The following is a 57,671-nucleotide window of genomic DNA, read 5'->3' as shown; positions in this document are numbered from 1 at the left end:
TTCAGGGGACTTTATCTGCTAAGTGATATACATAGAGGATTAGTAAAGGATTTACCGAGACAAGATAAAGCAAAAGAGGTATATGAGGAGTATTTGAGAAGGAGAGAGGAATGAGGTCATGGGCCCTTATTCCTAGTTCACTACGCAATACTACTAATAAACTCCAGGGTCATTCGATTAAACATCGAAGGGTTTTCCGTGTTGGCTAAGTGACCGCAGTTTGGAATGATTCCTGGTGTGATAAGGTTGTTCATGGATGATAGATGGTGGACCGAATCCACTTCATGTTTTTCGTTTCCGCCGTTGACGAGTAGTGTAGGGATGGTCAACTTCTTTATTTGCTCATCAGATACTACTGGATAATGATAAGTGAAACACTTCACCACCCTGTGTAACGTGGTTTCCCAACGGGGGCCATGGAGAAGAAGATAGTCTTTCGCTACTTCAGGTGCTTCTGCTTTGATGTTATGTAAAAAATGATATTGTCTTTCCATGATCGCGTGCATTTCTTCGGGGATGCTTGGAACATAGCCAGTCAGGACAATGCCTTTTGTTAATTTGGGATATCTGATTGCTGCATGCAGGGCAAAACTTGCTCCCATTGAAAGTCCAATTAAGATACCAGGCTCTCTTTTTCTGAGTTCACTTATAAGCCACTCAAGTGTATGCTCGAAAAAGGGGTCATCAGCATCCCGGCTATTCTGACCGTGTCCCGGTAAATCAATTGGAATTACAGTGAATTCCTCACGTAAAGGACCTAATTGCTCCTTAAAATGCATTTCTCCCGTTCCCATTAAACCATGAATCAAATATACATTCTTCGTCATTATCTCCACTCTCCTCACTTCTATATGCTTATGTACTAAGTTTATAGAGTATAGCCATAGCTGATAATGAGCCTGAGGTGGACTTTTGTGTAGGTCTTAAGACTTGTGGGGAGATGGGAGGGGGACGTCCCTTGAAAGCACGGGGATGGTTCTCGTGCTTCCTTTTTCTATTATAAGAGAAGCAACAGAACCGTCCCCATGCTTACCTTGAATAATCAAAGGAAATAGTAGAGAATAAAGTACAGATTTGTTGATAATCAAAGGTAACTTGATATAGGAGTGGGATAGATGAAGAGTATTTCGATTCTGGTTGCGGATGATGAGGAGGAAATAGCTGACCTGGTTGCCATTCATTTGGAAAAAGAAGGATACGATGTCGTGAAAGTACATAATGGGCAGGAAGCCATTCGCGTTATTGAGACTCGATCGATTGATTTGTTGATTTTGGATATTATGATGCCGGAGATGGATGGGTATGATGCCACTCGTCTGATTCGGGAACGGTATAATATGCCGATCCTTTTTTTGAGTGCGAAAACGTCTGATTTTGATAAGGTACATGGGCTGGTGATTGGAGCGGATGATTATATAACAAAGCCGTTTACTCCCATTGAATTGGTTGCGCGTGTGAATGCGCATTTGCGACGGTTTATGAAGTTGAATCAACCTAAGGTATCTGGTAAGAAAGATACGTTGGAATTTGGTGAAATTGTGATTTCTCCTGATCAGCGTACGGTTTTCCTTTATGGTGAAAATATCGAGCTGACGCCGAAAGAGTTTGATATTTTGTATTTATTGGCCAGTCATCCAAAGAAGGTTTATAGTGTAGAAAATATTTTTCAGCAGGTATGGGATGATGCTTACTTTGAAGGCGGCAACACGGTAATGGTGCATATTCGTACGTTACGGAAGAAACTTGGGGAAGATAAGAGAAAGAACAAGTTAATCAAAACGGTTTGGGGAGTGGGGTATACATTTAATGGCTAAATTTATACGCAGTTTTCGCGCCAAAGTCCTCGTATTATTTGGTTTAAGTATGCTTCTCGGCGGTGTGATCACTTACATCCTTTTTAGGGGACTACAGCTTTATTATCATTCGGTGGTCCGTCGTGGTGAACCATTGGCCCAACTCCGTCAATTCATTGACAGCATTGGAGATTTTAACGTCTTTTTTATCCTGTTTATCTCCCTTTCGCTCTTATTTTTCTATATGCTTACTAAGCCAATTTCTACCTATTTCAGTGAACTATCAACGGGGATTCAGTATCTCGCCAATGGCGACTTTAAGCATCGGGTGAATATCGAGTCAAATGATGAGTTTGGTGATATTGCACAAGCCATTAATCTCGCAAGTGAAAAACTAGAAGAAGCTATCCAAAGAGGCGATTTCTCAGAAAACAGTAAAGAACAGTTAGTGGTGAATTTGGCTCATGATTTGCGTACGCCCCTCACGTCTGTTTTAGGTTATTTAGATTTAATCCTTAAGGATGAGAAGTTGACTAAAGAACAGGTCAGACATTATTTAACGATTACCTTTACGAAGTCTCAGCGATTGGAACGGCTTATTGACGAATTATTTGAAATAACACGAATGAATTATGGCATGCTGCCTTTAGATAAGAAGCAGATTAATTTATCGAATCTTCTTAATCAATTGAAGGAAGAATTATATCCTGTTTTCGAAAAAAATCATTTGATCGCCCGAATCACGATTCCGCCTCAATTACCTATTTGGGGGGACGGAGAGCTATTGGCCCGTGTGTTTGAAAATCTTTTAACCAATGCCAATCGTTATGGATATGATGGTCAGTTTGTAGATATTAACGGGTTTGTCGATGGAGGAGAGGTGGTCGTTCAGGTTATGAATTATGGAGACCGGATTCCTCCGAATGAACTTCCTTATCTTTTTGATATGTTTTACACCGGTGACAAAGCCCGAACTCATCAAGAAGATGGCACAGGGCTTGGTTTATTTATTGCAAAGAATATTGTGGAGCAACATAATGGGACGGTTACGGTGGAAAGCAGTCTCATACGGACGGTATTTGAAGTTCGTTTACCCCAGGAAGGTATTGAACCTGATCAAGATTCCATTTCATAAAGGATTTAAGAAAAATTTAAATTTTACCCCACTCTTTTTTTAAACAGTTTTTCCTATTCTATATTAAGAATAAGGAGGAACGTGAAATGAAGAAGTGGGGATTTTTATTGTTATTGGCATTATGTTTGGGTTTCACATTTGTTTATAAGGAATCAACGTTTCAAGATCAAGTAGAGATTCATCTTAACGATGCTCATGTAGAAAATAGCGGGACGTCAGAACACTTTCAAACGATCGAGATAAAAAAAGAACAGGTCTTTCAAGGGAATTTACTTTTGGTGAATCAAGAATATCCGGTTCAGCAGGAGAGTATAACATCAGACGTTGTCAATCTATTTACGCATGAAGAACTGACAAAGGGATACGGATTGTTTGATACCAACATAACATTGTCGGAGGATGTGGCACATAAATTCTCCGAGATGACCGTTGCTGCCGGTAAAGATGGGGTTAGACATTTCATCATCAATAGCGGCTATCGGGGCTTTGAAGAGCAACGTGCACTTTACCAGGAAATGGGGTCCGACTATGCCTTGCCTGCAGGCTACAGCGAACACAACTTGGGGCTATCACTTGATGTAGGATCCACTCAAAGGAAGATGGAGCTGGCATCAGAAGGAAAGTGGATCGAAGAAAACGCGTGGAAATACGGCTTTATATTACGGTATCCAAAGGATAAAACAGATGTTACGGGTATCCAATACGAACCATGGCATATTCGCTATGTTGGATTGCCCCACAGCGTGATCATGGAAGAAAAGAACTTCGCTTTAGAAGAATACTTAGCATTCCTAAAAGAACAAAAATCGATTTCAACGACGATACAGGGCGAAACATATGAGATCTCATATTACCAAGTCACCAAAGATACAACCATTCGTGTGCCATCAAACCATCATTATGAGATATCAGGCAACAACATGGATGGTGTCATTGTAACGGTGTTTCCCTAAACTCACCGGATACACATAAATGAGAGGAGATAACATGGAAAAAATAATATCTAGAGGATTGCTGGCATTCTATTTAGTGATACTAACCTGGCTAGTCCTATTCAAATTACAATACAATATTTTGTCAGTATTTCATTATCAATATGCTAGTTTAAACTTGATCCCATTTGCTGCACCTGGAAGTACCAGAGAGATGGTAGATAATATCCTTATCTTCATTCCATTCGGTCTGCTCTTGGATGTCAATTTCAAAAAAGTGGGCTTTTCACCTAAAGTTGCCCTTATATTAGCTCTAAGTCTTACTTTTGAATTCATTCAATTGATATTCGCTATTGGAGCGACAGACATAACTGATGTCATTACCAATACTGTTGGTGGGTTGCTTGGGCTGGAATTATATGGTGTGTGCAATAGGTTTATGAATAATAAGAAATTGGACTGGGTTATTCTTTTGGTGGGTATTTTTTTACTTGTATTGTTGGTTTATTATCGTACTCATTTGGTCATTAGATATTCTTAGGGAAGCGAGGGGACGGTTCTGGTGCTTCTTTTTATATTAAAAGGAGATAGCTCTAACTGTAAAATATTTTTATTTGCCTATGCCAAAAGACACATGTACTCCCCCCTCCCCCATAATAAAATAACAAAGAAATAATCATTTTTTTACTAAGAAGGGGACCGTATGAACGAAATCAAGATGAGAAGTTTGGTGAAGCAGCTGCACAGTGCGGATCCGGGGACGCGGTATGAGGTGCTTGGGACGTTGTATGAGTTGAAGGGGCATGATGATCTGAAAATCCGCGTGGAGATGTTGAAGGATATGATGAAGGAGGCGGCGACATCGTTTCCTGTGCGGGTGGATGTGTGGGATAATCCTTCGCTTGGGTTGGTGGAGTTTGTGTGTGATTATCCGATGCCTGAGATCATTGATGAGATTCTGCTGCGCTTTGAGGGGCTTGATCCGGATGCGAAGGTGCGGGCGCTTGAGTGTCTGCTGCTGACGAAGGATGAGGGGATCTTTCAGGAGATTCATGACAAGTCGGTGCATTTGGTTACCCATGAGGAAGTCGTGCTGCCGGTGGAGGAGTTGTGTGAGTTTCCGGTGCTGTTGAAGGGAATTGTGGATAAGACGTTCGATCAGTTGGAGTCCCCTCATTATAAATATATGTACTATGACTTCATTACGGCGATCAATGAGTCGGGCGTGGAGGCAGGGTATAAGAGAGCGAGGGTCCTTCCGTTGCTGCTGGCTGATTATGCGAAGCTTCGGGACGAGTACCTGAAGTATGACAAGGAATACCGGTCCGATTATGCGTATCAATCGTGGAAGGAAACCTACTTTCAGCTGAGGTACCGCCTCAATGTGCTGATCGGGTTGATGAACTTCTATTACTCCGAAGAGACAGAGTGTTTCCTGAAGGAGGCGGTGTCGTTCAAGGATCCACGTATCAGCACAAATGCGGTAGTGGTTGCGATGAATAAGAATATCCCGGTTCAACCGGACATCCTCCAATCGCTTTCCAACCATGTCGAAAGTGCCGAAATGATGTACTGGGAGCTCGCGGAACACAATAAAGAGCATCTCTTCCCGGTCAGTCCGAAGCAGCCGGTGCTTGCCAAGGCACATCTATTTAACCATCTGGTCCATTTGCAAGATGAAGAAGGAGAGGAGCTACATATCTTTCCGGAAAACATTCAGGTCGTCGATTTCGTGGACACCGTGAACTCATACGGTCAGCAGCTACGCTATTATCTGATGAGCTTCTCCCATGGGGACGAGGTACTCGCTGCCTGGGTAGGAGGATATAGCCTTGAGGAGGAGGATGACAGTGCGGACATGTGGGAAGGGACCCATACCGATCTCGAACCGATACAGAACAGAACCATCGAGGAGCACAAACAACACTTCCTGAAAAAACGAGAAGAATACGCCCGTGAAAATGAAGAGACCGTCTACTACGAGAGCTCACCAAGCCTCTCCAAAGGCCTGTGGTTCTTCTACGCCATCCTGATTTCCCACTGGATCAGGGTCTTCATTAACGGAATTGATGAGGAGGTTTACATCTCCATCGGCTTCACTCTCCTTGGAGGGATCCTCACCCTCTATGAACTATGGAAGAAAAAGCGGAGTGCCGTCGTCATTGTGGGCAGGGAATTGAGGAAGGTCACGGGTGAGAAGAAGGAGAGCATACCTCTTCAGGAGATAAAGAAGGTTACCTATGATAAGAAGCAGATCAGTGTGTATAACAAAGAGAATGTTCTGACGATGAAGTTTCCGCTTCGCTGGGTGGAGTATGGAGAGTTTTATTATGTGATGGTGGAACGGACGGGGCATTTGAGGGAGCAGCCATATATTGAGGAGTAGGGGACAAGGGAGACCTTGTCTTTTTTTGGGGCGGTGTGAAAGACTGTTTCGACTAAGGAATGCAACTAAATAAAAAAAACAATTCACCTCGAAAAAGGTTCCAGTTTTGATGAGGACCGGCTCTTATTCTTGTTCATTCCCAATGTAAAAACAAAAGTATGTATATTAAATGTTATAATATGTATTAATTGTATTTTTGTAGAGGAGAGGTTCTAATGACCAAATGGTGGATGATTCGTGCTGGTGACAATAATGAACTAATACCCATATGGAAGGAAAAAGGTTTAGCGTCAATAGGTTGGCCTCAATTAGGAAATCCAAAGCAGTATTCTTCTAAAGAAGAAATGAAAACTAAAGCAGATGCTGTTTTCAGTGAGGAAAAACCTCAATCTAGGAATAGCTGGGTTAATCAAGTATGGCGTTTTAGTCGAGATATACAAACAAATGATAAAGTCATATCATATTCAAAAGAAAAGCGAGAGTACATGGTTGGCACTGTTTTGGAATCTCATTTCTATGACGATTCTGTCGGAGACCCCAATTATCCTAATACAATTCGAGTTAAATGGGAGAATGAGTTTTTAGATAGGGATAGGCTGTCTCAATCTGCAAAGAATAGTTTAGGTTCTGTTCTAACAGTATTTCGCGTGGATCAATGGGGCGCTGAAATTGAGAAATTAATGGCGAACCCAGACTCAACCCCTTTAGAGTTTGACGATGAGGAAGAAGAGGTAGTGGTTGAAGATCTTGTTAGTAAGGCTTTAGTTATGATTGAAGATAAAGTAGATAAGCTAGATCCTTGGCAAATGCAAGAGCTCGTGGGAGGGCTGTTGCAAGCAATGAAATATAACGTAAGAATAAGTCCTAAAGGACCTGATGGTGGAGTTGATGTACTTGCCTTTAAAGATGCTTTCGGATTTGAGAAGCCAATAATAAAGGTGCAGGTCAAACACCGTAAGAGCTCTGCTTCTGCTCCTGAGATTCAACAGTTATTAGGAGCTAACCCAATTGACGCGAATAGTTTATTTGTATCGACTGGAGGTTTTACTTCGCATGCAGAAGCAGTAGCAAAGCATAATTCTGTTAGATTAGTTGACTTAGAGGAACTGGTTCGTCTTGTTGTAGAGTGGTATGAGAAAATGCCAAATGATAAAAGAGCTTTACTTCCCTTACAAAGGTTCTACGTTCCTGAATAATTACTGTAGTTGTAGAACTAAATAGATTCTTCTATATATAATAAGCTTTAATCTAAAACCTATAGAAGTTCTTTCCCACTAAGAAAACAGTGGCTTACCTCCCCCGTAAGCCACTGCTTTCTTCCTTCACCAACCTTATAACTTCCTTCACATCCGAACCCCTAAATATAGAAGTAGATTTATCATTTTCCGTGAAATAGATCTCCCCATAAGCATTCTTCTCATCAAACCCAACAATCATAAAACGGTAAATTTGCTTATCCTTCATCAAAACAAATTCCTGCTTTTTAATCTCAATCACCTCTATAGTCTAAATCGGAGTATTGGTGTTTTAATGCAGAAGACTTATTGTCTTTATGTATCCTTACGTTCTCCCACACTTCTTCATTTAATCGGTCCACGCTAATCCCTAATGCTATTGCGATTTTCGATAGGGTGTAGGATTCGGGTATGCGATCATTGCGTTCAATCTTACTTATCGTGGTTCGAGCTAGTTGTGCTTTTTCTTCCAATTCAGCCTGAGTGTAGCCCATTTCATCTCGTCTTTTTCGTAATAAAATCCCTAAGTATAATCCGTATAATTCCCGTTCTGTCAATGGTTTATCCAATACTTTGACCCCTTTTACAACCATTATCAAATGGTGAAAAATGGCTTGGAACGGACAGGTCGTCAACTTATTGAAATAAATGGAATATTATTAAAGTATTTCTCTATATGCTCTTTACGTAAAGGTGAAAATTAGGGAGAAGCTTGCTAAATCCCAAATTTAACTAAATAATAGGAATATACTGTTAGACGAAAAGCTGACGAATATGATCGTATATGAAGCTACTAAACAAGAGTTCCTTGAAGATGTTTTTCATGATGACTTGGTTAATAATATATGCAGTAATACCCGTCGAAGATTGGAAAGATCAATGAGTGGGAGGTTCACTCTTGGGGTAATTTGATGCATTATATGTGTATCGTATCCCAAGTAAACAAGATTCCTAGCCACTCTATGGTGGCGAAGGTCACCTGCTTAGAGGCTTATCTTGTTTGAAAATCATCTCTATTAAAAAATGTTATAAAATAGAAAATAAAATCCACAGGAGGTCATCAGCATGCCAACCTATAACAAGTTAGTCCGTGATAAAATCCCACAAATCATTAAAAGTAGTGGTAAGGAGTTTTCAACAAAGATCCTCAACGATGAAGACTACATAAAGTACTTAAAAGAAAAAGCTTATGAAGAACTTGATGAATACTGTGCGGCTGAAACGGATGGAGAAGCTGTGGAAGAGCTTGCTGATCTCTTGGAGGTTGTCAGGGCTTTGTCTAAGCAGCATGGATCTACTATTGAAGAAGTAGAAGCAGTACGGAAAGATAAGGCTGAGAAGCGTGGGGGATTTAAGGATAAGATGTTCCTGATTGAGGTAAAGGATTGATTCATTGGAAGTTCCAACTTATCTATTATATAGGAAGAAATAGATCTCTATGAATGGTGGAAAATGATGAACAGCGTTGAGTTAAAGGAAAGAATTAATAACCTGTCCATATGGAAGAAAGGGGACCAGAGAGCTCCCCATAAACCATTGTTGATTTTGTTTGCTTTGGGACACCTACAAGCAGATAAACCCAGATTCATAAGTTGTGAGGTTACAAGGGAGAAGCTAACAGAACTGCTGAGGGAATTCTGACCGCTCAGGAAATCCTATCATCCTGAAGAACCTTTTTTACGATTAAAAAGAGATGGGATATGGCTTCTGGATAAAGAAGCAAATACGAAAAGTCCGAGTAATCGGCAACTACTGGCCGATGAAGTTGCTGGGGGATTCACCCCGGAAGTATATCAGCTTCTAAAAAATGACCCCAGGCTGGTCCAGGAGATTGCTCATATTATATTAGACAGTCATTTTCCAGAAACGCTTCACCAAGATATCCTAGATGCGGTTGGACTGGACTTCACCGTTTATACAAAAATGAAGAGAGACCCAAAATTTAGGGAGAAAATTTTAAGGGCTTATGGGTACAGTTGTGCTATTTGCGGTTTTAATGTAAGACTAGCCCACACACTCGTAGGAGTCGAAGCAGCCCACATCAAATGGCACCAAGCCGGTGGTCCTGATACTGAAGAAAACGGAATAGCTTTGTGTTATTTGCACCATAAGCTATTTGATAGGGGAGTGTTTACTTTTACGCCTGAGAGAAGGATGCTAGTTTCTCAGGATGCACATGGGAGTCATGGGTTTGAAGAGTGGTTGATGAGGTTTAATGGTCAGTTGGTTCGTGAGCCGATTCAGTCGTATTATTATCCGGACAATGCTTTTTTGCATTGGCATGTCAGGGAGGTCTTCAAAGGCCCACAGTATGGTATATAAGTTTAGCAGAAATGAAGATTCATAAGTTTTTCATGGGGGACTTTCGTAGAATAATCAATTAAAGTTTTTGAGATAGACAATTTTTAACATGTGAATTTCTTTGTAAATCAAATACCTGAATTGTTATAATATATAAATATATAGGATTATATGACTACTGTAAAAATCCTACATTAATTTAAGACAATAAAAAGGTGATTAAATGCAAAAAGATTTAAATTGTATAGTGGAAGACTTAGTTAATAAGCTTACAAAATACTACGGTCTTTCATTTGAAAACTTAGCTACTGAGTTAGGATTGAATGTTCACCTTATTAAGGGAAAACTATCAACTGTTACGGTTATTAATCAAATGTTGAGAGATGCAGGGATTTCAAAACAAACATTGTCAAAACAAGGACTTAATCTAGCTATAAAGACTGTGAATCTAAAACAAAACGGCATCCCAAAGGAATCCATGTCATTCGAACAAATAAATTTTAATATGGTAAATCAAGAAAGTTGGGAAGAGAGTAGTATAAGGAATAAATTCTTATATACTACATTTTGTTTCTTCGTGTTACAAGAAATTGATGGGCAAGTCTACTTCCGGGGAATAAGGGCTTGGAAAATGCCAGCTGCCCAAATTGAGCAAGAAGTTAAAAAATTTTGGAGGCAACTCAAAGAAGTTCTAAAAAATGGTGTAGTGATTGAAAAACGAAAAAGGGGATCTAAATTCGTTTCCGTAAATAATCTACCTTCCTCTTCTGACAATGCCATCATGCACGTTCGTCCTAAGGCAAAGGATAGTAATGATACAGTACAACTTCCTTGTGGGAAACTAATTACTAAACAAGCTTATTGGATAAATGCATCTTTTATAGCCGGAATTTTAGAAGATATGCCCCAAGTGGAGAAGAAGCAGACTAACCACTTACATATAATTAGCAGTGATATCAATTGGGCTGAAATCCTCAATGCGGATATATATACTATTGATGAAATCGTGAATAAAGGAAAAAACGTGGTGCCTGGATTCACGGAGTTGAAAATCAATGAAGATGATTTATCTAAGTCTGGTTATCTCATAGAGTCTTCGTATGTAATCAGAGAGGGATTAGGCGGACTTGATAAGTATTTGCAAACAAAAATATTATCGAATAATTATTTTGACAGCAAATCTGAAAGTATATTCGACACCCCATATGTCAAAAGGAAAATTGAGAATTATGAAAATGCTTATAAATTATTAAAAGTTGAAAAATCTCTTTACCTCACTGATACCGGAATGAAAAAAGCCAATGTTGGTTCAGAAGAGATTAAGTCTTATAAAAATGATGTGGAAAATTTTGTTAGTGCTGAAATTTTCTTTACTTTGGAATCTATAAAAGCTGAAGGGTTTAAGCATGAAATTGATGAGTATGGTTTTGATCCGATTTTTTATGAAAATCTTTTGAAGCGACCGGGTAGGTTGAAGAACATAACATTAGATTCAAAAACGTTTTTTGTTAAATCAGTAAAGAAAGTGACTCTAAATGATTTAGTAGGGATAATCCTTAGGGATTTCAAAAATCTAACTGTCAATCAGCTTCTTGAGGAAATTAAAGAAAGATACAAGGTCCAATTAAGTTTTGAAGGTGTAGAAAGCGCTTTATACAGCATGAATGATTATTACTATGTTCCCGAAATGAACAGACTTTTCACTTCAAAGCAAGCTTATTTCGACTTTTTGGATTAAGCAAAATTAATTATTTGTTAACATATTCTTGCTGAGTGGGGTGTACCTAACCGTATGAAACAAAATCTGGACTTATATGCCTTGTGTGAATATAAGGTCTCTTTGAATAGTATAGAAAAACTAGTGAAAGATGAATTTGAATGGGGGGATTTTTCAACTAACAGCGAAAAAGTTAAAGCATTAAGCAAGAATAGACCTGCTCTAGTGAAAAAAATTATAGATGCAATTCCTCTCATTGATGAAAGTAAAAGAGAAAATAGTTTATTTCAACTTGCGTATGGGGGATTAAGTCTTAATAACATCAATACTTTAATAGAATTTGGAATAAATTATGATGATATACCTGCACTAACCTTGGAAGAATTAAGCCTCTTAATGGGGGGGAATCGTGCCTCCTTATACATGAAAATAAGAACTGCTTTTGAATCCGTTGAAATAAACAAGGGGAATCCCCCATGTTTCCTAATAGAAACCCATATGAAGCAAATGATAGAAAGCTTGCTTCCGAAAGAAACCATCACAGTGGATGATTTTAAGAATTCTATAGAGATAGCTATCAATGAAAATATTAAAGTTGATTTAATCGAAACTTTTATTGAGAAAAATATTAAAACAGGGTTGCTTATTCGTTGTGAAAATGGATATGTGAGAAAATATAAGAAAATAAAAGATTTTCTTGATGAGGATTTTCTTAATAAGGATATATTACTATTGAGGATGAAAGGGTGGACATTAAGAGAAATCGCTGAGACACAAAATATTTCCAGGCAAGCAGTTTCTAATAAAGAGAGACGGATTCTAAGCCGTGTGGGTGATCTAGAGGAAATCCTATTATATACGGAGTGGTTTCAACGATTTGATTGGAATCAGGAATTATTCTGTTCCATATTTAACGAGTCCGTCGAAGTCTATCAATTTCTTAATTTAATACTAAACAAGGGGAACGAACCCCTGATTTCATTACTGGCTGAAGAAAATGATTTTACTCACCCCCAAATTGAGACTATCTTAAAATCATGTGAATCTTTTGTCGATTACAAAGGAAGGATAGTTCCTGTAACTAAGAGCTCTATATTTGAAGAGGTCATTTTCCATCATGCACAAACTAGTACGAATGATGAAAAAATGGTAGAAAAGTTCAATGAATATCTCGAAGTCAACGAGTTGGATGAAAAACTTCAAGTTGATGCTTTTTCAGTGCGCGGAATGAGTGAAAGGTGCCCCACCGTCATTAGGACAAAGAGTAACCATTATCGTTATTTTGATTTTGATGGGATAGACTCTTTACAAATAAAAAGTCTGGAATCTTTTTTATCCTTAACACAAGGTGTCTATAGCATGGTAAAAGTGTATCAGGAAAATAAAGAATTCATGGAAGAAATCGATATAAGGACAGAGCATGAATTACACAATCTTTATAAAAGAATTATTAAAGTGGATGGTGTCACATATAATCGTATGCCAGAGTTTTCGGTGGGGAACTTGGAGAAAAGAGACTTCCTGGTTAAGTTATTTCACGAACAGGCACCTATCCATATTGACAGTTTTGTTGACTATGCAGAGGATAACTACGGCTTAAAAGGGAATTCATTACATAGTTATATAAATATGTTTCTCAATGAGTATATTCATGAAGATTTCATTAAGGTAGAATATGATGAACTTCAAGATGAAGATGTTGAAATTTTGAGAAATTTATTGGTTGACGATATCTATACAATCGATCAGCTTAATGAATTAGGTAGTAGAATCGACGATGATTTTCATGATAAATTCTTGAATAATATGATTCTATCTAAGCTGGGATTTAGCTTGAAAGGTAAATATGTATTAAGTGATAAATATGGGTCAATTGATAGTTACTTTACTGAGTTAATACTAAGCAAAGATTATTTTTCACGTGATGAAAAGGAAATATTTAATTCCTCTTCCTTCAATCAAGCTTTGTACAGTCTGGAAAAAAGTCTGGAAGTAGTTAAGGTTGAAAAGGATATTTACATAACTTCCAAAAATTTGGCAAATGCGGATGTTCCGAAAACCTTGCTTTTAGATTTTAGGGGAAAAGCACTAGCAACCGTTCCTCCAAACAGATTCTTTTCTTTACAAAGTATAAGGGAGAGTGGGTTCTCACATGAAGTGGAAAACTTAGGATTTGAAGATTCCTTCTATAATCGAATCATCTGGACTTCAGATGATGTAAGAGTCATACAATTGTCTACAGGATATATATTTATAAAACAGCAAACCGATGTTTCACTAAAGGACTTTGTTAGTTTTTTGGTCCAACTTAATCAATTTAAAGATATTTATGAAATGAATGATTATACAAAAACAAATTACGGTATGTCTTTGGACTTGAATAGGGTCATATCGATTGTGAACAATTCAGAAATGCACTACTCACATGAATTATCAAAAATATTTATCAACAAAAATACTTATTTTGAGGAGATATATTAAAATGACGATTGATTTAAAGAGTCTGATTGGAAGCAGAATACAAGAAACTACTGGGACAAGAAAGTTAACCATCAAGGGGGAAACAGATAACTATACTGTTTGTAAAATCCCTTTGGATTTAGTCCATTACAATGAAAAAAACGGTCGTATCGCCACATACATCAGTCAATACCTTACTGAAGGAAATAAGATTGATAAAGATGTTATTGAAGATTATAACATGGTTCTACAGAAATTCATTGAAAACTCAAATAGTAATGCGATTAAGACAACTAAACAAAATATTGATCGCTTTGGTCAAAGAGTACCCGGTGTTGTTTTGAATGATGGCCGTATCATTGATGGGAACAGGCGTTTCACTTGTTTACGGCTTTTGAAAAATGAAGGTAAAGATGTTTATTTTGAAGCGGTTATCCTAGATCCGAAAAATGGAATTGATGACCGAGATATCAAACGACTTGAATTAAATCTGCAGCATGCAGAGGAACGTCCGGTAGATTATAACCCAATAGATAATCTCGTCGATATTTATCGCGATATTTCAATTGATAAGCTATTCACAATTAAGGAATATGCTGAAAATACAAACAAAAGGCCAAAAGAGGTAGAAGTAAGCTTGAAAAAAGCTGAATTGATGGTTCAATATTTGGAGTTCATCAATGCTCCAGGCCAGTATTTTATCGCAAGAGATATGGAATTGGATGGTCCACTTCAAGAATTAGTAGGAATTCTAAATAAAGAATTCAAAAAGTTGGATTTTAAAGATTTGAGTAGACCTGAATATCCAAATAAAACTGAGCGCGAGGAGTACCTTCGTATTAGAAATGCCTTGTTCACTGCAATCTTTACAAATCGAGAAAAAGGGGACCTTACCCGTTACATACGTGAGATGGGGAAATTCGTGATTCACAGTACGAATCGGGATGATTTCTTGGATGAGTATGAAGAAGTTGTGGAAGAGGTATATGAAACCTTACAAGACCAAGAGGAAGTCACTACTCAAACGGTCAAGGAAATAGGTAAGGAACTTGAGGTAGTTCGAAAAGAAGGGAAAGACATCATTGATAGAAAGATTCAAGATACACAAATCAAAGTAGCGAGAAAAAAGCCAGTTGAATTATTAAATCAAGCGTTAGCTGATTTGGAGAGAATCGATTTGGATCAAGTCAGTAGATTGAAAAGTGAAGATGAAAAAGAATTTAGGCTGGTATTGGGGAAAATTGACTCAATGTTAAAAAAGTTTGGTGGGAAAATTGAGGTTTAATGAACTTTTATTACAGCCTACCTATTATACTACTTCTTCCAATATAGCCAAGGAGTTCTACAATCCAGTATTATCTTTGGCTACTTCCTATGATCGCGTCAGTGGTTATTTTAGTTCGAAAGCCCTTGCATCTTATGCGAAAGGGCTTTCGGGCTTAATTAATAATAATGGGAGAATGAGGTTGATTATATCCTTGGAAATCAGCCAGGAGGACTTTGAGTTGATTAAACAAGGATATGGATTGAGGGAAGAAGTCCAACATGGATTGATTAGCAAATTGGATGAATCCATGACTATAGAAGAACAGAAGGATTTCTTTAATCTGGCTCACCTGATTGCGAACGGGTATGTAGATGTGAAAATTGGTTTTACAAAATACGGAATATTCCATTCTAAGTTTGGCCTTTGTAAAGACCTTGATGAAAATGTAATTTACTTTACTGGATCTAACAATGAAACGGAAGCAGCTATAAAGAATAATTTTGAATCATTCGATATAACAGCTTCTTGGTTGGCCTCTTCTTTTGATGAACAAAAGCTACATAAGGCAAGGGTGGAATTCGATAAGCTTTGGAATAATGAAAGGAAACATGAAACAGTATACGTGCAGGAAATAAATGAAGTGGTAAAGAAGAAAATTGTTAAATATGATAAGGGGCGACTTGTCTTGGATACAGATACTTTGACAGAAAATGCACTTATTTTGACTTTGGAAGATAACAAATTAGTTCTACAGGATAATTTAGAAGGTTTTAGTATACCACCTAATGACTATGCAATTTCACAAAAGCTCGCTCCTTATTATGAAGATGTTTATCCTAATTTTTCTGATGAACTTACATATATAGAAATTAAAAAAGCAATTACTGTTCTTGAAAAATATGCTAAGAGGAAAAAGTTCAAATTCATTGTAAGTACGCGATTAAAGGACTATTTGGCCAGAACGGCTTATTGGATTGAAGAGCGTGCAGAATACGGAAAGTTAATCAAAAGTCAAAATGAAATGATTAGAGAAAGGTTTAATAAATTCAGTAGTATTGTTCATAAAGAATTGCACCGTGAATTACGTGACAAGCAGATGTGGAGTGCATTTTATATGCATCAAATGAAAAACGCTGCGAACTTTTCTGTGCCAGGAGCAGGTAAAACTTCAATGATTTATGGTGTGTTCGCCTATCTTAATTCAGATGAAGTCAACGAAGTTGATAAGATTGTGATGATTGGTCCTAAGAACTCCTTCTTATCTTGGAAGCTTGAATTTGTAGAAAACTTTCAAGATAAAAAGAGTTTGAAAGAACTTGATATCCATGAATCCAAAATGAATGAGTTTAGGATACGACTGGATAGTGGGGAGAAAAACCTTATTCTCATAAACTATGAATCTTTACAAAAGTATGAATCTGTACTATGCGATATCATTGATAGCAGGACGATGCTTGTCTTTGATGAAGTTCATAAAATTAAGGGAGTACAGAGCAAGAGGGCTCAGTCAGCAAAAAGGGTATCAGTCAATGCTGGGTTTAAATATGTTTTGACTGGAACGCCTATTCCGAACACATATCAAGACGTTTACAATTTCTTGAATATCTTGTATGCGGATGAATATAAGTTGTTCTTTAATTTCAAACCCAATGATTTACTGAACCCAGGTCCAACTCAAGTAGATAGTATCAATGGGAAATTATATCCATTTTTCTGGAGAACCACTAAGAATGAACTCGATGTTCCACCTGCGAATCCAGATGAAATCATTAAAGTACCTGCTTCAAAAGAGGAACAAGAACTCATCGATCTTTTGTATCGTAAGTACGGGGGTTCACCTTTCAATCTTTATATTCGCTTGATTCAAGCATCTGCAAACCCTGAATTATTACTTAAATCAATTGATGTGATAGAAATGTATGGTGATGAGAATGCCCCCTTGTGGGATAGTTCTTTATTTAAGGAAGAAGTTACATTTAGTGAAGAGGAAATTAACTTAATACGTAATATTCCAATAACAAGGAAGTATAAAGAAGCGATTGATTTAACAACTGATTTATTTGAAGAGGATAAGCAAACTATTATATGGTGTATGTTTGTTAATACAATTGACAAAGTCCATGCTGATTTAAGGGGTCGAGGAATAAACTCTGCAGTCATATATGGCAATACTCCGCAAGAAGAACGTGATGAAATTATAGGTAAATTCAAAAAGAGGGAAGTAGATGTGCTGGTGACAAATCCACATACCTTAGCAGAATCGGTATCTCTGCATAAAACATGTCACGATGCAATTTATTTAGAATATTCTTTTAACCTGACTCATATGCTGCAGTCGCGTGATCGTATTCATAGATTAGGCCTGCCAAGTAATCAATATACTCAATATTATTATTTTATGCTTCAAGGACAAGAGGAACGTCGTAATACTATTGATGAAAAAATCTATGATCGACTAAAGGAAAAAGAAGAAAGAATGATACAAGCAATTGAAAATGGTGTGCTTGAGCCTAATCCGGAAGAAGATTATCAAGATATCTTAGAGCTCTTTAAGATGTAGATTTTTCCTTCGCATAAATTTAGCTATATTCTTTATAGGAAGTCCTCAGTTTAAGTGGGCTTCCTATATCTTTTACTTAATCTATTCCTTAATATCACTGAACATACCGTTCACATTAGTAACTATAACCTCTCAATATATTCCTATATCTTAAAGCTTGATTTCTGTTATAATATACTATTGGGACATTTTAAATACCGTCATAAAACAAAATAATAATCTAAGATTGTACTTATTCTATATTTATTTTTATATATTATGTTAAAGAGTTGTATTTAGTGATAGTTTTATTATAATAAAGCTTAAGAAATAACCGAAAGGATGTTCGGTAATGATAAATGTAATAGAATTATTTGCCGGAGTGGGTGGATTCCGAATCGGGTTGGAAGCAGCAAAAGGTTTTGATGTTGTCTGGGGAAATCAATGGGAACCTTCAAAGAAAGCACAGCATGCATTCGACTGTTATGCACGTAGATTTGATAAACAAGGTATGCACTCTAATGAAGATATAAGCACGGTTGATGGAGAGACTTTCAAAAAATTGGATATCGAAATGATTGTCGGTGGCTTCCCTTGTCAGGATTACTCCGTTGCTAGAAGCTTGAATGGGGAAAAAGGACTTCAGGGTAAGAAAGGCGTTCTCTTTTGGGAGATTACCCGGTTGATGAGGGAGACAAGTCCTAAATATGTTTTGCTTGAGAATGTCGATCGACTGCTGAAGTCCCCTTCTAAACAAAGGGGCAGGGACTTCTCCATCATGTTGGCGAGCTTCAGGGACTTGGGATATTCTGTGGAGTGGAGAGTCATCAATGCGGCTGAATATGGACAAGCCCAGAGAAGAAGGAGGGTTTTCATTTTTGCCACTAAGAATGAAACTCCTTATGTAATCAATAGAAGAAGTTTTGATGAATCCCAGATGTTACACGATAAAGGATTCTTTGCAAAACCATTTCCAGTAAAAGAAGGTATATCTGAAAAGAAAAAACCTCAATCATTCATCATGAAGAAAGATCTCGTGGAAATTTCCGATGAATTCTCAATGAATTACTATAACGCGGGAATCATGAGAGACGACTTAGTCTATACGGAAGAAGTCACTCCTGTGGAAGAATCACCGATTCCGTTGAAGAAAATCCTTCAGTCGGATGTTGATGAAAGATATTATTTAACTGAAGCGGCCATTGAAAAGTTCACTTACTTAAAAGGTCCTAAAAAGATTGAAAGAACGTCAGCAACCGGACATAAATACGTCTTTTCCGAAGGGGGCATGGCATTCCCCGAGTCTCTGGACAAACCCGGAAGAACGATGTTGACGAGTGAAGGCACTGTCAATCGAAGTTCCCATGTGGTGGAAGATCCAGAGACGAAAAGGCTGCGTATCCTTACACCGGTCGAATGTGAGCGACTGAATGGATTCCCGGATGGGTGGACGGAAGGCATGACGGACAGGATGAGATACTTCTGTATGGGAAATGCCTTGGTCGTTGGGTTAATAGAACGCATGGGGAAACGGATATTTGAACTAGAGAAAGAAAACGTAGATGGGAATCAAGTTGAACTTGATTTGGTGTTTTCGGAAACGGATGCACAATAGAAAAAGAACTCTCCCGATTCAATTAGGAGAGTTCTTTATTTATAATCCATTTTAGCTTCATCAATGAAATCACTAATCTTTTGGATTGCGGTTTCGAATTCCCCTCGTATCTCATGTTCCCAAAGGCGCAAAATATTCCATTCCTTTTCCTCGTAGTATTCAGTCACTTCCTTATCACGTTCTTGGTTCCTGGTCAGCTTTTCTGTCCAGAACTCGACGTGTGATTTAGGTATCTTGCCATGGATCGGACAAAGATGCCAAAAGCAAGAGTCGATAAAGACCACTACTTTATACTTCTTTATGGCGATATCGGGTGTTCCTTTTAATGACCTTACATTTCTCCGGATTCTGTAACCACGGCTCCACAATTCTTCGGTCACCATGTTTTCCAATTTAGAGACTGCTTTGATGGAGCCCATAATTTTGCTTCTTTCCTCTGTTGTTTTAGGGTTCTTCATTTTTCACGAACTCCTTTTGATGGGATATGTTTATACTACCTGGTTTTTGGCAGTGATAAACATGGGATGCAATTTGATATCAAAGTAGAGAATCTTATTAAAAATGAAAGCCACAAGAAGAATTTCCTGTGGCTTTCATTTTATTCATCATCTAAAATTTCTTGTATATATTCCCTATCCAACCAGTAGCTTTGTTTAGTGATCCATTGACCATCGGGAAGTAACGTTTTATCTTTCCCATTACCTGCTTTGGGACGGACGTGGCTGACGCCGTTAAACGAGGGGCCAGGCAAATTGTTGAAGACCCGTCTCCCTTTAGGAATCAATTCGACTCCCTCATCTACAACTTTTTTTAATTCCACCCATAAATTGTATAGTTCGCCTTCGATGGTCTGTTGGGGCATATTCCAAAGTTTGATTCCTTCAAAAAAAGGAATTCGTTTTACCTTTGGCTTATAATTTTCGGTGTACCTAAATATAAGGAATAGGTACTTTCGCTCAGCAAAAAGTTGATATAGTTCACCATCTTCCCATTCTTCGTTTAACAGTGTATCAAAATTCACTCTCTTAAATGACATGTGTTCACGGATACTATCGTCAGGTTCACGACCAACAGTCTTGAACTTGATGTTTGCCTTTGAAAATTCCTCAATGTCGCTGATATCATTTTTCTTAACACCCAGTAGTCGGGCCATCAAATGAGGTACCATGGATTTGTTGTTAGGGTTATACTTTATTCCCATTTCAGAACATAATAAATCCACTCTTTTCCCATAATGAGGCATGAACCTCTCATTCAAGATTTCCTCCAGTGATTTTGTCTGAAGCTCGTCTTTGTTGGAGAAGGATTCCATGTATTCAGGTGTAAGACATTTGCGGATTAAACCTGTCATGTAAGAAGCTTTAAGAGAAAATGCACGTTGCTTTGCCCCTAAAGTAGAATAAGGTTGAGGGCGGACGCTCAACTTGTTTGCGCCTTTGGTAGAAGCAGATAAATACATGGTATCTGCTTCCGATATCAAATGAGCCTCGCCACTCCTGATTTTTGTAACGATGGTTTTCCAGTCCCGGCGCATCACTGCCAAATCCTCCTCTGAGAATTCGTTTAGGAAGGCTTTGAAAATTTGATAATCACTTATATCTACATCCGGCTCGTATTGATATAACATAATCAGCATTTTGGCTGCCTTACTCATGAATGAGGATGTCTCGAAAGTCAATTTGAATTCATTCATGTAATCGATGATATTCAGGACCAATCGCTCTTTTGCAGAATATGTCCCATTTTTATTTTTCTTAAAGGGTGTGACTTTGAGTTCGACGCCGAGATTTTCAAAGTCTGGTTTGGAGGCAGAGTTAATTTCGTATCCAAAGTAGCTTTCTTCGATGATGTTACCCAATGTCCCTTTAGATTTTAAGTTTTTTATTCTGCCAGTGGTATCTATTTCCCCGAAGGTTTTTCCTTCTGCAGCTTGTGCTTTAATCATTAATTCTTCTATTGTTTCATATATCATATATTTTCTCCTCGTCAATTGAGTGAATACCTAGATTTCTTATTTTGTATTTTACTAGAAAAGTAAAATTATGTATATTATTTGTGTTTAAGGGAGCAAGATGAATACTTTCCCTTTTCCTCCCAATAATATGCTAGTCTAGAAACATAACTAACAATAAGTGGGTGAACACAATGCTCAACCTTACATACTATCAATCATTATTCAATGAAGACAATACCGAAATTAGGTGCCGCAGGGTCCTTGATGAAGTGGCTCCTCAAGTAAACAGGGTATTTGAACGATTCGTTACTTCCAAGGAAATTCCTTTGGGAGATAAGTTATACATCCGTAACTACGATACTACTTTGACGACGACTTATCATGATGCGCGGAATCCAACATATGCAGAAAAGAAAAAGAACTCTGATATGGGCAGGAAATACTTTGTGGGTCTATATATGAAATCCGGTGAGAAGGAATACAACCTTTTGACGCTAGAATTTAATGGAATTGATCAATCGTTATTGATGCATACGGAAATAAGCCTTATTCCTTTTTGGTCCTGGTCCAGGAGTGGTGTTATCCGGGACGTGTTGTCCTCGATTCCTGATGAGTACTCGATTTTCACTGGATGGAAGGAAAAGTCGAGGGTGCCTAAAGAAGAATTTGAAGATTTTGTGAAAAGTTGTATAAAACCAAGAAAGAGGCCATGGTTCCAAGTAGGGAAGAGTATGGACCTTGAAGGACAGATGGATGAGGAAGAACTGAGTGGATATTTAAAGGAAGTCTGGGACGGGTTGAACGAATTCAGGGAATTCATCAATAGGGAAATACAAACAGGACAGAGGGCTTGGACTGCATTAAAACAATTGTCTTCCATACGTGATATTGAAGAAACCCAACTGCTTGGACGACCTTATTCTGTAGAGATTTCTTCTGCTGAAAACCTTAAATATCAAGGTTAGAGACAATCTTTTCAAATCAATGATGGAGATCAAATGATTACGAAAGGCAATATTGATTACCTTGATTACCATGACAAAGTCACCCCTTACCAAACGATTCTCTTGAGGGTGGCAGGGGGCAACCAGATTTTCACCAATGTACGTGAGATTTTGGCCGATGGTACAAAGGAATGGTGGATCAAGAAGTTATTTGCCACTCAGAGCATGGATAATCATGAAATCAAAGTGGAAGCTATGCGCTTGCTCAAAGAACATGGAATCAAGGTGGATGATGCTTCTTATTGCGTGGGCACCTATGACAATGAGTCCGAGACCTTCATGGAAGGGGCTCATCAGGTGAAGAAGAACTTTATTGATGCAGCTCTTTTGTTTGCCCATGCACGGAAAACTGTGGAACCCCCTTCTGATAGTGCGGACAATGAACTGGAAATGGAAGGTGAAAATGAGCTTTCCGACACGGAAACACTTGATCCTAATTTCAGGTTCCAAGAGATTCATGACATGATTGATAACAGTCAATTTACTTTTTCAAAATCCATTGTGAGGGACTTGCACCTGAATCTGACGGCGCTTGATGACAAGCATTTCGTTATCCTCAGCGGAATTTCCGGGACTGGTAAAACGCAACTTTGCCGTTTATACGCCAATGCTGTATATGGGCTGGAGTATGAAAGTGAAAATCCATATTTCAGCATTATACCCGTCCGACCCGACTGGACTGATGCCAGTTCCTTGTTCGGGTACTACAGTTCATTCGAGAAACGTTATGTGAAAACGGAATTCTTGAAAGTGATACTGAATGCATTGAAGGAACGGGAAAAGCCACATTTCATTCTACTGGATGAAATGAACCTGGCCAGGGTGGAGTACTATTTGAGTGATTATCTAAGTGCGGTGGAGTCAAGAAAGGAAATCCCACTTCATCAGGATGAGCATATAACGGATGTCCCTCAAAAACTAATCATACCGCCTAATGTTTATATACTAGGGACCATCAACATTGACGAAACTACTCATTCCATATCGGATAAAGTGCTGGACCGTGCGTTTGTCATGACATTATCGGATGTGGACTTTACTTCCTTCTGGAAAAGGGTGGACCAGGATTTGAAAGATTCATTGTTCCGGGAATTCCTTCTTTTGAAGGAGTTGCATACTAAATTGTCTGCATACGAACTTCATTTTGGCTACAGGACCATGGGGGAGATGCTTCAGAAGCTCTATGCGAATCACCAGCTGGGAGCGGATCATGCAATGGATCCGATGGAAGCACTGGATGGCGTGATTGCCGAAAAGGTGTTAACGAAGATCCGCGGTGACGAACGAATATCGGAAATGCTTCATGAACTGAATCGCTGGTTGACTGCCAATCTGGAAGGCAGTTCCGTCTCCTTGCAGCATGTGAAACGGATGCAAGAGGAGTTGGAGTACTATGGTGCCACTCAATTCTGGAGATAAATCATTGGAAATATGGATGTCTTCGGATGGATGGATTTCTTTTGAAGAAGCCTATTTAACCGAGGCTACGGAATACAAATTGCGGTATGAGGGGACTGAAATCGAATTAAGGATGCAGGGGATACCGATACTTTTTCACAAGGAGGGGGGCCGTTTCTTTACGACACTCGTGACTCCCTTCCAGAGCGGATCGGTGAAAGTATTCCTCAATGGTAAGGAATATGAAACATTCATTTATCCTGATTCCCGTAAACTATCAGAACAGCAATTTGATGTGATGATTGAGGAGGTATTAGAGGAAAGCAACAGCTGTTTTCAATTGAGCGGATTGGAGAGGGAAGTCTCTGTATCCGGTAAGAGCCGGGGAGCCTCCTGGACGCAGTGGATTTACATTGAAAGGTCCATGCAACCTCTACGTCAGATTTTTGACCGTATCGAGAAACAGCCATTCAGCAGGCTCGTCAAACTGCCGATTGTTCAAAAAAGGGAGAGGGTACAACGTGTTGAACATACGACGTTGAACTGGCTGGATAAGAGAGGGTACGGTGAAACTATTCCCCTCAATGTCGAGACGACCAAAACGTTTGAGACAGTGGACGTGTATGAAAATCAGGTCTTGAAGAAGCAGCTGTTTGACCTGACTACTCTCCTTAGGACATACATGAAAGTGGAAAGAGTGGACATTTCCAAGAAAGCGGCAACGTTTCATTCATTGATAAGAAGGTGGATCAACTCTCCTTTTCTACAGGAAGTTTCCATGCATCAAGGGCCATACTCCATAACCCAGAAATTCAGGAAACATCCCATTTACCGACAATGGTATAAATGGTTTGAGCAACTATACAAGCATGATAGGGAAGGAATCGGTTTTGATTATCCCATTGCCCTGAAAGACACGTTCGAACTATATGAGATGTGGTGCTTCATGAGAATCGTCAAGATATTGAGAGAGCTGAACTTGGTGGAGGAAACCGGTGGGCTATACAAGACGACAGAAAGCGGAATCTTTATCGATTTGGCTCAAAACAAAGAAAGCAGAATCAGACTTCGAGATGGGAAGTCACTCTATTTCCAACGGAACTATCAGTACAATTCGAAGGAATTCTATACCTATACTCAAAGGATGATTCCTGATATCGTTTTGGAGTGTGGAAAAGAAATCTTCGTATTCGATCCAAAATACCGAATATCCGAAAATCTCGGTACCGCCCTTGGTGAAATGCACAAGTATCGTGATGGAATTGTTCACAGGGAAACAGGGGAAAGAGCTGTCCGCGAAGTGTATATTCTGACACCGACGAGTAATAATTCTGTGGAAGCGATGAGGTATTTTTAGGAAGGCTACCATGCTAGATATAAGGTGGGAGCCATTCAGATGGTACCTGGAGTTGAAAGTGAGCAGTTACAAAAATTTTATAGTAGCATAATACAAATGTTAAGTGAATCGTAGAGTTTTAAAATGGAATGTTTAGAACGCGATGGATTAACTATTCAGTTGGACTTAAAACCTATTTTAAATAGCGAAAATTTATAGGATTTTATTTAAGGTGATTTATAAGGCTTTTTTTTAATCACTCTGGCAAAATGAGTCCATTAGAAAAAACACTCATTAATTTTTGTCTAATGAGTGCATAACAAAATACTAAGAAAAATCCATTGATAAATTTTCTGAGTTCAAATATAACCTTTCTAATCTATTCATTGAATTATTAATTAGAGTTTTATTCGGCTTATGATTATTTTTTTCTAACCAGGAAAAAACTCTACTTGGAATTTCGTTGGAATTTATATTTTCATTAAATTTAAACCAGTGTGTAATCGATAGTGTTAGTAAGCTATCATAAGTTTCAAATCCACTGATTAGTGACTTTATTATAAGATAATCAGGATCTTTCAGGATTTCATTTTTTTGTGGAAAATTTACATTTAAGATTTCTATTTGTTTGGGTTGGTTGGGTTCGTTATTTTCTATTGGTTTAATATAATATTGACTCAACAGTATTATCACTTTATTTAGTTCTTTTAAAAAAGGTCCTTTTTCTCTTAATTCAAAGTTAATATTTTTTTTGTTGAAATTTATAAAATAACTAATAATATGAGTTTGAATATAACTTACCATGGGACCTTTTGTGGCAGTATTATAATCATTCATCAAGAGTAAAAGTTTCTTTCTATCTTGAGTTAATCTGGGTCTTTTTTTAGTGTTTTTTTCCTTCTCTTCTTTTATGGTTGAAGGTTCAAAGATGAATATTTTTACATTTTTTAAGGGTTGTAATTTTTTTTCAATTAGAGGTTTTACATTATTCCAATCTAGGTTTCCATTACCACAACCAAGTGCTGGCATAGCAAGGGATTTTATATTATATTCTACTAGTAATTTAATTAAATTGTCCAATCCTTCTTCAATATATTCTATCTTTGAAGGGTTGCGCCAATGTTTTTTTGTTGGGAAATTAATAATAAAATTTGTTGTGTCAGAATTAGGTATTTCATAAACAAAACTGTTGCCAATAGTTAATTCTTTTTTTGCACATTTTGTTTTGTATAATTGAAAATTTTCAGGGTATCGTTTCTTGAACTCTAAAGCAATACCTTTACCCATTACACCTACACAGTTCACTGTATTAATAATAGCTTCAACCCGATTAATTTGCTTGAAAAGGTCGCCTTTCTCATAGATAATCATTTATTCACACTCCTTTAAGATTATTATATATGGTAATATTTATTATATATAGATTTTTTTGGGGGTAACTGATTATGGAAACAGTTAATTCGGCAAAAGAACTATTACTTAGTTCAAGTGTCACAAAGCATTTACCACAAGGATGTGAGTGGTGGTCAAAATATATATATCATTTCAGCCATATAACAAACATTGCTTATATTTTAAATGATGATTTATTGAGAAGCAGAAATCAAGTGGTAAAATTAAAAGATGAAAACTTAAATGATAACGCTAGTGGTGAAGTGATTTTGGGAACCGAGGAAATGTATAAAGATTACGTTCGTTTTTATTTTAGACCTTTAACCCCTACCCAATTTCACAATGAAGGAATTCGAGCAAGTACACAAATCACAGCCCTGGGTGCACATTGTCCAGTTCCAGTATTTTTACTTTTTGATACAGAAATACTAGATGAACCCAATGTGTTTTTTTCTTTTGAAAGTTTAGCTTCACACTATTATGTACCTCTTTATCAAGGGGTACGTAGTTTAGCAAATGCGCCCTTTCATTATATTTATCATAACGAAAGTACGTATAACCTTGATGGGAATCAAATTAGGAAGCACCGTCAAGCAGAAATAGTAATCAAAGATCAATGTAATTTACACCATTTGAAAAGAATTCTATGTAGGACTAAAGCCGAAGCAGATACATTAAAGTCATTATTAAATTTCGTTGCTTATAGTAAGTACAACGATAAAATTTGTTATATTGACCAAGGTGTTTTTGATACGGGGGATATAAATACCATTTTTCATGGTGATTACTTGAAAATTTTAGATATAGAACAATGCAAAAGTCATATGTTAATCCAACTGAATAGAAATGATTACCACCCAAGAAATATACAAATATTATGGTCAGATAGAGGTGGAAATCAAATTTGTCATTTTAATAAAGAAAATTATTTAATTAATTCAAATTATTTTAAGATAACAATGAATACCTTTTTAGACAGTCATGATTTTGTAAATGTAATGTTAAAGTTAGACGGGCATCTCGTCTATTGTAATGATTTTTATTTGTAAGGAGAATAAGGTATTAAAAACAAAAGCAAAATATATTTTTTAGATATTAGATTATTCCTAATAGTTTTTTTATTTTTCATCTTCTGTTCAAGGATAGATTCATTTGACGCTGGAGATGTAAATGATGAATGTTTCCTTGAAATGACTGAACATTGAATAGGTATTTTAATTAAAATATTAATTTTTGAATAGTATTACAATTTCGGTAAAAATAAGTATTTTATTCCGTTGTTAAGCGTCAGAATTATGCATCCTATGGATGCTTTTTTTATTTTATAAATTTCTGTCATTAGTGCATATGTTTTTAGGATTAAGGACGGTTGTATATAGGTTAGTGTAGCACACATGACTGCTAAGGTTGTTGATCTTGAATTTATCATAAAAAAATTCTGCCAAAGAGTATCTTTCCACACCCATCCCCCTATATGTCCAAAGCGGAGATTCATAACCAATTAGTTTCAGAGTATGGTGAAAAGTTTTCCGAGGAAGCGGCTGCGTATGCCATGGGAAAGCTTGAATATGATTGGAAGGACAACGCTTTGAAAAAGGCGGAATCTTACTCTGATACGATGTACATGTCAAAGCAAGGTAATTATAATCAGCTAGTTTCAGAGAACGGCGAACAATTCACTGCGGAAGAAGCACAATATGCGATTGATACCATGAAAGCAGATTTTAAAAAGAACGCCTTGGAAAAAGCAAAAAGTTATCAAGATTCCATGGCCATGGCACCAGAAGCGCTTGAATGTGAATATTTTCTTTTGCACAGTTGGTTCTCCTATCTAGATTAATATTACTTTAAGTCTAAGTTACATAGATGAAAGTTCAAGATTTTCATGCCATTGAATGGCGTATCCATTAAGTTCATATGTCCCCCTAAAAACATTCGGACCCCACCCGAATGTTTTTTTTATAAAAATTTATCTATAGGGTGACCCTTTCACTCCCATCCCCCTATATAAAGGGTGAAACCAAAACGAATGAGGAGTGATTGTAATGAATGGATGGAGAAAGTTTGAGACAGGTATGTTGGATAAGGAGACGTTTCATCACCCGGAGGATCTTCGGTTGTATGTGTTGATTCTGTTGAATGCGACGCATAAAGGCGGGGTTCAGGTTGGGGGAGTGGTGCTTGGGGAGAGGCAGTATGTGCGTTCGCTCCGGAAGCTGAGGGAGGATCTGTGGTTCTATAATGGGAAGAAGATTGATGAGTATTCGCATTCGCGGATTCAGCGTTCGATTAAGAGGTTGGAGAGAGATGGATGGCTGAAGGCGGAGAAGTATGAACATGGGTATGTGTTTACCCTTAGACCGACGAAGGATTTCGCCTGTGGGGAGTATTTGAGTTGGATGGGGATGTCTAAGAAGGAAGGGGGACGTGAGGAATCCGGTGGTGACCAGCCTGATGATGGGGCTGGTTCCGGAGGGTCTTCGTGCGGCGAAAAGGATGTGAAACAGGTGCGGAGAGAACCTGCAAACAGACTTAAGAACTTAGAGAAAGAAGAGAAAGAGAACACCACCAACCTTAACGGCACTAATGAGGAAGAGAGGCTGCAGGCGCTGATCGGGCATTTCATTGGCAGGAGGGAGAGAGGACTTATCTTGACGCCGATGGATTATGTGGCGATGGAGCGGATCAGCTTGAGCGAGTTGTCGACGGAGGAGCTGATTGTGTTCATGGATGAGGAGTTTGACAGACAGCAGAGTATCAATCCGAAGCTGACGATCAACAGTCCGAAGTATTTGGAGAAGGCCCTTGAGGGGTACATTTCTCCTCGGGAATCCATGGAGCACATCGACGACCTGTTGGATGGGCTGGAGGAGATTGTGAAGGAGGCATGACGTTCCATGAGTTCAAGGAGCTTATGAAAATGATCCAAGGAGCTTACCCTCAGCGGCTGCTCACTCATGATCGGGCGAAGCTGTGGTTTCAGCACCTGGAGAACTGTGATTATCACGTGGTGAAGAAGCGGGCTGAAGCCCATATCAAGGTGAGTCCGCATATGCCGACGATTTCTGAGCTGTATGAACCGCCGGTGGAGGAAACGACGATACTAGAAACCATGGAAGCGTGGGAAAAAGAAGGAGCGATTCGAATTGAGAATGAACGACGAAATGAATGGACACGACCTGCACCACCCTGGGGCTGATGAGCAGCTACTTCGGGAGTTGCATGAAGCGGAGAGTATGATCATTGGAGCGGTCCTTCTGGATGCGGATGTGTTGGATACACTGACCTTGGAGGAGAAGCATTTTAGCCTGGTGAGGAACCGCCTCATTTTTAAAGCGATGAGGGGGCTGCAGAAGAAGCGGCTGGAGATAAATCTTGTGATGCTGTTGGAGGAGCTCCGTGATGACATTGAGAATGTGGGTGGGGTCCAGTTTCTCCTGGCGCTTGCCAATTACTGCCCGACGACGGTGAACATCGAGCAGTATGAACAGATTGTCCTGAAGTATTACGAACTGAGCCTCATCAAGAACTCGGCCCATCACTTCCTGAACGCCTACACCCCGGAATCCGCACAGGGACTCTACAAAACACTTATCGACATGCATACGAATGCGACGATCGACGAAGAGACGAAGGACGACATCATCATGGATCTTTATGAATCTCTTTACATGGAGAGGGACGGACTTCCCGGGGTCTCGACGGGATTCGAGAGTTTGAATGCGCTGACGGGAGGGTGGAAGGAAGGGGAGCTCATCATCCTGGCTGCGAGACCCTCCATGGGGAAGACGGCTTTTGCCATCCAGCTTGCTTGGGAATGCACGAGGGAGAAAGGTGTGAGCATGGTGTTTTCCCTTGAGATGAGCTCGCGGCAGATCATGCAGCGGCTTCTCTCAAGTATCACGGATATTAACATGATGAAATGGCAGAATCCCTATAAGTATTTGACGAAGGACGAGATGCCGAGGATGCACGGGGCGATGAACGCGGTGTATAAGGCGAAGCTCGAACTGTCGCAGAATGGGATGATTACGTTGCCCGAGATCAGACAGCGGATCATGAATCTGAAGCGGGATTACCCGACGGAGCCGTTTCTCGTGGTGATTGATTACCTGCAGCTGATTACGGTGAAGGAGCGGTTTGACCGGCATGATCTGGCGATTGGGCATATAACGAAGCAGCTGAAGGGGATGGCGAAGGAGTTTGGGATTCCGATCATTCTGTTGTCCCAGTTATCGAGGGGAGTGGAGTCCAGGGATGACAAGCGGCCGAGGCTGTCGGATCTCCGTGACTCGGGGAATATCGAGCAGGATGCGGATGTGGTGTTGTTTTTGTATCGAGATGATTATTATTATCCGGACTCTAAGAGCGGACAGGAGGTTGAAGTGAAGATTGCGAAGAACCGGAATGGGCCGGTGGGGACGGTGAAGTTGGAGTTTGTGAAGGAGTTTGGGAGGTTTCGTGGGGGATGGATGAAGCGGGGGGACGGTTCTGTTGCTTCGGTTTGAGTGAGGCGGGGGGACAGGACGGTTGATTCACTGAATGATAAATAGGGAGGGATTGGGATGTTGGTGACGGAGTATGCGAAGGGGAATGAGTTGAATTTTCGGGTTGAGAGTTTGAAGGTGTATGGGGTGTTGGTGGGATTGTTGGGAGAAGAGCGGGAGAAGCGTGGGAGAAGCGTGGGGATGGGTATGGGTTGGTGAGTTATCGGGAGTTGTGGAAGGGGTGTAAGGATGTCGGGGTGTTGAGTGGGGTGGATCAGGGGTTTGCGGTGATGATGGATATGTTGGGTGTGGTGGAGGCTGGGGGATTGATTGGGAGGGAGAGGGTTAGTGGGGGGAGTTGGGTGAGGTGTTTGGGCTGATTGGTTTCTGGTAGATGAGAAAAGGAAGCATGAAAATCGTCCCTATGCCCCCACTTGCACCCTTGATTATTTTACTGAATTTTCTAAATAAAACATGTGGATTATACGATTTATGGTATAATAGAATGACAATCAAACGAAAGCGATCTGAGCTATGTTATTAAATGCAGCTACAAACAGTCCCGTTGATTATTATTTTCGAGAAGTGGGAAAAGAAGAGGTAAAGGATAATAGGTACCTTCCTGATTATGGTTGGGAATTTAATTGGCTTTATCCGATATCGCATGATTTTAAGGTTTTCGGATTAGTTACTGACCATAATCCAGATATTGTAGAGGGTCTTATTGCCTTGAAAGAAAACCCAGATGAAGACTTCCTTTGTGTAGATGTAGATATTATTGAATCTTCACCACAAAATAAGAAGTTTATAAAAGGGGTACTTAACCAAGAGCGCTCATATATAAATGTTGGAAGAGTTCTCATAGCGTTTGCTTGTTGGTACAGTATTGAAAAAGGGTATGACGGGTATGTTGGTCTCACATCTAAAAGCAGCAAATATCCCTTTTATAAGAGTCTGGGAGCTCAACTGACATATGGGCAGTATTTCATGTTTAATGACATTGCAGCTGAAAGGCTTGTAAAAATATACTTTCCGGGAGGTGTAGTATGGTGGCAGGAATCAAGTTGAAATCAAGATATTTTAAAAAAATTCCAGGAGGGCATACTATAACCAGGAGTGATAGAATGCATAAAGATATCGAGAAATTTGATCATGATTTTCCTGATGGGGTATTTGCATTCCCAGCACCCGCCGAATCCCCGAAAGTGAAAATAAGGGCATTGGACAAATACTGCAAAGAACACGGTGTTCAACCAAAAGATTTAACAGATGAAGAAATGCGACAGTTCCTTGTTTAATAGCTAAAAAGGGACGTATCTCACTTTGCCAAAGGTGGGATACGTCCCTTTTTCCATGTTGTGTTTTACGGATTAGGTAGAGATGAGCTTCACTCCAACATCTCCTTTATTTCTTCTTCTGAAAGAATCGGATTAGTCGTCCAGTACATTTAAATAAATGTTATAATTATCTAAATAATAAAAATTTTACAACTGCATGTATAGAGGAAGGTGATTGTGTGGACTACCTCCGTCACCAATGGGAGCCGTATTTGTCATACGGGCAGGTATTCGAGTTTAGGAAGAATAAAGTGGTCTATCATCAAGGGCAGGCGGGTCAGGGAATCTATTATTTGAAGAAGGGTGAAATAAAGATTACGCTCTTGTCCGACAAAGGGGATGAGCGTATTATCAACATGGTTCCCCCGGGGATGTTGTTTGGGGAGCACGGGATTCATGGGGAGCCATATTTGACAAGCGGGATAACGAACTGTCCATCAACGATTTACTATTTTTCCAACGATGCGATTGATGCAATCTGCAAGGATCATCCAGAGGCAGCTGCCATCTATACAGATTCATTGATTTACAAATTCAGGACCCTGGCTGAAATCATCGCTCACCTCGATAGTCCCATTGAGCAGCAGATGGCTTTCTATTTACTGAAGCTTATTCAGGAAAACGGAAATGCCTCGATGAACCAGACGGCCTTTTCAAAATACATTGGCACGTCCCGAATTACCGTGAACAAAATCATTCAGAAATGGAAACAGAAGGGGTACATCGAGCTTCAAAAACGAAAAATCGTCGTAAAAGATTTTCCTGAAATCAGGACGATTGCCAATAACCCCCATGAAGATTAACCAACCAGGTTTCTAAGGAAATCTGGTTTTTTTATGTAGTATTTTCGCTTGTCTACCTCAATGATCCCTGCTTCCTGCCATTGTTTTAGTACTTTGTAGACGGTGATTCTAGTCAGGCCTGTACAGCAGGCGAGATCTTGCTGAGAGATTGGAATCTCATAATTTTTGAATTCATCACAGATATTGTGGAGTAAAGCAGCAAGCTTTTGCTCTGATGTAAGCGCATTCATATTTATGCGATCTAAGAGGATTTTCATTTTATGGATGACGCTTTTGGAAAAGAGTTTGAAGAGTTCCGGGTGGGCAATCATAAGTTTTCGAAATTCGTCTGCTGAGAAATGATAGACGACTGAATTCTTTACTGCAATCGCGGTTGTGAAATGAGTGTTCTGGTCAAGTGACTGGACTCCTAATAGCTGGTTGGGTATGACGATGTTAAGCATATTTTCTTTGCCAGCGGCTGTTACGGTAACAATCCGGACCAGGCCTTTATGTAAATAATAAAATCCTTCTCCGAGATTTCCCTGCTGGTAAATGCATTCTTTTTTTCTGAAAAATTGGCGTGTCCCGTATTTTAAATAACCCTCCCAATGAAAAGTTTCTTCGTAAACTGTGGCCATACCATTACCTCCCCAAAAAGTGAAGATGATTTCTAAGATAAGCATAGGGGAAACAACGCTTAAATTCTATAAAGATTTGGATAATTTCGATTTTTCCAAAACTATCTCAGAAAAAACGTTAAATAGGCTACAGTTAGGATGAAAAATTAGTATTAAAATCAGTATGAATTTTCAAATAATATTTTCAGGAGGGTGAATATGGGAATTAGGACTGGAGCTCAATATATCGAAGCGGTTAAAGCACGCAAACCTGAAGTTTGGCTTTCAGGTAAAAAGGTTGAGAATTTGTTTGAGGAACCGGTTTTCAAGCAGCCGATACTTGAAATCGCCAAGCTGTTTGACATGCAGCATGATCCTGAATTCCAGGATAAGATCACTCATGTATGTGAGGAAACGGGAGAGCGGGTGAATAATTCCTTCCTTGTGCCAAAAAGCTACGATGACTTAGTGAAGCGTCGCAACGTTTTCGAAGCATATGCCAGGGCAACCTTTGGATTGATGGGAAGAACTCCGGATTTCTTGAACGTCGTGGTAACATCCATGTACTACAATTCTTGGTTCTTTGAAAAATACAACAAAAACTGGGCAGATAATGTCCGCAACTATTATAAATACCTCCGTGATAACGACATATTCCTGACTCATGCCATTATCAACCCGCAAAATGACCGCAGTAAAAATTCACATGAGCAGAAGGATACGTATACCCATCTTGGTGCGGTGAAGGAAACTCCGGATGGTCTGGTTGTCAGGGGAGCAAAGATGCTTGCGACCCTTGCACCGGTGACAGATGAAGTGATCATTTACTCATTCCCTGGATTTGCCCCAGGTGATGAAAAGTATGCACTGGCTTTTGCGATTCCGATTGATACCCCGGGGCTGCGTATCATCTGCCGCGAGCCGATGCAGGATGGAACACGTTCGTTCTTTGATCATCCCCTCGCTTCAAGGTTCGAAGAGATGGATGCCTTACTGGTGTTTGATGATGTGGTCGTTCCTTGGGACCGTATTTTCTTATATAACAATGTGGAAGCAGCCAACAGGCTGTATCCAATGACAGGCGCTGGTCAGCAGCCGGCCCATCAATCAGGGGTCAGGGGCCTTGTGAAATTGGAATTCGCAACGCAAGTGGCCATGAAGGTGGCGGATACGATTGGCGTCGATGGATACTTGAATGTTCAGGAACAGCTTGGAGAGCTTGCCCAGTCACTTGAGTCGATCAGAGCGCTGTTAAAAGTGGCTGAATACGAGCATACGATGACCGAGCATGGAGAAGCAATGCCGGATTACGTCGCACTAGAAACCATCCGCGGCTTGCTGCCTACCATGTATCCACGGGCAATCGAAGTCATCCAGATTATCGGAGCAGGCGGTTTGCTCATGTCCCCGACTGGAGCTGATTTTGAAAATGCAGCATTAAGAGATTCAATCGACAATTATTATGTAGGCCGAGAAGGCATCTCTTCTTTAGAGAGGGTAAGTATTTTCAAGCTTGCATGGGATCTGTGCGGTGAGGCATTCGGTCAGCGTTTGCTTCAATACGAGCGCTATTATACAGGTGATCCGATTCGTAAGAGGGGGATTTTCTATAACAACTATAAACGCCAGACCCAACTAACAATGGTTGATGAAGCGTTGAGGGGCGGTCTTTTGGATAATAAGGAAGCGCTTACAAATTAATAATCATTCTCAGGAGGTGATGGCTGGATGGAAGCACATGTTTATTCTTCGTTGGAATTGCCTCGATCAGTGGTTACCATTGGCGCTTTTGACGGTGTCCATCGGGGGCATCAAACCGTAATCCGCCAGTCAGTACAGAGAAGCAGGAAGCTCGGGGTTCCGAGTGTCGTGTATACATTCGACCCGCCGCCCCGTGTGTTTTTTCAAGGAGCAAGGATGCTGACCCCCGTGGGGGAAAAGTTGGATAAAATCGGAAAACTCGGTACCCGGCATGCAGTGGTTGCCCGATTTGATGAAGTGTATGCAGAGAGAAGTGCATACGAATTTATCGGATGTTTGGCGAAGCTTAACCCGGTGGAGATCATTGTTGGCGGGGATTTCCGCTTTGGCAAAGATCGATTGGGAGATGTAAAGCTTCTTGAAAAATATTTTAAAGTACGCGTAACAAAACCGGTATTCTGCCCTCAAGGCAGCGTGATCTCTTCATCCAGGATCCGCCAGCTGATTTCAGATGGGGAGCTCAACCTCTCGAAAGCATTGCTAGGTTGGGAGTCTGGAGTGAATGCGAAGAATCATATTTTACAAGAGTAGGAGGCGAAAACGAATGAAATTGCTGGGGATATCAGGCACGATCATCGGAGCCAAGACAGGGATTGTGGTCCGTAAAGTGCTTGAAGAAGTGACAAAGAAGTACCCTGATATCGAGGTGGAAATGCTCGATATGATGGATTATAACGTTGAGTTCTGTGATGGCCGTCCTGCTGAAAAATATTCGGACGATACCAGGGCTGTGATTGAAAAAATATCGTCTGCCGATTTTTATGTGATTGGGACACCTATTTTCCAAGGCTCGATTCCAGGGGTATTGAAGAACCTATTTGATTTGATCCACCCGGCTGCCTTCAGGAATAAGGTGATGGGGTTTGTCGCAAATGGTGGAACGTATCAGCATTTTCTTGTAATCGAAAACCAGTTGAAGCCCATTGCTGGTTATTTCCGGGCCTTCGTTGCACCTTGCCATGTATACGCAACCTTCGATCATTTCAACCTGGAAAACCAAATCGTAGATGAGGATTTGTTGAATCGGATTTCCATTCTCGCAGATGAAGTGGTCCATATGCAAAAGTCATTAAAAGGAAGTCCGGTCGAGATGGCAGACTGATTGTAATAGCAGAGATATGAGATGAATGGTAGGAAAAGCTGGTAATGCCAAGAAGAATCTTTAACTGAATTCACAAGAATCGAAGGGAGACGAGGAAATATGAAAAGTCAATTTGTACCGATTAATCTAATGCAATTTATTGAGGAAAATAGAGATCAGCTTAAGCCGCCGGTCAACAATAAGGTGATCTGGAAGGATGCTGAGCTGATGGTCATGCTTCTGGGAGGACCGAACAAAAGACGCGATTTCCACGTTGATCCGTCCGAAGAGGTTTTCTATCAAATTCAGGGCAGTTGCTATGTAGAGGTTATCAATGCAGAAGGAAAGCGTGAAGTAGTGGAGGTAAAGGAAGGTGAAATGTTTCTTCTTCCAGCGAACGTTCCGCATTCTCCGCACCGAGTGGAGAACACGATCGGACTTGTTATTGAACGCAACCGTGCACAAGGTGAACTTGAGGACTTTGTTTGGTTCTGTGAGGAGTGCGACCATGAAATGCACCGTGCCACGATTCAACTGACTAACATTGAAAAGCAGGTAAAGGAAGCCATCGCTAGCTTTAACGGAAACGAGGAACTTCGCAAGTGTGATAATTGTGGATACATGATGCCTCCGGAAGCGAGTGAATGGAAATGCGAGTAGACTTCCATACCCATATCATTCCTGAGGATTTCAGTGATCTGACGAAGCGTTTCGGCGGCGACAAATGGCCGAAACTGGAGCGTACTTGTGCATGCGGGGCAAACATCATGATTGCCGGGAAAGTGTTCCGTGAAGTGACAGACCAGGTGTGGAACGCTGAGAAGAGGATTAAGGATATGGAGAGGGAAGGGGTCGATATGCAAGTTCTTTCTCCCATTCCTGTAACGTTCTCATACTGGGCACCAGCTGAAGAAGCAGAAATTCTGGCTCGTGTTCAAAATGATTTTATCGCTGACTTGGTAAACCAGTACCCGACCAAGTTCATTGGACTGGGTGCCGTGCCGATGCAGAATGTTGATGTAGCAATCCGGGAAATGGACCGCTGCAAGCATGAATTAGGCTTGAGCGGCATAGAGATTGGCACAAATATAAACGGTATGAACCTTGATGATCCTCGTTTAATTGAGTTTTTTGAGATGGCTGAAAAATGGGATGTTCCATTGTTTATCCACCCATGGGAAACACTTGGCAAGGAGCGGATGCCTCGTCACAACCTCATGTATACAGTAGGGATGCCGAGTGAAACGGCTCTGGCTGGAGGAAGTTTGATCCTTGGCGGAATCATGGATAAATTCCCTAAGCTGAAAATCTGCCTGGCTCATGGCGGCGGCTCGCTGCCCTATTTGCTGCCTCGTCTTGATCAAGGGTGGAAAGTCTGGCCGCACCTGCGTCTTCTGGATAAGCCGCCCAGCCATTACGCAAAACAGTTTTACTATGATTCCCTTGTAAATGAACCAGTGAACCTGAACTACTTAGTACAGAATTTCGGCCATGAACGAATCATCATGGGCTCTGATTATCCATTCCTGTTAAGAGAGGTCCCGCCGGGTAAGGTCGTTGATGAAACGGTTGGATTGTCAAAGGAACAAACGGAAGCAATACTTGGTAAAAATGCGCTCCGGTTCTTGAATATACCAGTCAAAGTGGGGAGTTGATTTGATGAAACAGGTACAGCTGACACCTGAAGGACGCTTGAAGGAACTTGGCCTGACCTTGCCGGCTCCACGCCCTGCAGCAGGGAACTATGTAAGCTGTGTAAGGACCGGCAATCTGATTTTCACATCCGGCCAGGGGACGAATGAATACCGGGGCCGACTTGGGGAGGATGTTTCGGTTGAAATCGGCTATGATGCAGCGAAACAATGCATGCTGAACCTTTTGACCGTTCTAAAGCAGGAACTGGGTGAGTTAAGCAAAGTGAAGCGGGTGGTAAAAGTGCTTGGTTTCGTGAACAGCACCCCTGACTTTACTGATCAGCCGAAGGTCTTGAATGGTGCCTCGGATCTGCTCGTGCAGGTGTTTGGGGAGTTCGGGAAGCATGGCCGTTCTGCTGTAGGCATGGCGCAGCTGCCCCTCAACAATGCCGTCGAGGTTGAAATGATTGTTGAAGTCGAGGATGAGGAGGGTGTTTTAGGATGAAACTGACTCAACCACAAAAAGTAAAAGATGCCAAACTCTTTATTGATGGTGAATACCGTGATGCGATGTCTTGTGAAACATTTGATACGATTGATCCTTCGACCAATAGAAAGCTCGCTTCGGTTGCTAAAGCTGGTGTTGAGGATGCTAAACACGCGATTGATGCAGCACAAAAGACGTTCGAAAGCGGTGTTTGGAGCAAGATGCCGGTTGCTGAAAGGTCAAAGATATTGTGCAGAATGTCTGATCTGGTCATGGAAAAGGTGGATGAATTGGCACTGGTAGAAACCCTCGATGTCGGGAAGCCGATTAAGGAGAGCCGGGGATTTGATATTCCCCGGGCAGCTGCGAATTTGCGCTTCTTTGCTGAAATGGCTAACTACATAAACCATGAGCATTATGACCAGGCAGGATACATGTCTTATTCAAAATATGCTCCCGCTGGTGTGACAAGCCTGATCATTCCATGGAATCTCCCATTCATGCAAATGACATGGAAGGCATCGGCGGCAATGGCCGCAGGGAATACAGTTGTAGTAAAGCCAGCTTCTTATACTCCATTAAGCGCAGTGATGCTCGGGGAGATTGCCAATGAGGCAGGGCTGCCGCCAGGGGTGCTGAATATTATCACGGGTCCTGGAGGGACAGTCGGAACAGAATTGACTAGAAATCCATCCGTAAGACGAATTTCATTTGTCGGTGATAGCACGACTGGCCGCACGGTGATGCAGAATGCCGCGTCTCAGCTGATTCCGGTTTCTCTGGAGCTAGGCGGAAAGTCCGCGAATATCGTGTTTGAAGATGCTGATTTGGACGAAGCGGTTGCCGGGTCGATTGAAGCCATTTTCAGAAATCAGGGTGAGATTTGTCTGGCAGGATCACGTCTGCTTGTCCAGGAAAGCATTTACGATCAATTTTTGGAGAAGTTCGTGGAAGCAGCACGTGCCATCAAAGTCGGTAATCCACTTGATGAGGATACAGATATGGGTGCTCTTGTTTCAAAGGGACATATCGAGACAGTTGATGGATATGTGCAAATCGGTCTGCAAGAAGGTGCGAAGCTGGCAACTGGCGGTAAGACTATTAACTCCCTTGGAGAAGGCAATTTCTATGAACCTACTGTTCTGTATGATGTAGACAATAAAATGCGTGTCGCCCAGGAAGAGATCTTCGGCCCTGTACTGACGGTCATTCCTTTTAAAACGGAAGAAGATGCAGTAAAAATGGCCAATGATTCCATGTACGGTCTGGCGGGCGTCGTGTGGACAAATGATCTGCGCCGTGCCCATCGTGTAGCAGCTAATGTAAATACTGGCCTGCTGTGGATCAACTGCTGGTATTACCGCGACTTGCGCACACCGTTTGGCGGATCGAAAGCGAGCGGCATAGGACGTGAAGGCGGCAGGCACAGCTTCGAGTTTTATACCGAAGCAAAGACGATCACCATGAAGCTATAGAAGGAAGCGCATAGCATGATAGAAAATATTAAATGGTAGCAAAGGAGGATGAATCCATGAATGCGTCGATCGAAAACATTGCTCATACGCTTTTAGAGGCGGAAAAAAGCAAAGAAGCGGTTTCACCGTTAACTTCACAATTTACGAATCTTAATGTAACGGACGCCTACCAAATTCAGCTGGAGGTCATAAAGAGAAAGCTTAAAGGAGGCCGCACGGTCATCGGCAAAAAAGTTGGTCTGACGAGTGTGGCGATGCAAAGAATGCTTGGAGTGGATGAGCCTGATTATGGTCATTTGCTGGATGATATGAAAGTAGAAAATGGCGGAACAGTAAAGATGTCCAACTTCCTCAGTCCTAAAATCGAGGCGGAAATCGGCTTTGTATTAAGCGAAGACTTAGAAGGTCCGAATGTTACGTTTCTGGATGTGTTGATGGCAACGGATTACGTGGTACCGACCCTTGAGATTATCGACAGCCGGATTGCTGATTGGAAAATCGGTCTTGTTGATACGGTTGCGGATAATGGATCATCAGCGATGGTTGTGGTTGGAGAGCAAATGACAGACATCAACGGAATCGACCTTCGCAGTGTTGGGATGACTTTATCCAAGAACGGTGAAATGATTGCGACAGGCTCAGGTGCTGCTGCTCTTGGCCATCCGGCACATGCGATTGCCTGGCTGGCAAATAAGCTTCATGAATTCGGCATTACCCTTAAGGCTGGAGAACTGATTTTGCCGGGGGCACTTTCTGCGGCGATTACAGTAGCTGAAGGAGATACAGTTACAGCTCAATTCGGTCCGGTCGGATCTGTGTCAGTCACTTTTGAATAGAGGAGTGGAAGAATTGGCGAAAATCAAAGCAGCGATCATTGGTTCTGGAAATATCGGAACAGATCTAATGTATAAACTTGAACGGAGTAAAGTCATCGATCTCCAGGCGATGATTGGGATCGACCCCGAGTCAGATGGCTTGAAGCGAGCGAAGGAACGGGGCTATCTTGCCTTCGATAATGGCATCCAGGCATTAAAGGATCATCCTGAAATCGCAGACATCGTGTTTGATGCTACATCTGCAAAGACCCATGTAAGACATGCTAAGGTACTCGATGAATTGGGGAAGCTTGCCATTGATCTGACTCCGGCAGCTAGAGGCCCCTTCGTCTCACCAGCCGTCAAAAATGAACATTACCTGGATGAAAAGAACGTCAATATGATTACTTGTGGAGGTCAGGCGACGATTCCGATTGTCCATGCGATCAACTCGGTCGCAGATGTAAGTTATGCGGAGATTGTAGCAACGATTTCGTCCAAGAGTGCAGGGCCGGGCACGCGTGCAAACATTGATGAATTCACGATTACAACCCGCCGGGGAATTGAAGTAGTGGGGGGTGCCGACAAGGGGAAGGCCCTGATTATTCTCAATCCCGCAGAGCCCCCGATTTTGATGCGTGACACCATTTATTGTGAAGTGAAAAATATGGATGAAGGTGCGATTACAAAATCGATTGAGCGTATGGTCGAAACGGTGAAGCAATATGTTCCTGGATATCGCCTCAAACAGGATCCCTTATTTGATGGAAACAATGTGACGGTTTTCATTGAGGTTGAAGGTGCGGGAGACTATTTCCCGGTGTATGCAGGAAACCTTGATATTATGACGGCTGCGGCGACCCGGGTTGCTGAGGATTTTGCGATCCATATACTTGAAAATCAGAGTGTCAAATCGAAAGGCTAGGTGAATTTTTTTGAATCGCAAAAGTGATAAGCCTATCAAGATTACGGAAGTTTGCCTGCGTGACGGGAGCCATGTCATGCAGCATCAGTATACAAAAGAACAGGTGCGACGTGTCACCCGAGAACTTGATGATGCAGGAATGCATTACATTGAAGTGAGCCATGGCGATGGAATAGGAGGCTCTACGCTGCAGTATGGAAAGTCCCTCGTTGATGAGATGGAACTGATCGAAGCAGCTGTCGATGAATGTAAAAACTCAAAGGTCGCTGTTCTTCTTATACCTGGAATCGGTACAGTACATGAGCTAAAGCAGGCACATCAGCTAGGGGCGGGTCTGGTCCGGGTAGCCACACATGTGACAGAAGCTGACGTTTCTGCCCAGCATATCAATATGGCGCGTGAGCTGGGAATGGAGACACTTGGATTTCTGATGATGGCCCATATGGCTCCGACTGAAAAATTGGTCGAGCAGGCGAAACTGATGGAAAGCTATGGAGCTCAGGCAGTATATGTGACTGATTCTGCAGGAGCCCTTTTGCCCCATGAAGTAAAAGAGAGAATCGCAGCACTAAGAGATACATTGTCTATTGAAGTAGGTTTCCATGCTCATAATAATCTCTCATTGGCTGTTTCAAATACGCTGGCTGCTATTGAAGAAGGTGCCACGAGAATCGATGGAAGTGTCAGGTGTCTGGGTGCCGGTGCGGGGAACGCTCAAACAGAAGTTTTATTGTCCGTATTGGACCGGATGGGTATGGACGTAGGGATCGATATTTATAAAATGATGGATTTGGCTGAAAATACGGTTGGGCCAATGATTCCAAGGCCTCAGGAAATTAACAGAGGCAGCCTGGTTTTGGGATATGCCGGGGTGTATTCCAGCTTCCTGCTGCATGCTGAACGGGCCGGCCAGAGATTTGGTATTGATTCAAGAGATATTTTAATAGAGTTAGGCAAAAGGAAAGTTGTGGGCGGCCAGGAGGATATGATCCTTGATGTTGCTGCCGAATTGGCAAAAGCACGAAAGCTGGAGGTGTAAAGGATGGCGATTACAAAGGGAGTCGACCTGGAAATCGTAGAATACTTATATTCCGCAGAAAAAGAATGTCGTGAAGTGGTGAAAGTAACCGACCGTTATCCGGAATTGAGTTTTGATGATGCTTATTTAATCCAAGAGAAATTAATCGAGAGACGCGAGAAGGAAGGTGCTAGGAAAATCGGGTTGAAACTGGGTTTGACGAGCAAGGCAAAACAACAAATGATGGGTGTCCATGAAGCCATTTATGGATACTTGACCGATGACATGCTCGCATTGGAGTGGGAACCCCTCGATTTTACCGATTTTATCCACCCGAAAGCAGAGCCAGAGATTGCGTTTTTGATCGAAGAGGATTTGGAAGGGACAAATGTTACGGCTGAGGATGTACTGAGAGTGACTAAATTTGTAGCTCCGGCAATTGAAATTATCGACAGCCGCTATTTAAACTTTAAGTTCACTCTGGCTGATGTCATCGCAGATAACTGTTCTTCCTCAAAATTCCTCATCGGCAGCAAGTGGATGTCTCCAAAGGATCTGGACTTGGGGCAGCTCGGAATGGTGATGTCGAAAAACGGAGAGGTTTTCCAAACCGGGTCGAGTGCAGCGGTACTGGGGCATCCGGCAGCTTCGGTTGCATGGGCAGTCAACAAGCTTGGTGAAGTTGGTAAGGGAATTAAAAAGGGAGACGTCATACTGAGTGGGGCCGTTTCCGAAGCGATCAGCTTCGAACCCAATGATACGATCTTGGTCCAATTCGCAGAGCTTGGCAGTGTCACATTTTCTTGCAAATCCAGCACTTAGTTCCTGTGACTAAGTTTCTGCCTATATATTTTAGAATATTCAAAATATATAGATGAATTTCTTTTTCTATGTTAAGTACTTTACACATTGAGTAGGAGAAAGTGACTATAATCACAGGTAGAGACAGCTTTGAGAAATTTATTGGAAGCGTTTTCAAAATTGGAGATAAAAGGGGTGCAAGAAATGATGGGTTTAAGGAAACTAGGGCTGACATTCGTTACTTTTTTACTGGTACTGACGGCTGCTGCCTGCGGCAATGACAACGATGCAAAGCCTGCATCTGGATCTGAATCTGGTGAGAAGTATACATTCAAGCTGGCACACATTACCCCGACAGATCATATGTGGCATAAGGCTGCAGAGAAATTCAAAGAAGAATTGGATAATCGTTCCGATGGAAGAATGAAACTTGAAATTTATCCAGCGAGCCAGCTTGGTACAGAAGCAGATATGGTACAGCAAATTTCTTCAGGTTCTGTAGACTTCGGATTCATAACTGCTGCCTATATGAGCTCTCGTGCTCCTGCATTTACGGCATGGTTCGCTCCATATGCTTTTAAAGATTTGGAAGCTGCAAATGCTGCGCGTGATTCAGAAGTCGCGAAGAAGATTCTTGGAACACTGGATGACCAAGGACTAAAAGGTTTGGATTACCTTTTTGCAGGGAACCGGGTCATGCTGTTCAAGGATAAGGAAGTCAAGAAGCCTGAAGACTTGAAGGGTCTTTCCTTCCGTGTAACACCAAGCCCGCCGCTTCAGGATTTTTACAAATCAATGGGAGCTTCGCCTGAATCATTACCTTTGCCCGAAGTATACGCTGCCATCCAGACTGGTGTCATCGATGGGATGGATATGGACCTGGACGCTACAATCACCAATAAATACTATGAAGTTGCCAAGTATGGGGCGGTGACGAATCACATGGTATGGCCGGCAGTTGCCATGATGAACAAAGAAGAATATGAAAAAATGTCTGATAGTGATAAAAAGATTATTGATGAATCCATTAAGGCTGCTGCAGAGTATGCAGTAAAAACCCGTTCCGGACAAGAAGAGGAATTCAAAAAGACTCTTAGTGATGCAGGGATGAAAATATATGAAATTGACCAAACGTTATTCGATCCTTATATCAAGCAATTCGATGAAAAGTATGGACCAACTGATCCACTGATTCAGGAATTCATCGATACATTCCGCGAATAACCTAATGGAGGGAAATGCGTGAAATACATCAGCAATATGGTAGCCAGTTTCGAAAAGAAACTGGCTATTATCCTAATGTTTGCAATGGCTGTCATTGTCGCGGCTGCAGTGGTTTTTAGATATGTGTTCAATGAACCTCTATTCTGGGCAGGGGAAGTTTCGGTTTTTCTTCTAATCTACATAACGTTCATAGGAGGGAGCCTTGGTCTTAAGTATAAGACACAGGCATCCATGACGCTCATCACGGATTATCTTCCTGCGAAGGTAAATAAATGGGTGGCGATTTCAGCACATATTTTTATGCTCTTGTTCATGGCCATTCTATTATTCTATTGTTTTTCATGGATTACTTCACCTACCGTCGCAATCCAAAAATCGAGCGCAATATTGGTGCCTATGGTGATTCCATATGCGATTCTGCCGGTCGGTCTGCTATTTGCTTCGATCCATTTACTAAGCAATATGCTTGAGATTATAAAGGATCAACGTATTGAAAGTGAAATGGTCCATAATCTCCAAGCAGCCGCAAAGGAGAGTGAAAAAGAATGATGTTGCTTGTCATCTTGGCTTTTGTCGTATTTTTATTAATGGGAATTCCTATCGCCTTGGTGCTGGGGATGACGACAGTTGTCTATTTTTTACTAACAGGTAATACAATGCTGCTAGAATCAACACCACAAAGGCTGTATTCAGGCATGGAGAATTTCGGATTGCTTGCGATCCCTTTGTTCATGCTTACCGGTGAGTTGATGAATAGCGGAGGAATCACGAACAAGCTCGTTGTCTTTGCAAGGGTGCTTGTCGGACATGTTAGGGGAGGACTCGCCTATGTTACAGTCATTGCGAATATGTTCCTAGCTTCGATCCTGGGTTCTGCAAATGCCCAGGCAGCGATGATGAGTAAGGTCATGGTCCCCGAAATGGAGAAAGAAGGGTACACCCGTGAATTCTCTTCTGCATTGACGCTTGCATCCTCAATTGTTGCGCCGATTATTCCACCAAGCATGATTTTTATCATTTATGGAACCTTGTCGGGTACGTCCATTGGCGGGCTATTTATGGCAGGGATCATTCCAGGAACGATTTTCGGAATCGGTTTTATTGGATTGATAGCCTATTTAGGTTATAAACATAATTTTCCTCGTAGTGAAAGAGCAAGTTTGGAGCTTATTTGGAATTCCTTTGTAAAAGTGTTGCCGGCTATTTTGGTTCCCTTTGTCATCATTGCCGGGATCCTGAGCGGGGCCTTTACTGCAACCGAGTCTGCTGCGGTAGCGAGTGTCATTGCTTTTGTGGTGGGGATGTTTTTTTACAGAGAATTGAAGTGGAAAAGCTTGCCGAAGATATTGATTAACACTGTAATTGGAACAGCTACGGTGACATTCTTGATCGCAATGGCGAACTTGTTTGGCTGGCTGATAGCGTTTGAACAGATTCCGCAAATGATTGCCAATTCAATGTTGTCCATCTCTGATAATCCGTTTGTATTTCTGCTGTTGGTCAATATCTTCTTGTTAATCATCGGCACATTGTTGGATGGCATTGCTGCGCTGATTATCCTGGTGCCGGTATTTATGCCGCTGGTGAGCGGGTTTCAAATCGACCCGATTCATTTCGGTGTGATCATATGTATTAACCTGACGATTGGTCTCCTGACACCACCGGTTGGAACAGGATTATTCATCGTATCCTCAATAGCCGAAGTAAGGTTTGAAAGCTTAATCAAAGCGGTTATGCCAATGCTCCTATTAGGTATTGGAATGCTATTGATCGTTACTTACTGGAAACAGACCACATTGTTCATTCCAAGATTATTAGGATTCTAACAGCTGAGGGTAGTGCCTGTGTCACCACCTGAATTTTTACCAAAGAGGTGATGGTTCGATGCCAATTATTCAAGTACAGGTACTTGAAGGGCGGAGTGATGAGCAGATAAAGGATTTAGTGGCAGGAATCACTAAAACTGCTGTTGAAACACTTGGAGTGAAACCTGAACAGGTCCGGGTGATTGTGCAGCCAATCCCTCATAAGTATTGGGTTGTTGGGGGTGTTACGAAGGAGAACGGTTGAGCCAGGGGGGGCAGGTACGTTGGTTCGAATGGGCCAAGGAACCTGTCCCCTTGGTTTCTTACTATCCGGATTCGAAGAAGGGGCCGGAAGTGGAAGTGAAGATTGCGAAGAACCGGAATGGTCCGGTGGGGACGGTTCTGTTGCTCCTTTTTGCTTGAAGAAATCCTTCTAGCCAATAATGCCAATGTCGGAGGGCCGACAACGGCTGCTGCGATTGCCATTTCGAAAGGATGGAAGGATTTGATATGGCCGATCCTTATGGTGGGGACGTTGGGGTATATTATTGGGAATTATATTGGAACGACAGAGAAAATTTTCTGAAGTAAAAGTAAAACACAGCATTCGATCCCGAATGCTGTGTTTTTTTGACGCCACCAAGTTACCTGTCCCCTTGGTTCCCTGCATGTTTAATAAGTAAGGAAAATATACTACTTATGTAAGCTTACTATATGAAGGGGGTACAGCTAGTGGGGGAATCGCCAAAAAAGAAAAAACCGTTCTATAAAAAGTGGTGGGTCTGGGTCATTGCGATTCTGATTGTTGCAACAGCTGTTGGTGGAAATGATACTGAGACGGGTGATACGAAGGTAAAGGAAGTCAAGTCAGAAACTACCCAACCCGTGGCGGTTGAGCCAAAAGCGTCAGAAGAGAAAAAAGAGGAACCAAAAAAAGAGGAGCCTAAAACAGAACAGCCCAAATCAGAGGAACCCAAAAAAGAAGAAGCAAAAGTGGAAGATGACGTCCCTGCAGAACATACCTCCGCTTTGACAAAAGCGAAAACATACGCTGAGATCATGAATATGTCCAAGGCAGCGATTCATAACCAATTAGTTTCAGAGTTTGGTGAAAAGTTTTCCGAGGAAGCGGCTACGTATGCCATGGGAAAGCTTGAATATGATTGGAAGGACAACGCTTTGAAAAAGGCGGAATCTTACTCTGATACGATGTACATGTCAAAGCAAGGCATCTATGATCAGCTTGTTTCAGAGAACGGCGAACAATTCACTGCGGAAGAAGCCCACTATGCGATTGATACAATGAAAGCCGATTTTAAAAAGAACGCTTTGGAAAAAGCAAAAAGTTATCAAGATTCCATGGCCATGTCACCAGAAGCGATAAGGGACCAACTCGTTTCTGATTACGGCGAACAGTTCACTCAAGAGGAAGCGGATTACGCTATTCAACATTTGCAGGAATAAAATCTTATACATGAATGGGTGTCTGATCCTCAATATAGAAAAATGTTAACGTTTAAAGGGCAGAAACTCTTTTTAAAAAAAGAGAAACATACAATTACATGAGGAAAAAGACCGTCATTGAGACATTCACGACGGTCTTTTTCCTTTTGTACTTCCATAGTTTAAGGATGCTGATGGAAGCAGTAGAACCGTCCCAATGCTTCTGGTGAGGGTAAGGTGTTAGGTGGTTGAAATGGAAGCAGGAGAACCGTCCCTCTGCTTATTTTTCTCCCTTTTTACCCCACCCATTCTATGGTAAATTTAGTAGAATAGTAGTTTCACTTTTCAAACAATAGAATCCTATTCTGCATTAACCATGGAGGCCATATGTTTTTCTCACTTCGCAACCGATTGTTTATGATCTTCACCTTGCTGCTGACTTTTCCTTTTCTCGTTCTGTCGATTCTGATTCCCAACTGGTTTACGTCCATTATGGAGGAACGTACGACGAGTTCGACGATTGAAATGATGGAGCAGTATTCCCTGTATATTGATTCGATCACGTCGCAGGCAGAGGATTTAGGAAAGCAGGTACTGGTGAACCCTACGACTCAGGAATGGATCAAGTCCGAGGAGGATGAAAGGAAGGCAACGGATGCTGAACGTCTTTTAATGAAGAACCAGTTAAAGGCGGAGTTATCTTCGATGATGATCAACAATTCCAAGTCGATGTCCGTATCCGTTTACCTGAACGATGGAACCGGGACAGCCGGGAATCTTCCTCCTCTGGAGAAAACCATTTGGTTCGATGAATTCTATAAAGACGATCAACGCTGGCTTCGATCTCATAATGATCTGATGGCGGATCAGGTGAACAGTTACCTTCTGCCACTCTTTGATATCAATACTCTTGATTTATCCGGGGTGATCAAGGTGAATTTTCCATCGTCCCTTCTTGAGAATGCCTTAAGCAAGATCAAGCTGGGTGAGAACGGGAGAGTCTATCTCCTGGACAGCCTCGGTAGAAATGTGCTGACGGGCAGCGTCGATACACCGGAGAATGTAGTAAAGGAAAGCTTAAAGACTATCAAGACAGAGACGAACAGCTCGGGATTAATAGAGGTCCCTTTCGAGAAAGAAGAGTATATGATTTTCTATCAGAAGGCAAAGGTAGGGGAATGGGTACTGGTCAGTGAAATTACCAAGTCCGAACTGTTCTCTCAGATTAATGAGCTTCAGAGGAATCTCCTTTTGACGAGTGGATGGATTTTCTTATTGACGATCATGGCGTCTTATCTTTTTTCTTCTACTATCGTAAAGCCTTTGGGGAAATTGACCGGTGCCATGAAACTTGTTGAAAAGGGAGAATTTAAGAAAGCGAAGCAATTGATTCCTTCCATTAAGACAGCAAATGATGAGATCGGCTATGTGGTGGATGTGTTCGGCCAGACGACCAACCGCCTCGACACCCTGATCGAAACGGAATATGAAGCCAATATCCGTAGACGGGACGCGGAATACAAGGCGCTGCTCCTGCAAATCAATCCCCATTTCTTCAATAATACTCTGGAAACCATCGGTGGTCTCGCAGCTCAAGGGAAGAACAAAGAGGTGATCGATGTCACAATCCATTTAGGGAGGATCATGGGATATTCCCTCAATACGGAATCGGACATGGTGACCCTCGGAGAAGAAATGACCTATATACGGAGGTTTATGGAAATTCTGAAGCTGCGCTATGAAGATTCTCTCTCCGTTTCTATTGAGGAAGATCCTGAAGCCTCTACGCTTCCGATCATCAAGTTTATCATCCAGCCACTCGTGGAGAATTCTGTGAAATATAGCTTCATAGAGAAAACCGAGGCCGTTCTTCGCATTTCGACGAAGAAAGTGGATGACTGGGTGGAGATTATGATTGAGGATAATGGAATCGGGATCCCTGAGTCTATTGTGGAAGAATTGGAGCGTGACCTGGGTCGTCATGAATCCAGTCAAGTACTCGAAAGCAAAGGACGAAGCATCGGGCTTAAAAATGTCCTGGGACGTTTGAAGTTGTATTATGGAGAACATTTCACCTATCACATTACATCCAAAGAGAATCTGGGCACAACCATTGTCTTACGCATAAAAAATGGAGAGGGGGATCTTCATGCTGAAAGTGATTCTGGTCGATGATGAGATTCAAATCCGAAGAGGGTTGAAGTGGAAAGTGGATTGGGATGAAGAAGGCTTCGTTATTGCCGGTGAAGCCTCGAATGGTAAGGAAGCGTTACAGGTCATTGAAGAGGTGATACCGGATCTTGTCCTGACCGATGTCAGGATGCCGGTCTTGGACGGGATGCAGCTTGTGAAAGCGTTATCGGGTAAGTATCCGGAGATCAAGGTGATCGTCCTGTCGGGTTACGCGGATTTCGAGTATGTCCGTTCTTCTTTGGTCGAAGGAGTAAAGGATTATCTGCTTAAGCCGGTCGATCCCGAGGAATTGACGGCTGCCCTCAGGAAAAGCAGGGGCGAGATTGAGGAGGAGAAGCAGAGAAGGATGGAAACGGATAGAATGAACAAATTCCACGCCGAGGAAATGAGGGAGCAGTACTTGCTTCATTTGGTGAAGGATGAATGGGCAGAGAAGAATATTTCCGGGGAGAGACTGAGTCAGCTTAAGCTTGATGTGCTAGTGGGTGAGGATACGGTCGTCCAGTTCATCACCGTAGAGATTCGAAGTAGTGACTCCGAACAAGTGAGGGATTTGTTTCTGCCGTTCAAGATGTTGTGCAGAGAATTATCTTATAAGCATGAAGGAATCATGTCCTTCTATGACACGAGTTACCCGAATATGATTCACTTTCTATGTCATCATCACTCGGGGGGAGATCAAGTCCCTCACTTTGTTCAGGAGCTGCAAAAGAATGTCAGAGCCTATCTCAATCTTGAAACGGTCATCGGACTGGGGAAAGTGGTCAGGGGTTTGTCACAATTAAAGAACGGATATATTTCGGCCCTTCTTTCCTGGAGCCAAAGTTCAGCTGATGTTATGTCCCAGCTCATCGACGGGACATCGAGTAAACAGACCGCAGAGTTCACTGAGGATGCAGAGTGGAAGCTGTCCAACAGTATGGAGCAGGGGGATTTCGAGAGCTTCAAAAAACATCTTCTGATAACTCTTGCTGAATGCGACCGGCAATCAGTGATGTCGTATTCTTTTGCAGCAAGCCGGGTGCTCTTCATGCTTGGATCAATGGCAAGAAAATATGATCTATATACCGATGATTTGAAGAAGAAGATGTGGAATTGTCAACTGGGGATATGGGAACTGACTTCCCGTGACCGGGTTAAAGGAGAACTGCTGGACCTCGCAAGAATGATTGCGGAAAAGGTGAGTGAAACCCGCCATTCCTCTAATGGCATTGCCATTGTGGAGAATGTAAGGCGGTATATGGACAGGCATTACACCAATGAAATTTCACTTTCCTCCCTTGCTGATCAATTCCATATCAACTCTGCCTATTTATCGGAGATGTTCAAAGAACTGATAGGACAGAATTTTAGTGATTATCTCGTCAACCTACGAATGGAAAAAGCCCGTTCCCTGTTGATGGATGAGCAGTTAAAGGTCATCGAGATTGCCCATCTTGTCGGCTATTCCAATTCAGGGTATTTCAGTACGGTGTTCAAGAAGCGATTTGGACTAAAACCACTTGATTACCGGAAATCCATGACTGTGGATAAGGGGGAGGCGCGATGAAGTATAAATTAACCATCATCTATGTTCTGGCGGCGATACTAATGTTGACAGCAGGGATCTACAGCATCTTCACTTTCACCTCCTTCAAGGAAAGCAACAGGGATAAGGCGGGTGATATGCCGGATAAACAAGCCGAGATCCACCTGACATTCTGGAGAAACAAAGGGACGGAGCTTGAGAATCAGGCGTATGAAGAGCTGGTTGCGGACTTTAATAGGGAGCATCCCACGATCGAAGTGGAGATGGTCCCTATCCCTTATGGGGATTATGAGTTGAAGCTTAGAACCGAGATGGCAGCAGGTGATCCACCTGATATTTTGACGATCGATACGCCGACTCTTGCTCTTTATGCAAGTGCGGGTGGTTTGCTGTCTTTGGATGATTATATGAGACAAGATGGTCATATTGAGGATCTCGCAACCCCTACATTGAAAGGAATCACATACGAGGATGAAATCTATTTATCCCCCATTGCAGAGTCGAGTGTCGCCCTTTTTTATAATATTCATTTGTTTGAAAAAGCAGGGGTACCCCTCCCTTCCAAAAATACACATGACCCGTTGACTTGGGATGAGGTCCTCGAGGCAGCTAAGAAAATCTCTGCTTTAGCACCTGACATCACGGGGGTCGACCCGGGCCAGGGATTTCCGGATGGGGAGTCGCCATCCTACTTCAAGATGCCTATCCTTTGGCAATTTGGAGGGGATGTACTGGATCCGGGCAATCAGACAGCGAGTGGTTATTTGAACTCCCCAGCTTCATTAAGAGCATTACAGTTTTATCAGGATCTCTATCAGAAACACCGGGTAGCCAAGGTCGAACTCCCTGAGGAGGCATTGGAGACCGATAAGCTCGGTATGACGGTCCTCGGTTCCTGGATGGTAGAGAGTCTCAGTATGATGAACCCTGATTTCCGGCTGGGTGAGGATTTCGGGATTACCGCCCTGCCGAAAGGGAGCGAACAGGCGGTTCCAAACGGAGGGTGGTCCCTCGGAATTTCATCTGAAACTGACTATCCCGATGAGGCATGGGAGTTTATCCGATATGTCACCAGCTTTGAAGGTGCAAAGAAGTATGTGGAGATCACCGGAGATGTTCCGGCTCGTTATTCTGTTGCGGAAGCCTTTCCCGAGTTCAATGAGTATCCGAAGAATATTTTCGTGGAACAGGCACAAAAGTACTCAAGGAATCGACCGATCACCCCAGCTTATCCTGTCGTGAGTGAAGCAGTCAAAACGTTATTTGAAGATGTGGGAATCGGAGGGAAGGATGTCAAAACATCGGCAGAAGAAGCGGTCAAAAAGATCAATGAAGAACTGAATGATTTGGAATAGAAACCTTTGGCAGCCGCCAGAGGTTTTTTTTTGTGCGGTGAACTTCCAAAAAATTTAAACTGTTTCATCCGAAAATAGTAAACGTTTTCATTCTGGGATTCTAGTAAAGTGAACTCAATAGACATCCTCACCGAAAAGGGCGGGGTCATTGTTTCTGAACAAAGTGATTTATAAAAAGGGGGTCAAACGATTGCAAGAACTTGCGAAGGCAGATACACCAGTCTTAACGGAAACAAAGAAAAATTCGAAACTCAAAACCAAGCTCCACTATATGAAGAAAAACTATATTCTTTATTTGTTTCTTTTACCGGCCATCATTCTTACGATCATTTTCAAGTATGTTCCCATGTACGGGGCGTCCATCGCATTTAAGGATTTCAGTCCCATCAGGGGGATCAATGGAAGTGAATGGGTGGGATTGAAGCACTTTTCGGACTTTCTATCGTCTCCGAATTTCATGGATATCCTGATCAATACGTTGAAATTAAGTTCCTTCGAGCTGCTGATCGGGTTTCCGATTCCCATCATCCTTGCACTCATGCTGAATCAGCTCAGAAAAGCAGGAGTAAAGAAAAATTTACAACTCATCCTGTATGCACCGCATTTCATCTCGGTCGTCGTCATCTCGGGTATGATCTTTCTCTTCCTATCACCTACGGGACCCATTAATGCGATGTTGTCGGTATTTTCGGATAAGCCGATTTCGTTCATGTCTGATCCCGATGCCTTCAGAAGCATCTATATTTGGTCAGGGGTTTGGCAAGGGGCAGGGTGGGCATCCATCATCTATGTGGCAGCACTCGCCAATGTGGATCCCCAGCTTCACGATGCAGCAACCGTAGATGGGGCGTCCCTGCTGCAGCGCATTTGGCACATCGATCTTCCGACATTGAAGCCTGTCATGGCGGTCCTGTTCATCCTGGCTGCAGGAGGCATCATGGCGATCGGATTTGAGAAAGCCTATCTGCTGCAGACGTCTATGAATCTGCCAACCTCGGAAATCATTTCGACCTATGTATACAAAAGGGGACTGCAGGCTGGTGACTATTCATTCGCCACGGCAGTAGGGTTGTTCAATGCCGTCATCAATGTCATCTTGTTGGTTTTCGTCAACCGTGTGGTCAAGAAATTAAACGAAGGCGAAGGCCTTTTATAGAAAGGGGGAAACGAGATGTACCAATACACCAGGAGTGATAAACTCATTCTTTTCATTAACAAAATCCTGCTTGGGGGAATCGTGATCATCGTTCTGTTCCCTTTGATGTACGTTCTACTATCCTCGGTTCTTGAGCCGAATGTTCTGGTGAAAAAAGGATTACTCATCAGCGGTTCGGATTGGACGCTCGAGGGATATAAACGGATCTTCGAGGACGGTACAATCGTCAAAGGATTCATCAACTCGATTCTCTATTCTGCCGGGTTCACCCTCATCACCGTGAGTGTCTGCATCTTTGCCGGCTATTCCCTCTCGGCTGAAGGGCTAGTCGGACGAAAGTTCATCATGGTGTTCTTTCTCATCACGATGTTCTTCAACGGAGGATTGATCCCGACGTATATGGTGGTGAAGGACTTAGGGATGCTGAACACGATTTGGGCGATCATCCTTCCCAATGCCATCAACGTTTGGTTCATTATCCTTGCAAGAACGTACTTCAAATCGATTCCGAATGAGTTGAAGGAAGCAGCAAGGATCGACGGGGCATCGGAGTTCAGAATCTTCTTGAACATTGTGTTTCCGTTGTCAAAGCCGATCATCTTTGTCATCGCGCTCTATGCGTTCATCGCACAATGGAATTCATATTTCGATGCGATGATCTACCTCGAAGACCGGGATTTGTACCCGTTACAGCTCGTTCTGCGATCGATCCTCATCCAGAATGAGGTGCAGCCGGGAATGATCGCTGACCAGCAGGCGGCAGCTGAACTGCAAAGGATTTCAGAGATGATCAAGTATTCATCCATCGTATTAGCGAGCTTACCGCTGATCATTATGTATCCATTCTTCCAGAAATACTTTGAAAAAGGTGTAATGGTGGGATCTTTAAAATAATCTATATTTTATCAATGGGGGTTTAACAATGGGGAAAAAGGCGAAGACAATGTCGGCGATTCTAATGTCAGGTATGCTGCTTGCAGCAGGATGCAGCAACAACAGTGAAAGTGCTTCTTCTGAGAATTATGAACTGGAAAATGTGAAGTTTCCTTTAGAGGAACAAGTGACGCTTAAGATGATGACATCCAGCTCACCACTTGCTCCGGATGATCCAAATGAAAAGCTGATCTTCAAAAGACTCCAGGAAGAAACGGGAGTGAAGATCGACTGGACTAATTATACAGCGGGGGAAACCTTTAATGAAAAACGGAATCTGGCTGTCGCAAGCGGCGAGCTTCCAGACGCGATCATGAATGCGGGGTACAGTGACTATGAGCTGTTGAAGCTTGCGAAGGATGAAGCGATTGTTTCTGTTGAGGATCTGATTGATGAGCATATGCCCAACCTGAAAAAGGTCTTGGACGATGCGCCTGAATATCGTTCGATGATGACGGCACCGGATGGACATATTTATTCCTTCCCTTGGATTGAAGAGCTTGGTTCAGGAAAGGAAAGTATCCACTCCGTCGATGACTTCCCATGGATCAATGTCGAATGGCTGAATAAACTGGGGCTTGAGATGCCGAAAACTACCGATGAACTTAAAAAAGTCCTGAAAGCATTCAAGACGCAGGATCCAAACGGGAACGGTGAGGCAGATGAAATCCCGATGTCCTTCATCATCAACCATGGAGGTGAAGATGTGTCCTTCTTGTTCGGTTCATTCGGACTCGGTGAGAACTGGGATCACACTGTCGTCACAAATGACGGTGAAGTGAAGCTGACAGCAGCCGACGAAGGGTATAAGGATGCCATCAATTATTTAAATGGATTATATAAAGAAGATTTGATTGACGTAGAAGCCTTTGAACAGGATTGGAATACCTACCTGTCGAAAGGGAAAGAAGGACGTTACGGCATGTACTTCACATGGGATAAAGCCAATATCACGGGTATGAACGATCAATACGACCTCATGCCGGCCCTTGAAGGACCTGATGGAACGAAGAATGTGGCAAGAACGAACGGAATGGGATTTGACCGGAACAGAATGGTCATCACGAGTGCGAACGAGAACCTTGAACTGACGGCGAAATGGATCGATCAATTCTATAACCCGCTACAATCGGTTCAGAATAACTGGGGAACATATGGGGATGACAAACAGCAGAACATCTTCGAAATGGATAGTGCCAGTCATTCATTAAAGCACCTTCCATTAGAAGGAACGGCTCCTGTTGAGCTCAGGGAAAAGACATCCGTAGGCGGTCCACTGGCAATTCTGGACGAATACTATGGACCCGTGACGACAAAACCGGACGATGCTGCCTGGAGACTGGGGCTCATGAAGGATGTCATGGTACCGGATATGAAGGCGGATAACATCTATCCAAAAGTATTCTTCTCCCTTGAGGAGTTAGATAAGCTTTCGAAGATCGAGACCGATTTGCTTGCTTATGTGCAGCGTAAGAAGGCGGAATGGATCACCAACGGGAAAGCTGATGAAGAATGGGCGGATTATTTGAAAGAACTCGATCGCCTTGGGTTACAAGAGTGGCTGAAAATCAAGCAGGATGGATATGACCGTAACCAATCATAATCAATATTCAGACTGTGCCTTGCTTTGGCAATCGCGCAGTCTTTTGAATGCAAAGGAGGATTCTCATGACGAACGAATTTCAAGAAAAAATGTGCCTTTATACAGAAACCTATCGTCCACAATTTCATTTTTCCCCGAAGGAAAAGTGGCTCAATGATCCGAATGGGATGGTCTATTTCGAAGGGGAATATCATCTCTTCTTTCAATATCATCCACAAGGAACCACGTGGGGACCGATGCACTGGGGACACGCGGTTAGTCGTGATTTGATCCATTGGGAGGAGCTGCCGATCGCTCTATATCCTGACGCGCACGGGGCTATTTTCTCTGGAAGCTGCGTGGTGGATTGGAAGAATACATCTGGGTTCTTTGAAGAGGAAAATAGCGGGCTGGTCGCCATTTTCACACATGCGGACTCTTATCCGGATTCCGATCGTCCAAGACAAAGGCAAAGTCTGGCCTATAGTCTTGATCAAGGCAGGACGTGGGAGAAATATGAGGGAAACCCTGTTCTGTCAGATGAAGACATTACCGATTACCGGGATCCCAAAGTATTTTGGCATGAGGAATCTGAAAGGTGGGTCATGGTGCTTGCGACAGGTCAGACGATTACCATTTATACGTCACCTAATTTAATCGACTGGGAGTTCGCCAGTGAATTCGGCCAGGACGAAGGAGCCCATTTCGGAGTATGGGAATGCCCGGATCTGTTTCCACTTATGGTCGACGGAAATCCCGATCTTG

General features: G+C 41.8%; 56 protein-coding genes and 2 pseudogenes (2 of these 58 cut by a window edge). 51 read left to right on the top strand and 7 right to left on the bottom strand.

Annotated elements, in window-relative coordinates; translation table 11 throughout:
- Window positions 1-114: the 3' portion of a hypothetical protein gene (locus NQ095_RS07220; RefSeq protein WP_258262795.1), read on the top strand. It extends 87 nt beyond the left edge of the window; the window shows 114 of its 201 coding nt (coding positions 88-201); its start codon lies beyond the left edge, outside the window; it ends in the stop codon at window positions 112-114.
- 26 nt (window positions 115-140) lie between these two features.
- On the opposite strand, the gene NQ095_RS07215 is transcribed toward NQ095_RS07220, so the two are convergent.
- Window positions 141-827: an alpha/beta fold hydrolase gene (locus NQ095_RS07215; RefSeq protein WP_258262794.1), complete on the bottom strand. Its 687-nt coding sequence runs from the start codon at window positions 825-827 to the stop codon at window positions 141-143.
- A gap of 288 nt (window positions 828-1,115) precedes the next feature.
- Between NQ095_RS07215 and vanR the strand changes: the two genes are divergently transcribed.
- From vanR to NQ095_RS07185, 6 genes are all read left to right on the top strand, one after another.
- Window positions 1,116-1,814 carry a vancomycin resistance response regulator transcription factor, VanR-F/VanR-M family gene (gene vanR, locus NQ095_RS07210; RefSeq protein WP_258262793.1) on the top strand — a complete coding sequence of 233 codons (699 nt, stop codon included), beginning with the start codon at window positions 1,116-1,118 and terminating at the stop codon, window positions 1,812-1,814.
- Window positions 1,807-2,928 carry a HAMP domain-containing sensor histidine kinase gene (locus NQ095_RS07205; protein ID WP_258262792.1) on the top strand — a complete coding sequence of 374 codons (1,122 nt, stop codon included), beginning with the start codon at window positions 1,807-1,809 and terminating at the stop codon, window positions 2,926-2,928. Before vanR ends, NQ095_RS07205 begins: the two co-directional genes overlap by 8 nt.
- 86 nt (window positions 2,929-3,014) lie before the next feature.
- The gene (vanY, locus tag NQ095_RS07200) at window positions 3,015-3,881 is read left to right on the top strand and encodes a VanY-A/VanY-F/VanY-M family D-Ala-D-Ala carboxypeptidase (RefSeq protein ID WP_258262791.1); all 867 of its coding nucleotides are present in this window, start codon (window positions 3,015-3,017) and stop codon (window positions 3,879-3,881) included.
- 34 nt (window positions 3,882-3,915) lie between these two features.
- Window positions 3,916-4,401, top strand: coding sequence for a glycopeptide resistance protein VanZ-A (gene vanZ-A, locus NQ095_RS07195; RefSeq protein ID WP_258262790.1), 486 nt, complete (start codon window positions 3,916-3,918; stop codon window positions 4,399-4,401).
- A 162-nt stretch (window positions 4,402-4,563) separates the two neighbouring features.
- Window positions 4,564-6,246 (top strand): hypothetical protein, encoded by a 1,683-nt coding sequence (locus tag NQ095_RS07190; protein ID WP_258262789.1) that lies wholly within the window; start codon window positions 4,564-4,566, stop codon window positions 6,244-6,246.
- Between the two features lie 215 nt (window positions 6,247-6,461).
- Window positions 6,462-7,442, top strand: coding sequence for a restriction endonuclease (locus NQ095_RS07185; protein WP_258262788.1), 981 nt, complete (start codon window positions 6,462-6,464; stop codon window positions 7,440-7,442).
- Between the two features lie 94 nt (window positions 7,443-7,536).
- Here the strand turns inward: NQ095_RS07185 and NQ095_RS07180 are convergent, their stop codons facing one another.
- Both NQ095_RS07180 and NQ095_RS07175 read right to left on the bottom strand, forming a co-directional pair.
- On the bottom strand, window positions 7,537-7,710 hold the full coding sequence (locus NQ095_RS07180; RefSeq protein WP_258262787.1) for a hypothetical protein: 174 nt from the start codon (window positions 7,708-7,710) through the stop codon (window positions 7,537-7,539).
- Window positions 7,711-7,735: 25 nt separating this feature from the next.
- Window positions 7,736-8,074, bottom strand: a complete 339-nt coding sequence (locus tag NQ095_RS07175) for a helix-turn-helix domain-containing protein (RefSeq protein ID WP_258262847.1) — start codon at window positions 8,072-8,074, stop codon at window positions 7,736-7,738.
- Between the two features lie 472 nt (window positions 8,075-8,546).
- On the opposite strand from NQ095_RS07175, the gene NQ095_RS07170 reads away from it, so the two are divergent.
- From NQ095_RS07170 to dcm, 7 genes and pseudogenes are all read left to right on the top strand, one after another.
- Window positions 8,547-8,870, top strand: coding sequence for a nucleoside triphosphate pyrophosphohydrolase (locus NQ095_RS07170; protein ID WP_258262786.1), 324 nt, complete (start codon window positions 8,547-8,549; stop codon window positions 8,868-8,870).
- A gap of 66 nt (window positions 8,871-8,936) precedes the next feature.
- Window positions 8,937-9,803, top strand: a pseudogene (locus NQ095_RS22560) (phosphorothioated DNA-binding restriction endonuclease).
- Window positions 9,804-10,005: 202 nt separating this feature from the next.
- The gene (locus NQ095_RS07160; RefSeq protein WP_258262785.1) at window positions 10,006-11,520 is read left to right on the top strand and encodes a MutH/Sau3AI family endonuclease; all 1,515 of its coding nucleotides are present in this window, start codon (window positions 10,006-10,008) and stop codon (window positions 11,518-11,520) included.
- A gap of 54 nt (window positions 11,521-11,574) precedes the next feature.
- On the top strand, window positions 11,575-13,980 hold the full coding sequence (locus tag NQ095_RS07155; RefSeq protein WP_258262784.1) for a hypothetical protein: 2,406 nt from the start codon (window positions 11,575-11,577) through the stop codon (window positions 13,978-13,980).
- Window position 13,981: 1 nt separating this feature from the next.
- Complete coding sequence (locus tag NQ095_RS07150) at window positions 13,982-15,244, top strand: hypothetical protein (protein WP_258262783.1); 1,263 nt, start codon at window positions 13,982-13,984, stop codon at window positions 15,242-15,244.
- A complete protein-coding gene (locus NQ095_RS07145; RefSeq protein ID WP_258262782.1) occupies window positions 15,234-17,786 on the top strand; it encodes an SNF2-related protein in 2,553 nt (850 codons plus the stop codon). Before NQ095_RS07150 ends, NQ095_RS07145 begins: the two co-directional genes overlap by 11 nt.
- Before the next feature lie 331 nt (window positions 17,787-18,117).
- Window positions 18,118-19,380: a DNA (cytosine-5-)-methyltransferase gene (gene dcm / locus NQ095_RS07140; protein ID WP_258262781.1), complete on the top strand. Its 1,263-nt coding sequence runs from the start codon at window positions 18,118-18,120 to the stop codon at window positions 19,378-19,380.
- A 35-nt stretch (window positions 19,381-19,415) separates the two neighbouring features.
- Here dcm and NQ095_RS07135 read toward each other — a convergent pair whose 3' ends face one another.
- Window positions 19,416-19,838 (bottom strand): very short patch repair endonuclease, encoded by a 423-nt coding sequence (locus NQ095_RS07135; RefSeq protein WP_034761767.1) that lies wholly within the window; start codon window positions 19,836-19,838, stop codon window positions 19,416-19,418.
- A 140-nt stretch (window positions 19,839-19,978) separates the two neighbouring features.
- A complete protein-coding gene (locus NQ095_RS07130; RefSeq protein WP_258262780.1) occupies window positions 19,979-21,352 on the bottom strand; it encodes a Sau3AI family type II restriction endonuclease in 1,374 nt (457 codons plus the stop codon).
- Between the two features lie 173 nt (window positions 21,353-21,525).
- Between NQ095_RS07130 and NQ095_RS07125 the strand changes: the two genes are divergently transcribed.
- The 3 genes from NQ095_RS07125 to NQ095_RS07115 are packed head-to-tail and all read left to right on the top strand — an operon-like array spanning window position 21,526 to window position 25,093.
- Window positions 21,526-22,299, top strand: a complete 774-nt coding sequence (locus tag NQ095_RS07125) for a hypothetical protein (protein ID WP_258262779.1) — start codon at window positions 21,526-21,528, stop codon at window positions 22,297-22,299.
- Between the two features lie 33 nt (window positions 22,300-22,332).
- The gene (locus NQ095_RS07120) at window positions 22,333-23,757 is read left to right on the top strand and encodes an McrB family protein (RefSeq protein ID WP_258262778.1); all 1,425 of its coding nucleotides are present in this window, start codon (window positions 22,333-22,335) and stop codon (window positions 23,755-23,757) included.
- A complete protein-coding gene (locus tag NQ095_RS07115) occupies window positions 23,732-25,093 on the top strand; it encodes a restriction endonuclease-like protein (RefSeq protein ID WP_258262777.1) in 1,362 nt (453 codons plus the stop codon). Before NQ095_RS07120 ends, NQ095_RS07115 begins: the two co-directional genes overlap by 26 nt.
- 306 nt (window positions 25,094-25,399) lie before the next feature.
- On the opposite strand, the gene darG is transcribed toward NQ095_RS07115, so the two are convergent.
- Entirely contained in the window at window positions 25,400-26,443 is a 1,044-nt protein-coding gene (darG, locus tag NQ095_RS07110) for a type II toxin-antitoxin system antitoxin DNA ADP-ribosyl glycohydrolase DarG (protein ID WP_258262776.1), read from the bottom strand.
- A gap of 74 nt (window positions 26,444-26,517) precedes the next feature.
- Here darG and NQ095_RS07105 point away from each other — a divergent pair, with 74 nt between their 5' ends.
- From NQ095_RS07105 to NQ095_RS07065, 9 genes are all read left to right on the top strand, one after another.
- Entirely contained in the window at window positions 26,518-27,513 is a 996-nt protein-coding gene (locus NQ095_RS07105) for a DUF4433 domain-containing protein (RefSeq protein ID WP_258262775.1), read from the top strand.
- 425 nt (window positions 27,514-27,938) lie between these two features.
- The gene (locus NQ095_RS07100) at window positions 27,939-28,304 is read left to right on the top strand and encodes an Ltp family lipoprotein (RefSeq protein WP_258262774.1); all 366 of its coding nucleotides are present in this window, start codon (window positions 27,939-27,941) and stop codon (window positions 28,302-28,304) included.
- 205 nt (window positions 28,305-28,509) lie between these two features.
- A complete protein-coding gene (locus NQ095_RS07095; protein WP_258262773.1) occupies window positions 28,510-29,355 on the top strand; it encodes a hypothetical protein in 846 nt (281 codons plus the stop codon).
- Window positions 29,356-29,384: 29 nt separating this feature from the next.
- Complete coding sequence (locus NQ095_RS07090; RefSeq protein WP_258262772.1) at window positions 29,385-29,663, top strand: hypothetical protein; 279 nt, start codon at window positions 29,385-29,387, stop codon at window positions 29,661-29,663.
- Window positions 29,617-30,972: a replicative DNA helicase gene (locus tag NQ095_RS07085; RefSeq protein ID WP_258262846.1), complete on the top strand. Its 1,356-nt coding sequence runs from the start codon at window positions 29,617-29,619 to the stop codon at window positions 30,970-30,972. The genes NQ095_RS07090 and NQ095_RS07085 overlap by 47 nt, the downstream gene beginning before the upstream one ends.
- A 57-nt stretch (window positions 30,973-31,029) precedes the next feature.
- Window positions 31,030-31,170 carry a hypothetical protein gene (locus NQ095_RS07080; protein ID WP_258262771.1) on the top strand — a complete coding sequence of 47 codons (141 nt, stop codon included), beginning with the start codon at window positions 31,030-31,032 and terminating at the stop codon, window positions 31,168-31,170.
- 315 nt (window positions 31,171-31,485) lie between these two features.
- Entirely contained in the window at window positions 31,486-32,019 is a 534-nt protein-coding gene (locus tag NQ095_RS07075) for a hypothetical protein (RefSeq protein ID WP_258262770.1), read from the top strand.
- Window positions 31,998-32,249: a hypothetical protein gene (locus tag NQ095_RS07070; protein ID WP_258262769.1), complete on the top strand. Its 252-nt coding sequence runs from the start codon at window positions 31,998-32,000 to the stop codon at window positions 32,247-32,249. The genes NQ095_RS07075 and NQ095_RS07070 overlap by 22 nt, the downstream gene beginning before the upstream one ends.
- A gap of 218 nt (window positions 32,250-32,467) precedes the next feature.
- Entirely contained in the window at window positions 32,468-33,091 is a 624-nt protein-coding gene (locus tag NQ095_RS07065; protein WP_258262768.1) for a Crp/Fnr family transcriptional regulator, read from the top strand.
- Here NQ095_RS07065 and NQ095_RS07060 read toward each other — a convergent pair.
- Entirely contained in the window at window positions 33,088-33,711 is a 624-nt protein-coding gene (locus NQ095_RS07060; protein WP_258262767.1) for a Crp/Fnr family transcriptional regulator, read from the bottom strand. The two genes, NQ095_RS07065 and NQ095_RS07060, sit on opposite strands and share 4 nt — an antisense overlap.
- Before the next feature lie 198 nt (window positions 33,712-33,909).
- Here NQ095_RS07060 and NQ095_RS07055 point away from each other — a divergent pair, with 198 nt between their 5' ends.
- The 25 genes and pseudogenes from NQ095_RS07055 to NQ095_RS06935 all read left to right on the top strand — a co-directional run.
- Window positions 33,910-35,391, top strand: coding sequence for a 4-hydroxyphenylacetate 3-hydroxylase family protein (locus NQ095_RS07055; RefSeq protein ID WP_258262766.1), 1,482 nt, complete (start codon window positions 33,910-33,912; stop codon window positions 35,389-35,391).
- 27 nt (window positions 35,392-35,418) lie between these two features.
- Window positions 35,419-35,982 (top strand): FAD synthetase, encoded by a 564-nt coding sequence (locus NQ095_RS07050; RefSeq protein WP_258262765.1) that lies wholly within the window; start codon window positions 35,419-35,421, stop codon window positions 35,980-35,982.
- A gap of 13 nt (window positions 35,983-35,995) precedes the next feature.
- On the top strand, window positions 35,996-36,553 hold the full coding sequence (locus NQ095_RS07045) for an NADPH-dependent FMN reductase (protein ID WP_258262764.1): 558 nt from the start codon (window positions 35,996-35,998) through the stop codon (window positions 36,551-36,553).
- Window positions 36,554-36,652: 99 nt separating this feature from the next.
- Complete coding sequence (locus NQ095_RS07040; RefSeq protein WP_258262763.1) at window positions 36,653-37,192, top strand: 3-hydroxyanthranilate 3,4-dioxygenase; 540 nt, start codon at window positions 36,653-36,655, stop codon at window positions 37,190-37,192.
- On the top strand, window positions 37,177-38,187 hold the full coding sequence (locus tag NQ095_RS07035) for an amidohydrolase family protein (protein ID WP_258262762.1): 1,011 nt from the start codon (window positions 37,177-37,179) through the stop codon (window positions 38,185-38,187). The genes NQ095_RS07040 and NQ095_RS07035 overlap by 16 nt, the downstream gene beginning before the upstream one ends.
- 4 nt (window positions 38,188-38,191) lie before the next feature.
- Window positions 38,192-38,671: a RidA family protein gene (locus NQ095_RS07030; protein ID WP_258262761.1), complete on the top strand. Its 480-nt coding sequence runs from the start codon at window positions 38,192-38,194 to the stop codon at window positions 38,669-38,671.
- Window positions 38,668-40,128 (top strand): aldehyde dehydrogenase, encoded by a 1,461-nt coding sequence (locus NQ095_RS07025; RefSeq protein WP_258262760.1) that lies wholly within the window; start codon window positions 38,668-38,670, stop codon window positions 40,126-40,128. Before NQ095_RS07030 ends, NQ095_RS07025 begins: the two co-directional genes overlap by 4 nt.
- A gap of 56 nt (window positions 40,129-40,184) precedes the next feature.
- On the top strand, window positions 40,185-40,964 hold the full coding sequence (locus NQ095_RS07020) for a 2-keto-4-pentenoate hydratase (RefSeq protein WP_258262759.1): 780 nt from the start codon (window positions 40,185-40,187) through the stop codon (window positions 40,962-40,964).
- A gap of 13 nt (window positions 40,965-40,977) precedes the next feature.
- On the top strand, window positions 40,978-41,868 hold the full coding sequence (locus tag NQ095_RS07015; protein WP_258262758.1) for an acetaldehyde dehydrogenase (acetylating): 891 nt from the start codon (window positions 40,978-40,980) through the stop codon (window positions 41,866-41,868).
- A gap of 10 nt (window positions 41,869-41,878) precedes the next feature.
- Window positions 41,879-42,907, top strand: coding sequence for a 4-hydroxy-2-oxovalerate aldolase (gene dmpG, locus NQ095_RS07010; RefSeq protein ID WP_258262757.1), 1,029 nt, complete (start codon window positions 41,879-41,881; stop codon window positions 42,905-42,907).
- A 3-nt stretch (window positions 42,908-42,910) separates the two neighbouring features.
- Complete coding sequence (locus NQ095_RS07005; RefSeq protein WP_258262756.1) at window positions 42,911-43,708, top strand: 2-keto-4-pentenoate hydratase; 798 nt, start codon at window positions 42,911-42,913, stop codon at window positions 43,706-43,708.
- A gap of 183 nt (window positions 43,709-43,891) precedes the next feature.
- Window positions 43,892-44,911 carry a TRAP transporter substrate-binding protein gene (locus NQ095_RS07000; protein ID WP_258262755.1) on the top strand — a complete coding sequence of 340 codons (1,020 nt, stop codon included), beginning with the start codon at window positions 43,892-43,894 and terminating at the stop codon, window positions 44,909-44,911.
- A gap of 18 nt (window positions 44,912-44,929) precedes the next feature.
- Window positions 44,930-45,460 carry a TRAP transporter small permease gene (locus tag NQ095_RS06995; RefSeq protein ID WP_258262754.1) on the top strand — a complete coding sequence of 177 codons (531 nt, stop codon included), beginning with the start codon at window positions 44,930-44,932 and terminating at the stop codon, window positions 45,458-45,460.
- Window positions 45,457-46,737: a TRAP transporter large permease gene (locus NQ095_RS06990; RefSeq protein WP_258262753.1), complete on the top strand. Its 1,281-nt coding sequence runs from the start codon at window positions 45,457-45,459 to the stop codon at window positions 46,735-46,737. Before NQ095_RS06995 ends, NQ095_RS06990 begins: the two co-directional genes overlap by 4 nt.
- Before the next feature lie 58 nt (window positions 46,738-46,795).
- Window positions 46,796-46,981: a tautomerase family protein gene (locus NQ095_RS06985; RefSeq protein ID WP_258262751.1), complete on the top strand. Its 186-nt coding sequence runs from the start codon at window positions 46,796-46,798 to the stop codon at window positions 46,979-46,981.
- 19 nt (window positions 46,982-47,000) lie between these two features.
- A complete protein-coding gene (locus NQ095_RS06980) occupies window positions 47,001-47,153 on the top strand; it encodes a hypothetical protein (protein WP_258262750.1) in 153 nt (50 codons plus the stop codon).
- Window positions 47,129-47,302: pseudogene (locus tag NQ095_RS06975) on the top strand (DUF819 family protein); the annotation flags it as partial. The gene NQ095_RS06980 and the pseudogene NQ095_RS06975, both read left to right, overlap by 25 nt.
- A gap of 146 nt (window positions 47,303-47,448) precedes the next feature.
- Window positions 47,449-48,180, top strand: coding sequence for an Ltp family lipoprotein (locus NQ095_RS06970; RefSeq protein WP_258262749.1), 732 nt, complete (start codon window positions 47,449-47,451; stop codon window positions 48,178-48,180).
- A 366-nt stretch (window positions 48,181-48,546) separates the two neighbouring features.
- Window positions 48,547-50,334 carry a sensor histidine kinase gene (locus NQ095_RS06965; protein WP_258262748.1) on the top strand — a complete coding sequence of 596 codons (1,788 nt, stop codon included), beginning with the start codon at window positions 48,547-48,549 and terminating at the stop codon, window positions 50,332-50,334.
- A complete protein-coding gene (locus NQ095_RS06960; RefSeq protein ID WP_258262747.1) occupies window positions 50,309-51,901 on the top strand; it encodes a response regulator transcription factor in 1,593 nt (530 codons plus the stop codon). Before NQ095_RS06965 ends, NQ095_RS06960 begins: the two co-directional genes overlap by 26 nt.
- Window positions 51,898-53,235: an ABC transporter substrate-binding protein gene (locus tag NQ095_RS06955; protein ID WP_258262746.1), complete on the top strand. Its 1,338-nt coding sequence runs from the start codon at window positions 51,898-51,900 to the stop codon at window positions 53,233-53,235. The genes NQ095_RS06960 and NQ095_RS06955 overlap by 4 nt, the downstream gene beginning before the upstream one ends.
- 190 nt (window positions 53,236-53,425) lie before the next feature.
- Window positions 53,426-54,391, top strand: coding sequence for an ABC transporter permease (locus tag NQ095_RS06950; protein ID WP_375162815.1), 966 nt, complete (start codon window positions 53,426-53,428; stop codon window positions 54,389-54,391).
- Between the two features lie 15 nt (window positions 54,392-54,406).
- Window positions 54,407-55,285: a carbohydrate ABC transporter permease gene (locus tag NQ095_RS06945; RefSeq protein WP_258262745.1), complete on the top strand. Its 879-nt coding sequence runs from the start codon at window positions 54,407-54,409 to the stop codon at window positions 55,283-55,285.
- Between the two features lie 28 nt (window positions 55,286-55,313).
- A complete protein-coding gene (locus NQ095_RS06940) occupies window positions 55,314-56,927 on the top strand; it encodes an ABC transporter substrate-binding protein (protein WP_258262744.1) in 1,614 nt (537 codons plus the stop codon).
- Between the two features lie 65 nt (window positions 56,928-56,992).
- Window positions 56,993-57,671: the 5' end (the start) of a glycoside hydrolase family 32 protein gene (locus NQ095_RS06935; RefSeq protein ID WP_258262743.1), read on the top strand. 827 nt of this gene lie beyond the right edge of the window; 679 of the gene's 1,506 nt are visible here — the first part of the coding sequence; it begins with the start codon at window positions 56,993-56,995; its stop codon lies beyond the right edge, outside the window.

The organism is Rossellomorea sp. SC111 (genome assembly GCF_024733565.1).
Lineage (GTDB): Bacteria > Bacillota > Bacilli > Bacillales > Bacillaceae_B > Rossellomorea.
Note: the sequence above shows the minus strand (reverse complement) of the source record. Positions and strands in the feature narration are given on the sequence as shown.

Excerpts from the sequence above, each read along its gene's own strand:
- NQ095_RS06945 (WP_258262745.1), top strand. The coding sequence starts at position 54,407 with ATGTACCAATACACCAGGAGTGATAAACTCATTCTTTTCATTAACAAA.
- vanR (WP_258262793.1), top strand. The coding sequence starts at position 1,116 with ATGAAGAGTATTTCGATTCTGGTTGCGGATGATGAGGAGGAAATAGCT.
- NQ095_RS07040 (WP_258262763.1), top strand. The coding sequence starts at position 36,653 with ATGAAAAGTCAATTTGTACCGATTAATCTAATGCAATTTATTGAGGAA.
- NQ095_RS07115 (WP_258262777.1), top strand. The coding sequence starts at position 23,732 with ATGGTGCCACTCAATTCTGGAGATAAATCATTGGAAATATGGATGTCT.
- NQ095_RS07000 (WP_258262755.1), top strand. The coding sequence starts at position 43,892 with ATGATGGGTTTAAGGAAACTAGGGCTGACATTCGTTACTTTTTTACTG.
- NQ095_RS07070 (WP_258262769.1), top strand. The coding sequence starts at position 31,998 with ATGGTGGCAGGAATCAAGTTGAAATCAAGATATTTTAAAAAAATTCCA.
- NQ095_RS07190 (WP_258262789.1), top strand. The coding sequence starts at position 4,564 with ATGAACGAAATCAAGATGAGAAGTTTGGTGAAGCAGCTGCACAGTGCG.
- NQ095_RS07020 (WP_258262759.1), top strand. The coding sequence starts at position 40,185 with ATGAATGCGTCGATCGAAAACATTGCTCATACGCTTTTAGAGGCGGAA.
- NQ095_RS07080 (WP_258262771.1), top strand. The coding sequence starts at position 31,030 with ATGTTGGTGACGGAGTATGCGAAGGGGAATGAGTTGAATTTTCGGGTT.
- NQ095_RS07075 (WP_258262770.1), top strand. The coding sequence starts at position 31,486 with ATGTTATTAAATGCAGCTACAAACAGTCCCGTTGATTATTATTTTCGA.
- NQ095_RS06955 (WP_258262746.1), top strand. The coding sequence starts at position 51,898 with ATGAAGTATAAATTAACCATCATCTATGTTCTGGCGGCGATACTAATG.
- NQ095_RS06990 (WP_258262753.1), top strand. The coding sequence starts at position 45,457 with ATGATGTTGCTTGTCATCTTGGCTTTTGTCGTATTTTTATTAATGGGA.
- NQ095_RS07085 (WP_258262846.1), top strand. The coding sequence starts at position 29,617 with ATGAACGACGAAATGAATGGACACGACCTGCACCACCCTGGGGCTGAT.
- NQ095_RS07105 (WP_258262775.1), top strand. The coding sequence starts at position 26,518 with ATGGAAACAGTTAATTCGGCAAAAGAACTATTACTTAGTTCAAGTGTC.
- NQ095_RS07055 (WP_258262766.1), top strand. The coding sequence starts at position 33,910 with ATGGGAATTAGGACTGGAGCTCAATATATCGAAGCGGTTAAAGCACGC.
- NQ095_RS07130 (WP_258262780.1), bottom strand. The coding sequence starts at position 21,352 with ATGATATATGAAACAATAGAAGAATTAATGATTAAAGCACAAGCTGCA.
- vanZ-A (WP_258262790.1), top strand. The coding sequence starts at position 3,916 with ATGGAAAAAATAATATCTAGAGGATTGCTGGCATTCTATTTAGTGATA.
- NQ095_RS07135 (WP_034761767.1), bottom strand. The coding sequence starts at position 19,838 with ATGAAGAACCCTAAAACAACAGAGGAAAGAAGCAAAATTATGGGCTCC.
- NQ095_RS07050 (WP_258262765.1), top strand. The coding sequence starts at position 35,419 with ATGGAAGCACATGTTTATTCTTCGTTGGAATTGCCTCGATCAGTGGTT.
- NQ095_RS07030 (WP_258262761.1), top strand. The coding sequence starts at position 38,192 with ATGAAACAGGTACAGCTGACACCTGAAGGACGCTTGAAGGAACTTGGC.
- NQ095_RS07155 (WP_258262784.1), top strand. The coding sequence starts at position 11,575 with ATGAAACAAAATCTGGACTTATATGCCTTGTGTGAATATAAGGTCTCT.
- NQ095_RS07090 (WP_258262772.1), top strand. The coding sequence starts at position 29,385 with ATGATCCAAGGAGCTTACCCTCAGCGGCTGCTCACTCATGATCGGGCG.
- NQ095_RS07175 (WP_258262847.1), bottom strand. The coding sequence starts at position 8,074 with ATGGTTGTAAAAGGGGTCAAAGTATTGGATAAACCATTGACAGAACGG.
- NQ095_RS07100 (WP_258262774.1), top strand. The coding sequence starts at position 27,939 with ATGTCCAAAGCGGAGATTCATAACCAATTAGTTTCAGAGTATGGTGAA.
- NQ095_RS07025 (WP_258262760.1), top strand. The coding sequence starts at position 38,668 with ATGAAACTGACTCAACCACAAAAAGTAAAAGATGCCAAACTCTTTATT.
- NQ095_RS07180 (WP_258262787.1), bottom strand. The coding sequence starts at position 7,710 with ATGAAGGATAAGCAAATTTACCGTTTTATGATTGTTGGGTTTGATGAG.
- darG (WP_258262776.1), bottom strand. The coding sequence starts at position 26,443 with ATGATTATCTATGAGAAAGGCGACCTTTTCAAGCAAATTAATCGGGTT.
- NQ095_RS07170 (WP_258262786.1), top strand. The coding sequence starts at position 8,547 with ATGCCAACCTATAACAAGTTAGTCCGTGATAAAATCCCACAAATCATT.
- NQ095_RS07035 (WP_258262762.1), top strand. The coding sequence starts at position 37,177 with ATGGAAATGCGAGTAGACTTCCATACCCATATCATTCCTGAGGATTTC.
- NQ095_RS07120 (WP_258262778.1), top strand. The coding sequence starts at position 22,333 with ATGATTACGAAAGGCAATATTGATTACCTTGATTACCATGACAAAGTC.
- NQ095_RS07125 (WP_258262779.1), top strand. The coding sequence starts at position 21,526 with ATGCTCAACCTTACATACTATCAATCATTATTCAATGAAGACAATACC.
- NQ095_RS07160 (WP_258262785.1), top strand. The coding sequence starts at position 10,006 with ATGCAAAAAGATTTAAATTGTATAGTGGAAGACTTAGTTAATAAGCTT.
- NQ095_RS07185 (WP_258262788.1), top strand. The coding sequence starts at position 6,462 with ATGACCAAATGGTGGATGATTCGTGCTGGTGACAATAATGAACTAATA.
- NQ095_RS07150 (WP_258262783.1), top strand. The coding sequence starts at position 13,982 with ATGACGATTGATTTAAAGAGTCTGATTGGAAGCAGAATACAAGAAACT.
- NQ095_RS07215 (WP_258262794.1), bottom strand. The coding sequence starts at position 827 with ATGACGAAGAATGTATATTTGATTCATGGTTTAATGGGAACGGGAGAA.
- NQ095_RS07060 (WP_258262767.1), bottom strand. The coding sequence starts at position 33,711 with ATGGCCACAGTTTACGAAGAAACTTTTCATTGGGAGGGTTATTTAAAA.
- NQ095_RS06985 (WP_258262751.1), top strand. The coding sequence starts at position 46,796 with ATGCCAATTATTCAAGTACAGGTACTTGAAGGGCGGAGTGATGAGCAG.
- NQ095_RS07045 (WP_258262764.1), top strand. The coding sequence starts at position 35,996 with ATGAAATTGCTGGGGATATCAGGCACGATCATCGGAGCCAAGACAGGG.
- dcm (WP_258262781.1), top strand. The coding sequence starts at position 18,118 with ATGATAAATGTAATAGAATTATTTGCCGGAGTGGGTGGATTCCGAATC.
- NQ095_RS07005 (WP_258262756.1), top strand. The coding sequence starts at position 42,911 with ATGGCGATTACAAAGGGAGTCGACCTGGAAATCGTAGAATACTTATAT.
- vanY (WP_258262791.1), top strand. The coding sequence starts at position 3,015 with ATGAAGAAGTGGGGATTTTTATTGTTATTGGCATTATGTTTGGGTTTC.
- NQ095_RS06940 (WP_258262744.1), top strand. The coding sequence starts at position 55,314 with ATGGGGAAAAAGGCGAAGACAATGTCGGCGATTCTAATGTCAGGTATG.
- NQ095_RS06960 (WP_258262747.1), top strand. The coding sequence starts at position 50,309 with ATGCTGAAAGTGATTCTGGTCGATGATGAGATTCAAATCCGAAGAGGG.
- NQ095_RS07095 (WP_258262773.1), top strand. The coding sequence starts at position 28,510 with ATGAATGGATGGAGAAAGTTTGAGACAGGTATGTTGGATAAGGAGACG.
- NQ095_RS06965 (WP_258262748.1), top strand. The coding sequence starts at position 48,547 with ATGTTTTTCTCACTTCGCAACCGATTGTTTATGATCTTCACCTTGCTG.
- NQ095_RS07205 (WP_258262792.1), top strand. The coding sequence starts at position 1,807 with ATGGCTAAATTTATACGCAGTTTTCGCGCCAAAGTCCTCGTATTATTT.